This is a genomic window from Pedobacter sp. (genome assembly GCF_041662865.1).
In the GTDB taxonomy this organism is placed as follows: domain Bacteria; phylum Bacteroidota; class Bacteroidia; order Sphingobacteriales; family Sphingobacteriaceae; genus Pedobacter.
On the sequence record NZ_JBAZRL010000008.1, the window covers coordinates 31,992 to 89,662 of the forward strand.

The 57,671-nt window shown below is 34.3% G+C and carries 44 protein-coding genes (1 of these 44 only partly in view); 24 read left to right on the forward strand and 20 right to left on the reverse strand.

What is annotated here, in order from left to right:
* On the forward strand, positions 1-1,124 hold a 1,124-nt coding region (gene glyA, locus WC622_RS04605; RefSeq protein ID WP_372817747.1), incomplete at its 5' end, for a serine hydroxymethyltransferase.
* A gap of 17 nt (positions 1,125-1,141) precedes the next feature.
* Positions 1,142-3,910, forward strand: a complete 2,769-nt coding sequence (locus WC622_RS04610) for a PAS domain S-box protein (RefSeq protein WP_372817749.1) — start codon at positions 1,142-1,144, stop codon at positions 3,908-3,910.
* A gap of 108 nt (positions 3,911-4,018) precedes the next feature.
* On the opposite strand, the gene WC622_RS04615 is transcribed toward WC622_RS04610, so the two are convergent.
* From WC622_RS04615 to WC622_RS04645, 7 genes are all read right to left on the reverse strand, one after another.
* Positions 4,019-5,404, reverse strand: a complete 1,386-nt coding sequence (locus tag WC622_RS04615; RefSeq protein ID WP_372817750.1) for a hypothetical protein — start codon at positions 5,402-5,404, stop codon at positions 4,019-4,021.
* A 2-nt stretch (positions 5,405-5,406) separates the two neighbouring features.
* Positions 5,407-6,105, reverse strand: a complete 699-nt coding sequence (locus tag WC622_RS04620) for a ComF family protein (protein WP_372817752.1) — start codon at positions 6,103-6,105, stop codon at positions 5,407-5,409.
* A gap of 92 nt (positions 6,106-6,197) precedes the next feature.
* Complete coding sequence (gene rlmN, locus WC622_RS04625; protein WP_372817754.1) at positions 6,198-7,253, reverse strand: 23S rRNA (adenine(2503)-C(2))-methyltransferase RlmN; 1,056 nt, start codon at positions 7,251-7,253, stop codon at positions 6,198-6,200.
* Positions 7,254-7,308: 55 nt separating this feature from the next.
* Positions 7,309-7,728 carry a DUF3995 domain-containing protein gene (locus tag WC622_RS04630; RefSeq protein WP_372817755.1) on the reverse strand — a complete coding sequence of 140 codons (420 nt, stop codon included), beginning with the start codon at positions 7,726-7,728 and terminating at the stop codon, positions 7,309-7,311.
* Positions 7,725-8,705 (reverse strand): 23S rRNA pseudouridine(2604) synthase RluF, encoded by a 981-nt coding sequence (gene rluF / locus WC622_RS04635; RefSeq protein ID WP_372817757.1) that lies wholly within the window; start codon positions 8,703-8,705, stop codon positions 7,725-7,727. The genes WC622_RS04630 and rluF overlap by 4 nt, the downstream gene beginning before the upstream one ends.
* A gap of 115 nt (positions 8,706-8,820) precedes the next feature.
* A complete protein-coding gene (locus tag WC622_RS04640) occupies positions 8,821-9,318 on the reverse strand; it encodes a DinB family protein (protein WP_372817758.1) in 498 nt (165 codons plus the stop codon).
* Positions 9,319-9,720: 402 nt separating this feature from the next.
* Complete coding sequence (locus tag WC622_RS04645) at positions 9,721-10,410, reverse strand: helix-turn-helix transcriptional regulator (RefSeq protein ID WP_372817760.1); 690 nt, start codon at positions 10,408-10,410, stop codon at positions 9,721-9,723.
* A gap of 57 nt (positions 10,411-10,467) precedes the next feature.
* On the opposite strand from WC622_RS04645, the gene WC622_RS04650 reads away from it, so the two are divergent.
* From WC622_RS04650 to WC622_RS04710, 13 genes are all read left to right on the forward strand, one after another.
* Entirely contained in the window at positions 10,468-11,625 is a 1,158-nt protein-coding gene (locus tag WC622_RS04650) for an amidohydrolase family protein (RefSeq protein WP_372817762.1), read from the forward strand.
* A 4-nt stretch (positions 11,626-11,629) separates the two neighbouring features.
* On the forward strand, positions 11,630-12,583 hold the full coding sequence (locus WC622_RS04655; RefSeq protein WP_372817764.1) for an NAD(P)H-dependent flavin oxidoreductase: 954 nt from the start codon (positions 11,630-11,632) through the stop codon (positions 12,581-12,583).
* 4 nt (positions 12,584-12,587) lie between these two features.
* The gene (locus WC622_RS04660) at positions 12,588-12,968 is read left to right on the forward strand and encodes a hypothetical protein (RefSeq protein WP_372817766.1); all 381 of its coding nucleotides are present in this window, start codon (positions 12,588-12,590) and stop codon (positions 12,966-12,968) included.
* A gap of 161 nt (positions 12,969-13,129) precedes the next feature.
* Positions 13,130-13,414, forward strand: a complete 285-nt coding sequence (locus WC622_RS04665) for an acylphosphatase (protein ID WP_372817768.1) — start codon at positions 13,130-13,132, stop codon at positions 13,412-13,414.
* 133 nt (positions 13,415-13,547) lie between these two features.
* Positions 13,548-15,035, forward strand: coding sequence for a lipopolysaccharide biosynthesis protein (locus WC622_RS04670; protein WP_372817770.1), 1,488 nt, complete (start codon positions 13,548-13,550; stop codon positions 15,033-15,035).
* Positions 15,035-15,466, forward strand: coding sequence for a dUTP diphosphatase (dut, locus tag WC622_RS04675; protein WP_372817772.1), 432 nt, complete (start codon positions 15,035-15,037; stop codon positions 15,464-15,466). Before WC622_RS04670 ends, dut begins: the two co-directional genes overlap by 1 nt.
* 21 nt (positions 15,467-15,487) lie before the next feature.
* A complete protein-coding gene (locus WC622_RS04680) occupies positions 15,488-17,185 on the forward strand; it encodes a tetratricopeptide repeat protein (protein ID WP_372817774.1) in 1,698 nt (565 codons plus the stop codon).
* On the forward strand, positions 17,163-17,954 hold the full coding sequence (locus WC622_RS04685) for a DUF4292 domain-containing protein (protein WP_372817776.1): 792 nt from the start codon (positions 17,163-17,165) through the stop codon (positions 17,952-17,954). The genes WC622_RS04680 and WC622_RS04685 overlap by 23 nt, the downstream gene beginning before the upstream one ends.
* A gap of 20 nt (positions 17,955-17,974) precedes the next feature.
* Positions 17,975-19,249, forward strand: coding sequence for a murein hydrolase activator EnvC (locus tag WC622_RS04690; protein WP_372817778.1), 1,275 nt, complete (start codon positions 17,975-17,977; stop codon positions 19,247-19,249).
* Between the two features lie 48 nt (positions 19,250-19,297).
* Positions 19,298-19,651 carry a twin-arginine translocase TatA/TatE family subunit gene (locus tag WC622_RS04695; protein ID WP_372817780.1) on the forward strand — a complete coding sequence of 118 codons (354 nt, stop codon included), beginning with the start codon at positions 19,298-19,300 and terminating at the stop codon, positions 19,649-19,651.
* Between the two features lie 44 nt (positions 19,652-19,695).
* Entirely contained in the window at positions 19,696-19,884 is a 189-nt protein-coding gene (locus WC622_RS04700) for a twin-arginine translocase TatA/TatE family subunit (protein WP_372817782.1), read from the forward strand.
* 32 nt (positions 19,885-19,916) lie between these two features.
* Positions 19,917-21,341 (forward strand): Asp-tRNA(Asn)/Glu-tRNA(Gln) amidotransferase subunit GatA, encoded by a 1,425-nt coding sequence (gatA, locus tag WC622_RS04705; protein ID WP_372817784.1) that lies wholly within the window; start codon positions 19,917-19,919, stop codon positions 21,339-21,341.
* 38 nt (positions 21,342-21,379) lie between these two features.
* A complete protein-coding gene (locus WC622_RS04710; RefSeq protein WP_372817786.1) occupies positions 21,380-22,774 on the forward strand; it encodes a transglycosylase SLT domain-containing protein in 1,395 nt (464 codons plus the stop codon).
* 60 nt (positions 22,775-22,834) lie between these two features.
* On the opposite strand, the gene WC622_RS04715 is transcribed toward WC622_RS04710, so the two are convergent.
* The 3 genes from WC622_RS04715 to WC622_RS04725 are packed head-to-tail and all read right to left on the reverse strand — an operon-like array spanning position 22,835 to position 28,791.
* Positions 22,835-23,671: an endonuclease/exonuclease/phosphatase family protein gene (locus WC622_RS04715; protein ID WP_372817788.1), complete on the reverse strand. Its 837-nt coding sequence runs from the start codon at positions 23,669-23,671 to the stop codon at positions 22,835-22,837.
* Positions 23,672-23,704: 33 nt separating this feature from the next.
* Complete coding sequence (locus WC622_RS04720) at positions 23,705-25,474, reverse strand: RagB/SusD family nutrient uptake outer membrane protein (protein WP_372817790.1); 1,770 nt, start codon at positions 25,472-25,474, stop codon at positions 23,705-23,707.
* 23 nt (positions 25,475-25,497) lie between these two features.
* Positions 25,498-28,791 (reverse strand): SusC/RagA family TonB-linked outer membrane protein, encoded by a 3,294-nt coding sequence (locus WC622_RS04725; RefSeq protein WP_372817792.1) that lies wholly within the window; start codon positions 28,789-28,791, stop codon positions 25,498-25,500.
* 416 nt (positions 28,792-29,207) lie between these two features.
* On the opposite strand from WC622_RS04725, the gene WC622_RS04730 reads away from it, so the two are divergent.
* The 9 genes from WC622_RS04730 to WC622_RS04770 all read left to right on the forward strand — a co-directional run bounded on the left by WC622_RS04730 (position 29,208) and on the right by WC622_RS04770 (position 46,324).
* Positions 29,208-31,526 carry an NADP-dependent malic enzyme gene (locus WC622_RS04730; RefSeq protein WP_372817794.1) on the forward strand — a complete coding sequence of 773 codons (2,319 nt, stop codon included), beginning with the start codon at positions 29,208-29,210 and terminating at the stop codon, positions 31,524-31,526.
* A 5-nt stretch (positions 31,527-31,531) separates the two neighbouring features.
* Positions 31,532-32,116, forward strand: a complete 585-nt coding sequence (gene ruvA, locus WC622_RS04735) for a Holliday junction branch migration protein RuvA (protein ID WP_372817796.1) — start codon at positions 31,532-31,534, stop codon at positions 32,114-32,116.
* Between the two features lie 11 nt (positions 32,117-32,127).
* Entirely contained in the window at positions 32,128-39,285 is a 7,158-nt protein-coding gene (sprA, locus tag WC622_RS04740; protein WP_372817798.1) for a cell surface protein SprA, read from the forward strand.
* 97 nt (positions 39,286-39,382) lie between these two features.
* The gene (gcvH, locus tag WC622_RS04745; protein ID WP_372817800.1) at positions 39,383-39,763 is read left to right on the forward strand and encodes a glycine cleavage system protein GcvH; all 381 of its coding nucleotides are present in this window, start codon (positions 39,383-39,385) and stop codon (positions 39,761-39,763) included.
* 3 nt (positions 39,764-39,766) lie between these two features.
* Positions 39,767-40,177 (forward strand): VanZ family protein, encoded by a 411-nt coding sequence (locus WC622_RS04750; RefSeq protein ID WP_372817802.1) that lies wholly within the window; start codon positions 39,767-39,769, stop codon positions 40,175-40,177.
* A 276-nt stretch (positions 40,178-40,453) separates the two neighbouring features.
* The gene (locus tag WC622_RS04755) at positions 40,454-43,222 is read left to right on the forward strand and encodes an outer membrane beta-barrel protein (RefSeq protein ID WP_372817804.1); all 2,769 of its coding nucleotides are present in this window, start codon (positions 40,454-40,456) and stop codon (positions 43,220-43,222) included.
* 136 nt (positions 43,223-43,358) lie between these two features.
* On the forward strand, positions 43,359-43,574 hold the full coding sequence (locus WC622_RS04760) for a FeoA family protein (RefSeq protein WP_173272985.1): 216 nt from the start codon (positions 43,359-43,361) through the stop codon (positions 43,572-43,574).
* 13 nt (positions 43,575-43,587) lie between these two features.
* A complete protein-coding gene (gene feoB, locus WC622_RS04765) occupies positions 43,588-45,696 on the forward strand; it encodes a ferrous iron transport protein B (protein WP_372817852.1) in 2,109 nt (702 codons plus the stop codon).
* 46 nt (positions 45,697-45,742) lie between these two features.
* Positions 45,743-46,324: a SprT-like domain-containing protein gene (locus tag WC622_RS04770; protein ID WP_372817854.1), complete on the forward strand. Its 582-nt coding sequence runs from the start codon at positions 45,743-45,745 to the stop codon at positions 46,322-46,324.
* Here the strand turns inward: WC622_RS04770 and WC622_RS04775 are convergent.
* The 10 genes from WC622_RS04775 to plsX form a co-directional block, all read right to left on the reverse strand.
* Positions 46,276-47,091: a hypothetical protein gene (locus WC622_RS04775; protein WP_372817806.1), complete on the reverse strand. Its 816-nt coding sequence runs from the start codon at positions 47,089-47,091 to the stop codon at positions 46,276-46,278. The genes WC622_RS04770 and WC622_RS04775 overlap by 49 nt on opposite strands.
* 102 nt (positions 47,092-47,193) lie before the next feature.
* Positions 47,194-49,170 (reverse strand): thiamine pyrophosphate-dependent enzyme, encoded by a 1,977-nt coding sequence (locus WC622_RS04780; protein ID WP_372817808.1) that lies wholly within the window; start codon positions 49,168-49,170, stop codon positions 47,194-47,196.
* Between the two features lie 8 nt (positions 49,171-49,178).
* Complete coding sequence (locus WC622_RS04785) at positions 49,179-50,594, reverse strand: LutB/LldF family L-lactate oxidation iron-sulfur protein (RefSeq protein ID WP_372817810.1); 1,416 nt, start codon at positions 50,592-50,594, stop codon at positions 49,179-49,181.
* Positions 50,595-50,723: 129 nt separating this feature from the next.
* On the reverse strand, positions 50,724-52,367 hold the full coding sequence (locus WC622_RS04790) for a M28 family peptidase (protein WP_372817812.1): 1,644 nt from the start codon (positions 52,365-52,367) through the stop codon (positions 50,724-50,726).
* Positions 52,368-52,434: 67 nt separating this feature from the next.
* Positions 52,435-52,875 (reverse strand): ribose 5-phosphate isomerase B, encoded by a 441-nt coding sequence (rpiB, locus tag WC622_RS04795; RefSeq protein ID WP_372817814.1) that lies wholly within the window; start codon positions 52,873-52,875, stop codon positions 52,435-52,437.
* Between the two features lie 69 nt (positions 52,876-52,944).
* Positions 52,945-53,826, reverse strand: a complete 882-nt coding sequence (gene tatC / locus WC622_RS04800; RefSeq protein ID WP_372817816.1) for a twin-arginine translocase subunit TatC — start codon at positions 53,824-53,826, stop codon at positions 52,945-52,947.
* A gap of 80 nt (positions 53,827-53,906) precedes the next feature.
* A complete protein-coding gene (gene accC / locus WC622_RS04805) occupies positions 53,907-55,247 on the reverse strand; it encodes an acetyl-CoA carboxylase biotin carboxylase subunit (RefSeq protein WP_372817818.1) in 1,341 nt (446 codons plus the stop codon).
* 44 nt (positions 55,248-55,291) lie between these two features.
* Positions 55,292-55,768, reverse strand: a complete 477-nt coding sequence (accB, locus tag WC622_RS04810; RefSeq protein ID WP_372817820.1) for an acetyl-CoA carboxylase biotin carboxyl carrier protein — start codon at positions 55,766-55,768, stop codon at positions 55,292-55,294.
* Positions 55,769-55,916: 148 nt separating this feature from the next.
* Positions 55,917-56,912 (reverse strand): beta-ketoacyl-ACP synthase III, encoded by a 996-nt coding sequence (locus tag WC622_RS04815; protein WP_372817822.1) that lies wholly within the window; start codon positions 56,910-56,912, stop codon positions 55,917-55,919.
* 15 nt (positions 56,913-56,927) lie between these two features.
* Positions 56,928-57,671, reverse strand: the 3' portion of a protein-coding gene (gene plsX, locus WC622_RS04820) for a phosphate acyltransferase PlsX (protein ID WP_372817824.1). 195 nt of this gene lie beyond the right edge of the window; 744 of the gene's 939 nt are visible here — the last part of the coding sequence; the start codon falls outside the window, past its right edge; the stop codon is at positions 56,928-56,930.

Below are 57,671 nucleotides of genomic sequence, written 5' to 3' on the forward strand. Positions count from 1 at the left end.
GCTTACCAGGCAAAAGATATTACGGTGGCTGTCAGGTTGTAGATGAGATAGAAAACCTAGCTATTGAAAGAGCAAAAAAATTATTCGGTGCTGCATGGGTAAATGTACAACCTCATTCTGGCGCACAAGCAAATGCTGCGGTTATGTTAGCCGTTATTCAACCAGGAGATAAAATTTTAGGCTTTGACCTTTCACATGGTGGACACTTAACTCATGGTTCTCCTGTAAATTTCTCTGGTAAGTTGTATCAACCACATTTTTATGGGGTTAAAAAAGAAGATGGTTTAATTGATTATGCAAAATTAGAGGAGGTAGCTTTAGCAGAAAAACCAAAATTGATTATTTGTGGCGCATCGGCTTATTCTAGGGAATGGGATTATGCATTCATTCGTAAAGTAGCAGATAAAATCGGTGCTTTAGTATTAGCTGATATTTCTCACCCAGCCGGTTTTATTGCAAAAGGTTTGTTAGCAAATCCACTTCCACATTGTCATATTGTAACGACTACAACACACAAAACGTTACGTGGCCCACGTGGTGGTATGATTATGATGGGCAAAGATTTTGAAAATCCATGGGGATTAAAAACACCAAAAGGCGAGATAAAAATGATGTCAGCTTTGTTAGATATGGCTGTTTTTCCAGGTACTCAAGGCGGTCCATTAGAACATATTATTGCTGCTAAAGCAATTGCTTTTGGTGAAGCATTATCTGATGAGTATTTAACCTATATTAAACAAGTTGGCGCAAATGCACAAGCGATGGCAAAGGCATTTGTAACAAAGGGATATGGCATTATATCTGGAGGTACAGATAATCATTTGATGTTAATTGATCTTCGTAATAAAAATATAACGGGTAAATTAGCCGAAAAAGCATTAGAAAATGCTGATATCACAGTGAATAAAAACATGGTTCCTTTTGATGATAAGTCTCCATTTGTAACTTCTGGTATGCGTGTAGGTACTGCAGCAATAACAAGCAGAGGATTTAAAGAAACAGAAATGGAACAAATTGTTGATTTAATTGATCAAGTTTTAACGCAACCAGAAGACGAAAGTAATCTGCAACAAGTGAGAGAAAAAGTATTAGCTTTAGTTAATCGCTTTCCTCTGTATAAATAAAATTTCTTGTTAAGATAATGTTTACTAATCCTATTTCTCCCGAAGATGAGGAACAACGCTTAAAAGCTTTGTATTCTTATGATATTTTGGGAGATGGATTAGCGAATGAATTGGATAATTTGGTAAAATTGGCAGCCCAAATTGCTAATGTACCCATGGCGTATGTCGCATTTGTAGATAGAGATGATATTATTCTTCGCTCTGCAACTGGTATTAGTCCTGAATATAAAAAAATACCTAGAGACATTGCCATTTGCCAACATACAATGATGTATGATCACATTTTTGTAGTGCCTGATATGCATCTGGAGCCAGAGTTTGTCAACAATCCTAAATATGCTCATGTTGATAATATCCGTTTTTACGCTAGCGCTCCTTTAAAAGATGCGGAGGGTTTTGCATTGGGTTGTTTGTGTCTATTAGATTATGAGGCTAGAAACTTAAACGAAAATCAGTTTGAAGCATTACAAACATTAGCGGTTCAAGTTGTAGCACAACTAGCATTAAAAAGGAAAAATCTACAATTGGAAGCTCAAACCAAACGTTTTGATGAGTTCGTAGATATATTCACTGCCTCACCAGAAATCCATTGCATCTTGGATAGAAATGGAGCCATACTTTTTATAAATGATGCCGTTACTTCAATGCTAGGTTATACAGTAGAGGAGGTGATTGGACATAGTATGTGGAGTTATTGCTATCGTGAGGATATCGATAAAACTGCTTACGCTATTGAAAAAGGTCTAAAAAATAAAAATAAACATTTTAACATCGATTTTAGATTAGTGAGTAAAACTGGTCAGGTGAAATGGATTGGCTGGGGAATGGTGTCCAAAGATAATCGATGGTATTCTTATGGAAGAGACATTACTGAACGCAAAAAGGTTGAAAGCGAATTAACCAAACTTTCGTTTGTAGCTAGTAAAGTAAACAATGGTGTTGTTATAAATGATGCCAATAATAATGTGACTTGGGTTAACGATGCCTTTGAAAAAATAACAGGTTTTAGCCTTGAAGATTTAAAAGGTAAGCCATTGGGCGATTTGATAAGCGGACCTGAGACTGATTGGTCGCTGATAGAAAATGCTAGAGCACTCACTCAAAAAAAGCAATCTTTTACGGTAGATATTCTAGCCTATCGGAAGGATAAACAACCTATTTGGTTATCAATATACAACACAGTTGTTTTAGATGATGAGGGTAAAGTAGAAACAGAGGTCGAGATTATTATCGATATTACCGAAAAGAAAAAAGCCGAAGAAGAATTACAAATCTTATCTCTAGTTGCTAGTAAAACCAATACTGGAGTAACTATTTCTAATGAAAACGGAGAAATTACCTGGGTTAACGAAGCATTAGAACAACTTATAGGATATTCGCTGCAAGAACTTTCGGGTAAAATGCTTGGAGACGTTCTATCAACAGCCGATACGGATAAGGAACTCATTTCTCAAGCCAGGAAAAAAGCAGCCAATAAACAAGCCTATACTATTGAGGTTTTAGCGCTTAAAAAGGATGGTACGCCTATTTGGTTGTCTGTGGCAAATACGCCAATTATAAATGCAATGGGTCAATTGGAACGACAAGTTGAGCTCATTTATGATATTACTCAGCGTAAACAAGTAGAAAAGGAAATGGTGGAGGCTCGTGAACAAGCTTTGCAGTTGAGCGAGGCTAAGGAAATGTTTCTTTCTGTGATGAGCCATGAAATTAGAACGCCTTTAAATGCGGTAATTGGAATGACCCATTTATTGTTAGATAATCATCCAAAACCGTCGCAAATTGATGACTTGAATATTCTTAAATTTTCTGGAGAGAATTTGCTGAATATTATTAATGATATCCTTGATTTTACGAAGATTGAAACAGGAAATCTCCAATTGGAATCTATCCCTTTCGATTTACATACCTTATGTGTAGATATTACCAACTCTTTGCAGGTAAGTGCAGGTAAAAAAGGTAATCTGCTCACATTAACCTACGATGATAGAGTGCCTGAATCATTATTAGGCGATAAAACTAGATTATACCAAGTTATCATTAACCTGTTGGGTAATGCGATTAAGTTTACGGATAAGGGTAGGATAGATTTTAAAGTAAAACTAAAATATAACGATACAGATTCGTGTTTAATTTGTTTCGAAATTAAGGATACAGGTATTGGTATTGCTAAGGATAAACAATCATATATTTTTGAAACTTTTACACAGGCAGGTGCTGATATTTCTAGAAAATATGGAGGCACAGGCTTAGGTCTTGCCATTACGAAAAGATTATTAAAACTGCATAATTCTGAAATTAAAGTAGAAAGTACAGAAGGTAAGGGAACCTTATTTTCATTTGTTATTGATTTCAAGAAAATATCAGACACTGCGGTAACTGCCGCAGCTGTGACTAAACCAAGCGCATTTACGGGTAAAAAAATACTAGTAGTTGATGATAATGAAGTAAATATCTTAATTGCAAAAAGATTCTTAAGTAAATGGGGGTTGATTATAGATTTTGCAACTAACGGAGAAGAAGCGATCAATAAAATTGTAAATAATGTATACGACTTGGTATTTATGGATATCAGAATGCCTGGCATAGATGGTTTTGACACCACTCGTATTATTCGCGAAATATCTGGTGACTATTATAAAAAACTACCGATTATTGCTTTAACAGCTTCAACCTTGCATAACGAAAATATGAAGTTTAAGGAATCTGGTATGAATGGACATATCTTAAAGCCATTTAATCCTGAAGAAATTAAAGAGGTTTTAGCAATTTACTTGAAAAAGTAAAGGGCCGGTATTTCATGAAGAAATATCGACCCTTACCATCTAAATTAACGCTCTCGAAATAATAAACGCCAGCGAATGCCAATTGTTTTAAAAAAAGTTTATAATTTTTTAATTATTTTCATAACACCCTAATTCAGAGGGAAATATTCTTGTTTTATTATTTAAGTCTTTGTGTAAATAAGTATTGAAATAAGCGTCTGAACTCAAATTAAACCCCTTATTATTCGCCTGGCTAACTTTGTTTAATTTAAAATTGCCCATTTCAGGGTTAATAAATGAAGGATCCATATTTAAAATATTACCATTAGTAGCATAAGTAGTAGTCGACACTTTTAATAGATTATTTTTTATAGTAGCTAAAAGTGTTGTCTTTGGATCTTTTTTATCAATTGAAAATTCATCTGCTAAATTACCCCAAATAATATTATTACAAAGTTCTACTGTAAGGCTAGCGGATTGGGTATTGCTGATATAATCTGATAAATAAACTGCTGCTGTTTTTCTAGGAAAATTTATATTGTAACCGGCAAAAGTATTCTGTTTTAAATTATATGTGCCGCCGCCAACACCATACAGCAAATATTGGCCACAGTTAAAAAATAGATTATTAAAAGCCGTCAACTCTGTTTGATAACCCAAAAAGCCAACCACTTCCATATTTTTGATAATACTATTGGTTAATAATAATTTTGGCTTGCTATTTTCTGATAATGAGTCTACGGTAATGCCAGCAATCCCATTTTTTATGATCGCATAATTAATTTGTGAGTTTTTACTTTCTGGATAAAAATGAAGGCCATTCCATTGGCCAGTCTCATTCATATATAATTTTTCTAATCGATCACCTGCAAATAAAATGCTGTCAGCCTTAGTGCCAATAGCAGTAAGCGTTCCTTTTATACTCATAGTTGAATTGCCATGAAAAAGGATTTTTGTGCCTGGTGCTATTGTTAAATTAGCATCCTTGGCTACAGTTACTGATTTATAAATCAAATATGGAAGCTTACTATTCCAAGTCGTATTAGTTTGGATAGTACTGCTATTTATAAAATTGGCATTTTGTCCATAAGCCACCAAAGGGATGCTTTGCTTTTTACCATTAAAATAAAATAGAATTGAATCCTGTACAATAAAAGGTAAATTTTGATTGGTAGGATTAATGTTAACTTTTATAAAAACATTAATCGAATCGTTACCATTTACTTTTAAATCGCTAGTTTCTGGAGTTGCTAATCCATTAATATTTAAGCTAAATGCTGATGCAACACCACCACTTAATTTTATGTTGTTAATGTTGATTGCTTTTGCATTAGGGTTATAAACTTTTAAGCGTCTGGTGCTAGAACCAATAGAAGTAAAAACGGTATCGAATAAAACACTATCGATTGAAAAATTAACTTTTGCATCTAAATCAAAAGTAACATCCTCATCCTTATTGCAAGCAGCAAAGAAGAAACTAAGAACAATACCTAGAAATAGTAATTTTAAACGCATAATTATTTTGCAAAAGCAATTGCTGCTATACTTAATTTTTTAATTCCGATAGTTAATAAAGCATTACCACAAGCTTCCAAAGTTGCACCTGTTGTAATTACGTCATCAACTAACAAAACGTGTAGATTTTCTATTTGTTTTGCCTGATGAACGTTAAAAACCGACTGCATATTCTCGTAACGCACATATCTCGATTTTTTAGTTTGGCTATCTGTAGATTTATCGCGTAATAAATGAGTTGTGCTCATTGGAATATCTAAAACTTCGGCTATACCTTTAGCAATAAATTCACTTTGATTGTAACCTCTTAATTTTTCTTTTTTCGGGTGAAGTGGAACGGGAATAATTAAATCTATATCGTGGTATAGGGGACTTAATTTTAATCTTTCCCCTAAAAGATTTCCTAATCTTACACCAACTTCAGTTTGCCCTTTGTATTTTAAACTGTGCATCAAATTTTGAACTTTTGTGCCCTTTCTAAAATAAAGCATTGCCATAGCAGCGTTGCAAGGTAATCGTCCCCATAATTGTTTAGCAACTGGATTATCGGTGTACAAATGATAGTCTGTATAAGGTAAATCATACAAGCATTTTGTGCAAATTTCTTTTTCTCCGTAATATAAATGCGTACCACAGGCATTACATAACTCAGGAAAAAGCAATCCGATTATATCTGTGGCTAAACGTTTTACAGCTATCATAATTCCAATTTAGTAATTTTTTAAGGAAATAGAGAATAGAAAACGGAAGTAGAAGTTTGTTTTGCTGTAAGTCGGGAAATGTGATTTAAAATCTAGGCTTTAGCTTCTTCTTTAACAGCTAATTGTCCGCAAGCTGCATCAATGTCTTTACCACGGCTGCGCCTGATATTTGTATTTACTCCATGATTACGCAAATAGGTAGCAAAAGCATCAATTTTATCGCCTTCGGCATTAATAAAATCTGCAAATTGAATTGGGTTATATTCTATTAGATTTACCTTGCAAGGCACATGTTTGCAAAACTTAACCAAATCCATTGCATCTTCAATTTCATCATTAAAACCATTAAATACAATGTACTCGTATGTAACCGGATTTTTAGTTTTTTGGAAATAATATTTAAGCGCTTCAGCTAATGCTTTCAAAGAATTATGCTCAGTTATTGGCATAATTTCATGACGTTTTACATCATTGGCAGCATGTAAAGAAAGTGCCAAATTGAATTTTGCACCATCATCACCCAATTTTTTAATCATCTTAGCGATACCAGCAGTAGAAACGGTAATGCGCTTATAACTCATGTTTAAACCATCGGGAGCTGTAATACGCTCTATCGATTTTAACACATTGGCGTAGTTGAGTAAAGGCTCGCCCATACCCATGTACACAATATTTGTGAGTGGAATATTGTAATTTTTTTTCGCCTGCTGATCTATCAAAACAACTTGATCGTAAATTTCGTCCGCATTAAGATTTCGTTTACGATCCATGTAACCCGTAGCGCAAAATTTACAGGTTAAACTACAACCAACTTGCGAACTTACACAAGCCGTCATACGTTCTTCTGTAGGAATTAAAACGCCTTCAACAATGTTGCCATCGTATAAACGGAATGCGTTTTTAATAGTATGATCATTACTAAATTGAGCACTATTTATTTCAACAACGTTGATAGCATAATTATCATCTAGCTTTTTGCGAAGATCTTTGGATAGATTGCTCATTTCTTCAAAACTTCTGGCAGATTTCTCCCAAAGCCATTGATAGACTTGTTTTGCTCGGTAAACTGGCTCCTTCATTTCTGCGAAAAGTTGTTGCAAACTTGGCAAATCTAACGAACGAATATCTATTTTTTTAGTGCTAACCATAAGGTGCAAAGGTAATTAAAAAGGTTGAGGGTAAAAAAATAAGCGGTAATGACACTTATAAGATTACAATTAGACAACTACTTAAGGAAAGGTATAAACAAAGTGGAATATAAATTTTACTATCGTTGATGGCGAAAGGAGTACCTTTTATTTTTTTAAATAAACCAATATATCTGAAATCGCCAATAGCACGAATAAAGAAAATAAGTGCTATACATACTGTTGCATAATCTATATACTCGCCAATAAGAATAGAAAATATATCTAATTGGAAATAAGTAATAAAAGCAAAAATTAATAAGCCAAATGCAATAAACAATGTGCCAAAAATATCAGGGTTAAAGAGTGGTTTTTTGTTTGTTAATTCTGGAACACTGCATGCTAAAGCCCATTTACCACCAAATGCCCAATAAAAATGTAATGCTGAGAGCAAAACAAAAATCAGGACATTGAGATAAATTACTAGCGTTATCATTTCCTTTTCGGACTACGAGTTTTTGCGCCTGGTGCACCTTGTTTGCCATTTGATGGACGAGTTGGTCTTTTGCTTGGCCCAGATTTAAACCAATCAGAACTAGGCGAACCTCCAACTCTTGATGAAGAACTTGAAGATTTAGAATCGCCTTTTGGTTTTGAACCACGAGTTTTATCTTTTGCAAAGCGTTGTGCAGGTCTTTCTTCTTTTTCTGGTGCTGATTTTTTATTAACCCGTTTGGGTACAACAGGTTTTTCGGAACTAGATTTAGCAACTAATTTGAATATTTCAGTTTGTTCTTCTTCAGTTAATTCTCTCCAATCGCCTACGGCTAATCCTTTGAGTGTAATATTCATAATGCGTGTTCTTTCTAACTTTGTTACTTCAAAGCCAAAATGCTCACACATTCTACGTATTTGACGATTTAAACCTTGTATCAATGTAATTTTAAAAACAAAGGGGCTTTCTTTTGTTACTTTACATTTTTTAGTCATAACACCTAAAACAGGAACGCCTTTACTCATTCCTTCAATAAATTGATCGGTTATAGGTTTGTTTACGGTTACTATATATTCTTTCTCGTGATTATTGCCGGCACGTAAAATCTTATTTACTAAATCACCATTGTTAGTTAAGAAAATTAACCCAGATGAATCTTTGTCTAATCTACCAATGGGGAAAACACGCTCGCTATGATTTACATGATCTACAATATTTCCTTTTACATTGGCTTCAGTTGTACTGGTAATGCCAACAGGTTTATTATATGCTAAAAGAATAGAATTTTCTGCTTGCTTAGGCTCAATGTTATTACCGTTTACACTTACTAAATCGCCAAAAAACACCTTGTCGCCAACTTTTGCTTTACGGCCATTAATAAAAACTTGACCTTGCTCAATATATCTATCAGCAGCTCTTCTTGAGCATAAACCGCTTTCGCTAATGTATTTATTTAATCGTGTTGTAGAATCAGACATTGAGTAGAATTAGTAATTTAGCTACAAAGTTAACATTTTAACACATCTATAGAGTACAACCAAGTAGAAACATAGGCCCATCGTTATAAATCTGATGTGCCTATGTGAAAAAGGTTTAAAAACTTTGATCGTCGGCGGTTGGCCCATAACTTGCAGGAACTGGAATATCTAATAAACGGAAGTAAACACCCAATTGTGCCCTGTGGTGAGTTGTTTGACTAAAAGCAATGCGAATAATTCCATATTTATCCATATCACTCAGAATTTGTTCACCATTACGTAAAACCCATCTTTTAGTTAGTTCTTCTTCTTTTGCTTTTGCCAATTCTTCTTTTGCGCCTTCATAACTTTTTTCAAATAGTGCTAGCAACTCTTCATTATTGTTCACTACAATAGGTTCGTAAGGGGCAGAGGCAAAATCTAACTCATCAGTTGTTAAACCTAAGCTTATCCAACTGGGCAACTCTGCAATGTGAGTTGACAATGGCATCATTTTCATGCTTTTTTCATGTGGAGCCCATTCTGTTTTGTCAAATGGAACCGATGCTAAAAATTTACGAGTAGTTTGCGCTTCGCTTTCTAATTCTTTTAATAATAATTCAATAATGTTCATAATTTCTCTGTTTTATAACACAAAGAAAAGTGAGCCGACTGACAACCCTATGGCAGCGTAAAAAAAAGAAATAAAAAAAATTAGAATTGCGAACCTGAAATCTTGCTATAAAGAGACTGTGTCAAAAAATAATTTTCTTAATTTATTAGCGAATGATATTTTGAAAGGTTATCATTTTCCACCCAGGTGGAGGTGACATAAACCCTATAATATCTTATAAGTAGTTACATTTATGTCTTGACCTATACAACTACGCTTACAATCCACATCGAGTCCGCTATTTTGCAATAATACGCGGACTAGATGCGGACTTACTCTAACGAAAACTAAGCTTATAGTACTTAATAAACGGAGTGTTCAATTAATCAAACTACCTGCATTTCTATAAAATCGAACTCCAAATTAATAGTTAACAGGAAGTAATTTCATGTAGTCATTTAATGACATATGAGTTGTTTTTTTGAAAGGAATTTCAGTACACTTTATAGTGATGATATTAGTTAGCTTAAAATCGCGATACTCATTTCTTAAATGGCACCAGGCAATTAAATGCCAACTAAATGCATAAAAAATTAAACCAATTGGTTCTACCTCTCGCTTGCTAACTTCCTCTTTATTATTTCTATACTCTATTTCGATGATGCATTTGGCAGAAATCGCATTTTGTAGAACTGATAGATAGTCAAAATCATTGGTTAATCGTTCGGGCAATTGTAATTTAATGTTTTCATTTAAAAGTTCTAATTTTTCTTTTTGCGCAGTACGAAGTACAGTTTTAACTTTATTTAGTGCAGTTGTATAATGTTGAGTGATAGATTTATCTGCAAAACCACCTAAAAAACGTTCCATTAATAATAATGCATTTGCTTCGTCAGAATTAAAAGAAATAGGGGGTAAAAAATAACCTTGTACAATAAAATAACCTTTGGGTTGCTCAAAACTCAACGGAATTCCTTGTTCGCCAAGCGCTTTCATATCTCGGTAAACCGTACGCACACTAATGTCAAATTGATTAGCAATTTTTTCGGCAGTCACATATTTTCTTGACTGCAAGAGTATTAAGATTCCAAAAAGTCTGTCAATGCGGTTCATCAAATATGGGATAATTTACTAATTGCCAAATTAGCTAATTATAGCGTAATTTGCTACATGTATATCTCGGCAAATGTAGTTTATCGTGTCAATAATACGCCACTTAAAAATGGAGTACTTGGAATTAATGAAGATGGTTGTATTGGTGCTGTTTTAACACAAGAAGAGGCTCAAGGAATTGAAAATATTCAGCATTATGACGGTGTTTTAGTCCCTGGGTTTATCAATACACATTGCCATTTAGAGTTATCGCATTTGCGCCAAAAAATTGCTGAGAAAACTGGATTAACTGGGTTCATCAAACAAATATTAAGTTTCCGACAACAACCCGAAGAAGAAATTATTTCAGCAATGCAAAACGCTGATGCAGAAATGTATGAAAACGGAATTGTAGCTGTTGGCGATATTTCAAACCTGTTAATTTCTAAATCTGTTAAATTAAATAGTAAAATCTATTATCACACATTTGTAGAAGTATTTGGATTTAATCGACCGTCTGAACCTATTATTGAGCAAGCTTTAAACTTAAAAAAAGAATTTGCCCCATTAAAAGCATCCATTGTTCCACATGCGCCATATTCTGTTTCTAGCTCGCTTTTTAATGAGATAGAAAAAGTAACGAATGAGGATGATGCTTTAAGTATTCACAATCAGGAAACGATAGGGGAAAACGAACTTTTTGAAACTGGAACAGGAAAATTTGCTGACTTTTTTGCTGAACTTGGAATTGCACAAAATGATGCGCATAATTCCAGCAAAAATTCTTTAAACTATCATTTACCGCTACTATCAAAAGAAGTAAATACTTTATTGGTTCATAATACATTTAGTAGTAAAGCAGATATAGATTTCGCAAAAAAAGAACATCAAAAACTGTATTGGTGTTTATGCCCAAATGCTAATTTATATATTGAAAATACATTGCCAGATGTAGATGTATTAAAGACCGAACGCTTAAAAATTACTTTAGGGACTGATAGTTTGGCAAGCAATCATCAGTTAAATATTTTGTCAGAAATGCAAACTTTGCAAGAACATAAAAGTATTTCTTTTGAAGAATTGTTAAAATGGGCGACCCTAAACGGGGCAGAATTTTTAGGAATTGAATCGCAATATGGAAGTTTTGAAAAAGGTAAAAAACCTGGCGTTGTTTTAATAAGCAATGCCGAAAACGGAATTATTAATAAAGAAACAACTATAAAACGTTTATTTTAGCAAAATGGCTAATCGCATTACTACACTTTTCAATATTAAATATCCCATTATTCAAGCAGGAATGGTTTGGTGTAGCGGTTGGAAATTGGCGTCGGCGGTTTCTAATGCTGGTGGTTTAGGGATAATTGGTGCAGGTTCTATGTATCCAGAAGTGTTGCGAACGCATATTCAAAAATGCAAGCTTGCAACGTCAAATCCTTTCGCTGTAAATGTGCCATTGCTCTATCCAAATATTCAGGAAATTATGGATATTTTGGTTGAGGAAGATGTGAAAATTGTATTTACTTCAGCTGGTAATCCAGCAACTTGGACTTCCTTTTTAAAAGAAAAAAACATGACAGTTGTTCATGTAATTGCCAATACTAAATTCGCGTTAAAAGCCCAAGAATGTGGTGTGGATGCTATCGTAGCTGAAGGTTTTGAAGCTGGTGGACACAACGGAAGAGAAGAAACTACAACGTTGTGTTTAATTCCAATGATTAAAGCTGCGGTTAAAATTCCAGTAATTGCAGCAGGTGGTATTGGTAGTGGAAAAGCAATGTTAGCAGCATTTGCATTAGGTGCAGATGCCGTTCAAATCGGGTCAGCTTTTGCAGTTGCTGAAGAATCATCAGCACATCCAAATTTTAAAGAGAAAATCATTTCTTCTAATGAAGGCGATACCAAACTGCGAATGAAGAAATTAGTGCCAGTACGCTTACTAAAAAATGAATTTGCAGATGCTGTTGCACAAGCCGAAGCGCAAGGTGCAGCTACCGAAAAACTGATGGAACTTTTAGGTAGGGCACGAGCAAAATTGGGTATGTTTGAAGGTGACATTGAGCAAGGTGAATTAGAAATTGGACAAGTATCAGCTATGCTGGATGAAATAAGGCCAGCGGCAGTTATTTTACACGAAATTTGGAATGAGTTTTTGAAAGAAAAGCAACTACTAAACGATCTTAAATTTGAGGATTAACCTGATGATAAACACAAAAATATTAATGACTTTTAGTGCCCTTACCATGATGATCATTGGTATATTATGCTCATTTCTGCCAAGTGAAATTTTACAATTTATGGGAGTTAATGAAACAAGTGTTCTTGTTTTAATCATTCAAATTCTTGGTGCTATTTATTTTGGGTTTGGTTTTCTTAATTGGACAGCAAAAGCGAATTTAATAGGAGGGATTTATAGTAGGCCAGTCGCTATAGGGAATTTAATTCACTATGTGATAAGCAGTTTAACACTTATCAAATTTTTTATGGCTCACACAGATATGAAATTACTATTAATACCAGTAGTTATCTACAGTATTTTATCCATTTTATTCGGGAAAGTTGTTTTTGGAAGTCCAATTTAACCTAAAATATTTTAATACTTACTAATGATTTTAAAAAGAATATTAGCGCTAATAACAATCATTTTAATTGTAATTGCTATCGTTTTGATAAAGAAAAAAGCTAAAAATCAAGTACAGCAAAGCAAAGTAAAAACAGAGATTAAAAGTAGTAAATAGTTAAAATGAAGCACATCAATATAAAAGTAATAGGAAAAGTTCAAGGTGTTTTTTTTAGAGCAAGCACTAAGGCTGTGGCAGATCAGATGGGAGTAAAGGGCCTGGTTAAAAATGAAAAAGATGGATCAGTGTATATCGAAGCAGAAGCTGATAGAACTACATTAGAAATGTTTGTAGATTGGTGTAAAGAAGGCCCAGATAAAGCTAAAGTAGAAAATGTGGAAGTTGTAGATGGAGAACTTAAAAATTATCGCAACTTTGAAGTTGTAAAAAAGAACCTGCTTTGGTAAAGTAGATTTACAATTTGAGAGTTACGAATTACGATTGAATATCAATTAAGGAAAATTATGTATTGAATTTTAGATTGTATTTTTGAGCATACTCCAGAAATCTAAAATCTAAAATCTAAAATCTAAAATTAACTTGTCTGTATATAAAAAATTTGCTGGTCAAACAATGATTTATGGTATAAGTACCATATTCTCAAGGCTATTCAACTTTATTTTAACTCCAATTTATACCAGAGTTTACGCAGAAGGCATATATGGTATTTTCACTAAAATGTTTAGTTACGCTTCCATTATCAATGCAATTTTGGCATTTGGTATGGAGACTACTTTTTTTCGTTACCTAAATAAGCATGAAGAAAAAAAGCAAGAAGTTTACAACAACAGTTTTTTAGTTATTGCCTTTATTTCTGTTCTATTTCTAATTACAGGATTAGTTTTTACAGACTATTTAACAAGGTTTACTTCCAGTAGTGATGGTCTTGCAAATTACGATGAACAACGAAAATATGTTCAATACCTAATTTGGATATTATTTACAGATGCAATTTGTGTAATCCCGTTTGCAAAATTAAGAGCTGATGGAAAACCACTTAAATATAGTGTTGTCAAATTTTTAAACATAGGTGTTTTTGTAGGTCTAAACTTGATATTTATTTATGTTATTCCGGCAATTATTAAGCAAAATTTACTGGGTGCAGAATGGTTGGCTACGTGGTTTAAAACTAGTTGGATAGGCTATGTTTTTGTTGCTAATTTGGTTGCAAGTATATCCACCTTCATTTTATTAATTCCAGAATTTAAACAAATCCAATTTAAGTTTGATAAAGAACTTTTCTATAAAATGCTCGCTTACAGCTGGCCAATTTTAGTAGCTAACTTGTCGTTTATTATTAATGAAAACCTTGATAAAATATTGCTAAGTAAATACCTTCCAGCTACTATTGCAGATCATGAAACAGGTATTTATGGTGCAGTTTGTAAGCTAGCAATTTTCATCAGCATATTTAATACCGCGTTTAGACTAGGAGCAGAACCTTTCTTTTTCAGCCATTCCAAAAATGAGAATGCAAAAACTACGTACGCCAATATTCTCAATTATTTTGTGTTGGCTTTGGCTATTTTGTTTGTGGGTTTAATTGCAAACATTGATCTAATTAAACATTTCATTGCGGCAAAATATTGGGTTGGTTTACCAGCAGTCCCATTCCTACTTTTTGGTTACGTTTGTTTGGGCATTTATATGAATTTGGCGGTTTGGTATCGTTTGTCGGATCAAACTCGATATGGTTTATATATTTCGTTAGTTGGCGCAATTTTTACTATCGTGATGAATATTATACTTATTCCAAAATACAGCTATATGGCATCAGCTTGGGTAAGTATGATGGCTTATTTCATCATCATGATTATCTCTTACATTTTAGGGCAAAAATTTTATCCAATTCCATATAACCTAAAAAGCATGATAGCTTATTTAAGCACTTCTTTGGTTTTGGTATATTTATCATTTTATGTGTTTGAACAGAATATTTATATCGGAAATGGTCTTTTAGCGCTGTTTTTGGTAGGGATATATTTTATGGAAAAAGATAACGTTAAAAGAATACTGACAACAAAATAATGAAAATCAAAATTATCAATCACTCCACTCACCCACTTCCAGCGTATGAAACTGCTCATGCTGCAGGTATGGATTTAAGAGCATTTACCCCAGAACAAATTACAATTAAACCTTTACAACGTCTTTTAATTCCAACAGGTTTACATATAGAATTGCCAATTGGATACGAGGCACAAATTAGACCACGTAGCGGATTAGCTTTTAAACATGGAATTGGAATTGTAAATTCTCCAGGAACTATTGATGCAGATTATCGTGGAGAAATTAAAGTGTTATTGGTAAATTTATCTGATACAGATTTTGTGATTAATGATGGCGATAGAATTGCACAAATGGTAATTGCCAAACACGAAAGCATTAGTTGGGAAAGTGTGGAAGAATTAAGTGATACTGCTCGTGGCACAGGTGGTTACGGACACACGGGTAAATAGTTCTATTGATAAAATTAAATAATGAAGTTTAAGTTGACATTTGTTTTCTTGCTTTTTGTAAATAGTGTACTATTTGCACAAGAATCTCCACCTCAAGAAAGTAGAGAAGGAAATGCTATAAAAGAACTTTTTTTTGCAGGGCTGAAAGAAAAAATGGCGGAGAATTATACGAATGCTAGCCTGAATTTCTCTAAAATTTTAACAATCGATCCAAAGAATGATGCAGTGTATTTCGAATTAGCTTCACTCAATTATCGCCAAAATAAATTGCTAGATGCTGAAACTGCAATTAAACAAGCAATTAGTTTAAATCCTAGAAATAGCTGGTATTTAAAACTCCAGGCAGAAATATATAAGCGCAATGGCAATATGGAAGCATTAGTGAGTGTATTTAATCAGCTCATTCAATTATCACCCGAGATTGACACCTATTATTTTGATAGAGCAAATGCACTTTTCATTGCTGGAAAAACAGAAGATTCGAAAAAAGCTTACGATGAAATAGAACAAAAATTTGGCAGTTCTAAAGAATTAACCTTTGCAAAACAACGCTTTACCATCCAAGGAAATGAAACACCGAGTAATGACGCGATAAACAAGTTATTAACAGAAAATCCAACAGATGTAAAAAGCTATCTCTATTTGAGCGGTATTTTATTAGAAAAAGATAAAAAAGAAGAAGCTTTAGCGATCTTACAAAAAGCTAAGGGTTTAGAACCTGATAATTATGAAGTTGATTTGGCAATGGCCGATATTTATAATTCTCAAAAGAAAAACGAATTAGCCATAGTTCCATTAAAATCTGCTTTTGCCCATCAGGCGATGCCAGTTGCAAATAAGCTTAAAATTGTAAGTTTAATGCTGCCGCGATTTAACAATCAAACCGTAGTGAAAGATGCTACAGAATTAATTCAAATAGCAGTAAAAACTCATCCTAACAATCAAAAATTATTGGTTTTGTATGGAGATGTGCTCTATCAACAAAATAATTTAAGTGGAGCAAAAGAGCAATATTCAGCAGCACTAAAAATTTCTGATCAAATTTACGCAGCTTGGGAAAAATTACTAGGTATACAAACATTATTAGGTCAATATGCAGAGGCAATAAAAACCGGAGAAGAAGCGGTTTCAATTTATCCTAATCAAGCAATATTGTATTATTATAGTGCATTTGCCTTGCATAGAAACGGACAAAATGCAGAAGCTGGACTGGAAATCAGATCTGCTTTGCAACTAGATCCGGATGATACGAATCTAAAGGCGATGATTTTTGCCTTGCAAGCAGAAGTGTTAATCGACCAAGAAAAATTGAAAGAAGCAGATGTAGCATTTGATAAAGCAATTGAGTTGGCTCCAGATAATTATTTGACATTGAGCAATTATGCCTATTATTTGGCGTTAAGAAATCAGAATTTGAGCAAAGCAGAAATGTTAGCTGAAAAATCCGTAAAGGCTTTACCTAAAAATGCATCAATATTGGATACGTATGCATTAGTGCTTTTTAAATTAGGCAAATATGATTTAGCCTTAAGTTGGATGGAAAAAGCTTTGCAAAACAATGAGGCTTCAAATCCTGTTTATTTAGAGCATTATGGCGATATTCTTTTCCTCAAAGGAGAAAAAGATAAAGCGGTAATGCAATGGCAAAAAGCCAAACAAGCAGGAAATGTATCCGAAAAATTAAACAAGAAGATTAATGAAAAGAAATATATTAAATAGCCTTTTATTAGCTGTATTAGTAATATTGGGTGTTGGGTGTAGGCCAAAAAAACTAATCGTTACTACTCCGCCAGTTGGACAAACTGAGGAGCTTAAAGTTGACAAGAAATCAGAGAATTTAGCGTTATTAAAAAGTAAAGATATTGCTTTTACTACATTGGCTTTAAGAGGAAAAGCGGAATTAGATATTAATGGCGATGAGAATAATGTAACCATGATTATCAGAATAGAAAAGGATAAAAAGATTTGGGTAAGCGTTACTGCAATTGCGGGAATAGAAGTTGCAAGAGCTGTGATTACACCAGATAGTTTACTGATATTGGATCGCCTGCATAAGAAATTCACCAAAAAACCATTCAACTATATTTATAACTATACGAATAAACAAATCAATTTCGATTTACTACAAGCTGTATTTTCTGGTAACACAATTAAAGATTTTATGGTAGAGAAATCAGCGTTAGTACAAGAAAATGGGGTTTGGGTTTTAAGTGGCACAACAGACGATTTGGCCTATCGTAGTTTGTTTAACACTTTGCTAAAAACTGAGGAAACCACCTTAAATGATGCAAAAGCTGCTCAAGCTTTTAAAGTGATTTACGGAAATTATACTCCAGTGAATAATGCATTATTCCCTTCTAGCCTGAAAATCAATTCTATGTCTGGAGATAAAAAAATAAATGTAAACATCGATTTTATTAAAATAGAAAGTAATACTCCAGTTGACTTTCCTTTTACGGTTCCTAAAAGTTTTGAGGTAATCAACTAATTTTTTATATTTTTGGTCTAATGAAGTTAAAAAAACTACTCCTTTCCCTATTATTATTAGTGCTTTGCTCAAGCGGGTTTGCACAATCTAGTAAAGAACTTACGCGTAAAAAGGAAGCGCTACAAAGAGAAATAGAATTAGCGCAGAAAAACCTGAATCGGACTACAAATGGTAAAAAATTAACGCTAACTCAAATTAATGCGATAAAAGCACAGGTTAGATTGATGCAAGAGAAAATCTCGACCATCAATTCTGAAATGAAAAATTTAGATAACCAGATTACAGAAAATACTGGTAAAGTACATAACCTGCAAACTCGTTTATCGGATTTGAAAAAGGAATATGCAGCAATGATTAGATTTGCTCAACGCAATAAAAATTCTTACGATAAAATGATGTTTATTTTCGCGGCTAAAGATTTTAATCAAGCCTATAAACGCATCAAATACTTACAACAATTTGGGCAATATCGTAAAAAGCAGGCATCTTATATTCAGGGAACGGAAAAGGATTTAAACAATAAAATTGTTGTATTAGATAAAGATTTAAAGAATAAAAATAACTTGCTAAAAGAACGAGTAAATGAAAAAGGTAAATTAGATAAAAAGAAAAATGAGCAAGCTGTTGTACTAAATCAGTTAAGCAAGCAAGAAAAACAATACAAACAAGATATTTCGAGAAAGAAACAACAACAACAAGCTATAGATAGAGCAATTAGAGCCGCTATTCAGCGAGAAATTGCGATTGCCCGTAAAAAAGCCGAAGATGAAGAAAGAGAAAGAGAACGTATTGCAGCTGCGAAGGCAAAATCAGAAAACAAACCAGCGCCTGTTACTTCATCACCAAAAACTCAAACCAATAGTGAGATTTTAAGAGCAACATCCGATGGAAATAAACTTTCTGTAGCATTTGAAAATAATAGAGGAAATCTCCCTGCTCCAGTTGCTTCTGGTTATATAAGTAGTCATTTTGGCAGATCGAAGGTTGATCAAGCTACAATCGATAATGAAGGTGTTACTTATCAAACTTCTGATGGCGCAGGAGTAAGAGCTGTTTTTAATGGTAAAGTTACAAGTGTTTCTACCGTTCAAGGAAGGTATATTGTGCTTGTTAAACATGGAGAATATTTCACAGTATACTACAACCTGAAGTCTGTCAGTGTAAGCAAAGGCGACAATGTAAGCACCAGACAAAATATAGGTATAGTAGGTACAAATGATGGCGTTGGAGAGTTAGGCTTCCAGATTCGTAGGATTAGTATTCCACAAAATCCTGAAAGTTGGATCGCTCGATAAACTTTTAGGAAATTTATTTGTCTATATTTGTATAAAAATCAATTAGAGATGTATTCAGGCGTATTATTAGAGTTCTTAAACATGGGTGGCGGAGAGGTTGCACTTATTATGGTGGCAATACTTTTGTTATTTGGAGGTAAAAAATTGCCTGAATTAGCAAGAGGTTTAGGAAAAGGGATTAGAGAATTTAAAGATGCATCGGAAGGTGTTAAGCGTGAAATCCATCGCAACATTAATTCCGTAGATATAGATAACGAATTAAAAGCTGAGGAAGAAAATCATGCACAACGTCATCATCCAACAGAAGAGGATAGTTTAATGCATGCAACTTCAACAGAGGATAATAAAGTAATTCCTGAAGAGGATGCTGCTGATCAAAAAAATAAAGAAACTTATTCTTAAAAAGAGTTTCAATTAACCAGATTAAAAAAATTAAAATAAATCCAATGGCACAACCTACAATTTTATTAGCCGGTTTAGGTACAGGTGAGATCGTATTAATAGTTTTAGCACTTTTATTATTATTTGGTGGTAAAAAAATCCCTGAATTAATGCGTGGTTTAGGTAAAGGCGTAAAAGAATTTAAAGACGGTAAAGAAGGCGTTGACGGAACTAACGAAAACAAGCCTCTTTAGTTTCAGTAATTTTTGTCTTTTAAATTTAAGTTTTGAAGAAATATACCTCTTTAACAGAGATACAGGGAAAATTTACGCAAAAAGAACTCACTTTACTAGAGCTTTTATCGTACTACTTTAAGCAAATAGAAAAAAATCAACACCTCAATGCATTTAATGAGGTGTTTTTTGATTCTGCAACAAAGCAGGCAAATTTAGTACAGCAAAAGATAGAAAAAGGTACTGCTGGGAAATTGGCTGGTATGGTGATTGGTATTAAAGATAATATCTGCTATCTAGACCATAAAGTTTCTGCATCTTCAAAAATGTTAGATGGGTTTGTATCTCCTTATTCATCAACTGTTGTAAATCGTTTGTTGCAAGAAGATGCCATTATTATTGGCAGACTAAACTGCGATGAATTTGCCATGGGAGGTTCAAATGAAACTTCTTATTTCGGTGCAGTAAAAAATGCTATCGATGAAGAAAGAGTTGCTGGAGGTTCATCTGGAGGTTCGGCCGCTGCCGTCCAAGCGGATATGTGTTTGGCAGCTTTAGGTACAGATACAGGTGGATCCGTTCGTCAGCCTGCTGCATTTTGCGGTTGTATTGGTTTTAAACCTACTTATGGCCGTATTTCTCGTTATGGGATTATTGCTTATGCCTCTTCATTTGATCAAGTAGGTACACTGACTTCTTCCGTTAGCGATGCAGCTTTATTGTTAGAGGTTTTAGCTGGAGTAGATGATTCAGATAGTACAGTTTCATCAGTAATAGTTCCCGCTTACTCGCAACATCTCTCACAAACGGGGAAAAAGAAAATAGCAGTTTTAAAAGAAACAATTGAAAATGATGCGCTAGATTCGGAAATAAAATCTGCCATTTTAAACGCTATTGAAACATTAAAATCTCAAGGTCATAGCGTTGAATATGTTTCTTTTGATTTATTAGATTACTTAGTGCCTGCATATTATGTATTAACTACCGCCGAAGCTTCATCCAACCTTTCACGTTACGATGGTGTGCATTATGGCTACAGAGATACACAAGCAGAAAGCCTTAATCAGTTATATAAAACTTCAAGAGCGGAGGGTTTTGGAGAAGAAGTAAAAAGAAGAATTCTACTAGGTACTTTTGTTTTAAGTGCAGGGTATTATGATGCGTACTATCAAAAAGCGCAAAAAGTACGTAGACTGATTAGAGAAAAAGTTGAAGCTTTATTAAACGATTTCGATTTTCTATTAAGCCCTGTAACACCAACACCAGCTTTTAAAATGGGCGAAAATATACAAGATCCATTGGTGATGTACATGGCTGATATCTATACAGTTTTAGCTTCTTTGGCTGGTATTCCAGCAGTTGCGTTACCTTTGGGCAATAATAAAAGCGGTTTGCCGTTAAGTGTTCAATTAATGACCAAACACTTTAATGAGCAAGAACTGCTCTCTTTATCACATCGTTTTTTAAACGAAGTTTAGCTTAAAATCTTAAATTAGATTTTGCAACTGATAAGCCTATGAGAAAAATAGTACTAATTCTGTTGAGTTTTTTGGCTTTTTTAAATGCCACAGCGCAAACTCCTAAAAGAACAATACAAGGTGATAGCCTCTTAAAGGACATTGTTGCTTCATTACCATCAGATACGATTGCAGTTCCCGTTATCAACAAGCCTTTACTTTTTAATCAGAATTTAGTTTTTAAGTTACGCTTAGATTCTATTCAAAAAATTGTGCCGCTTAGTTACAATGAGTATGTACAGAATTTCATAGATATCTATAGCAGACGTAAAGACATGATGGGTAAAATGTTAGGTCTATCAAACTATTATTTCCCAATATTCGAAAGAGCACTTAAAGCATATAATATTCCTGCCGAAATTAAATATTTGCCAATTATAGAATCATCTATGAACCCACATGCTATATCAAGAGTTGGCGCAACGGGAATGTGGCAGTTTATGTTCAGTACTGCAAAAGCATATGGTTTAAATATGGATAATTTTGTAGACGAACGCAAAGATCCTATTCAAGCAAGTTATGCAGCAGCAGCTTATTTTAGAGATGCATACGAAGAACTTGGCGATTGGCTTTTAGCGATTGCAGCTTATAATTGTGGCAAAGGCAACGTAACTCGTGCTATTGATAAAGCAGGTTCAAGGGATTTTTGGGTAATACGTCCATATTTACCTAAAGAAACGCGAGATTATGTTCCAGCTTTTATTGCAGCTGTTTACGTGATGAATTATGCAAGCACTCACGATATCGCTAAACAAACTCCTGCCATCAATTTTAAAACGGATACCATTCAGGTTAATCACTTTGTGGCTTTAACAGATTTAGCAAAGGCAATAAATTACGAAGAATCAACTTTGTTTGGTTTAAATCCATCCTACAAGAAGAAAATTGTAAATGGAACTGCAGCTTTACCTAAACGAATAATTTTACCTAAAGTAGAACAAGCTGATTATGCAAAAGTTTATGAAGTTTTAAATGCTGATATTGAAACAGAAAGAGATATTATTCTAGCATCAACAGACGATGTAAGAGATTTGCGTAAGAAAGCGAAGAGCACACCAACAGCTCAAATCACATATTATAAAGTTAAGCCAAGTCAAAGTTTAGGTAGTATTGCAGATCTTTATCAGGTAGAGGTTCAAGATTTAAAAGTTTGGAATAAATTGAAAAGTAATACCATTATTCCAGGTCAAAAGCTAAAAATCTACGGTGCTGCATCTATACCAAAACCGCTAACAAAATCATCTTATATTACCTATAAAGTAAAACTAGGGGATACTTTATCTGGCATAGCTGAAAAATTTGATGGAGCAACTGTAGCCAACATCAAAAAAATAAATGGCTTAAAAAAAAGGGCGGCATTGCAACCGGGTATGTTGTTAAAAATTAAGAGCTAAATAAAATAAAAAAAGGGCTGAAACACTACTATTTAAGCCCTCTTTTTTGATGTTAAAATCTTAAAAACTTACTGTTGCCATTACAGGAAAATGGTCTGATGGGTATTTTCCAAAGTAGCTATCTGTTAAAATGCCCCATCTGCTAGCTATAAATTGTTTCGACATAAAAATGTGATCAATTACTGTAGTGCCACGAGGGATTCTAAATCCATTCATTGATGAATTGTTTTCATAAGGATATTTTACGGCAGTATAAACATCTTTAAGAATTACCGAATTTGCAATAGTTTGATACCATTCGCTTTGGCGGCTACCATTTAAATCGCCAGTTAATAACGTAGGTTCGTTGCCAGCTATTTCTTTTATTTTTTGCACCATTAACTTGCCACTTTCTTTACGGGCAACTATGCCTTGGTGATCAAAATGTACGTTAAATAAATAGAATTTCTTCTTGGTTTTGATGTCTTCTAAATACACCCACGAGCAAATGCGATTGCAACACGTAGCATCCCAACCTTTTCCCGGAACATTTGGTGTTTCTGATAACCAAAAATCGCCGCCTTTTATTAAGTTAAACCTATCTTTTTTGTAATAAATAGTTGAATGTTCACCTGCATCTTTGCCGTCATCACGGCCACGTCCATATCTTGCATATTGTGGTAAAGCTGTGCTGATATCATCTAGCTGATTTTTTAAACCTTCTTGAATACCAAACACATCAAAATCATGGAAACGGATAAGATTGGAAACTATTGGCGCACGGTTAATCCACAAATTTCCGGTATCGCTAGGATTATCAAATCTTAAATTAAATGTAGCAACATTAAATGATTGTGCTTTAAGGCCAATGGAAGTTGCAACTAGCAGCGCAATTATGAATAAGGATTTTAATTTCATCTTTATGTTTTTTATTGAGATAAATAATTCAAATTACCAGCCTTGGTTTTGACCAAGTGCAGGGTTTTTTAATAAATCGGCCTGAGGAATTGGATAATAATATTGTTTATCATCCCATTTTCTAGAAATTTCACTCATCCAAATTAACTCGCCAGATGTACCATTTTTTAAGCGTTGCGAATTTGTTTTGCCACCTACTTGATTAGAAACATCAACATACGTAACACCGCTTACAGCAGGGCTTGGTTTAGTTCCTTGATAGAATGCCACATCCAACACGCCATCCTCATTCAAATCCATTGGTGTGTTTAAGCTTGGTACATAAAATCCGTTCCATTCTTTCGACATTAATTCACCTCTTTTCCATCTTAAAATATCGCTAAAGCGTAAACCTTCTAAGCTCAATTCAATTCCTCTTTCTCTCCTTACCTCTAATATAGTCGGATCTGTAATATTTGGGAAATAATTAGCAATAAGATAAGGATCTGCTACCGTAGGCTTAGTACTTAATCCACCAGTTATGCCTGCTCTTGAGCGAAGTTTGCCAATTGTAGCTGCCCATTCTGCATCTGTAAGTGTACCTAATTCTGCCTTTGCCTCAGCAAAATTTAATAAAACTTCGGCATACCTAAATATAGAAATAGAGTTGATGTTTAATGCGCCAGCATCATAGTACATGTCGTCTAAAGTCCATTTTATGGGTTGATAACCTGTAAAAGTATAAGAGAAAACCGGTGGTGCAGCAACCTGTACGCCGGCATTTATTCGTTTATAATCTCCAGAGCGGATAGTTTGCTTCAGCCTTAAATCTCTGTTTTTTACTTCATCTTTAAACAACATAGTTGGATAATTTGGATTATCTGTAAACGGTGTTCCATCTATATTTAAATACGTATTGATAAAGGTTCTGGTAAAACTCGCTTTAGCACCATAGGTGCCGCTGGTCCACCACCAATTGGCTTCATTTAATACGTTTAACGTTAAATCGCATATAGAAGACAATATCACTTCTGTTGCAACAGGAGCGGCACTTGTAAATACCTGGCGGTAAGAATTTCCGGCACCACCAGCAGTATTAATGTTGTACGTATTTTTATCCATTAACTCTTTTGCGGCAGTTGCAGCGTTGGTAAGCCAGGCTGTTGCTGTACCTTGAAGATTTAGTTCTGGGTGATATTTTCTAAAAGTTCCTTCAAAAAGACAAATTCTAGATTTAAGCGCTAAGGCTACATCTTTGGTAATTGTACTGCGAGAAGCATCGTTGTTAGCTTTGATATTTGTAGCTGCATATGTAATATCGGCAAGTACCGAATCCATTACCAAAGTTCTCGGATCGCGGCCATTATATAAAGCAGGGTCAGAAATATCTAAAGGTTTGTTAATCCATGGCACATCGCCAAATCTTTTAACTTTTTCGAAATAAAAATAAGCTCTGAAAAATCTGGCAAGCCCTAAATAATTTTTTCTTGCTTCTGCAGATACTTTTGTATCTGTACAGTTTACGATAAAATAGTTTAGGTTTCTTAAATCACCCCAGCTCCAGCCAGAACTTAAATTGGGCGCATAAACACCTTCCTGAATAAAAGAAGGTACGGATTTAACAGCCAAATAATCAGACATGGCATCTAAACTGGTAGAATTTCCTGGCAAGATGGTGTAAAAAGAATTTGCATATAATTGTAAGCCACTTTCGCTGCCGAATACGGCACTTTTTGAAGCGGTTGAATGAGGCTCTTGATCGAGCTTTTTACAAGCAGAGATAACTATGATGATCAGTAAAAACCACAAATTGTTTAATTTCATAACAGTAATTTTAAATTATATAATTAAAAAGTTAAGCTTAGACCAAGAGAAAAGCTTTTAAGTAATGGATAATTATAACCATCGCCATTGGTAGCTCCAGAGTTAAAACCTTGATCGGCTGGAACTGTATTTTCTACATCGAGCGTTTTTGTAATTTTATATAAAGGTGAATAAGTAAACAGATTTTCACCTGAAAAATAGATTTTTGCACTGGTAGCTTTGAATCTAGAAATCCATTTTGCTGGCAAATTATAACCAATTTGAATATTTTTCATTCTTATATAGGCAACATTTTGCAAATACCTAGTTTGCGCTATTCCTAATGTTCTGTTTGTATTACTCGATGCAGCACGAGACATTGTTCTAGGGAAATAGGCATTCGTGTTTTCGGGCGTCCACATATTGCCTAAGTGGAAAGTTGGGATATTATTATATGGTCTGTTGTATTGACCCCAGAAAAACTCTGCCTCAGTACTTGGGTACCAATCTTGTTTACCCACACCTTGAAAAAATGTAGAGAAAAAGAAACTGTTCCAATCTGCACCTAAGCTAATCCCATACGTATATCTTGGTGCGCTGTTACCAATAATTTTTCTGTCTCCAGGATCAATTGCGCTGTTTTTTCCAACGTTGATAAAACCATCACCATTTAAATCTTTCAATTTAATATCTCCAGGATACCAAATATTTGTAGGCGAGGCTCTCATTTGAGGAGCTTGTTTAGCATGAGAATCTATATCTGCTTGATCTATAAAGAAACCTTCTGTGGTATAACCCCATATTTCACCAATTTTTTGCCCAACATAATAATCTGAAAGTAGTTTATCTGGATTATTGTATTTGGTAATTTTAGAGGTGTTATCTGCAAGGGTTAATCTTACATTGTAATTAAATGGCTTTTTGCCGTTAATTTTATCTCTCCATGATAAGGTTACTTCCCATCCTCTGGTTTGTAAATCGGCATAATTGCCTTTTGGTACAGTTGCGCCAAATACCGCTGGTGCTGTTAAGCCAACCGTAAACATATCTGTAGTATTACGGATATAAGCATCGCCTGTAAAAGATAAGCGGTTAGAAAGCATGCCCAAATCTAAACCGATATTGCTGGTAGTAGAAGTTTCCCACGTAATACCATCAGGTAAAACTGCCGGTTGCCCGGTACGTTGTGGTTTAACACCATTTAAAATTAATGCCGATTGCGAGATAGAGAAATTCTCTTGGAAAATGTAAGATCCAATATTTCCATTTCCTAATGAGCCATACGAAGCTCTAACTTTTAAATCAGAAATAAATTTAGAAGACACTTTCCAAAATGGTTCTTCGGCAATTCGCCATCCAGCAGAAAATGATGGGAAAAAACCAAACCGTTGGTCGGATGGAAACTTGGAAGAACCGTCGTAACGAGCATTAACTTCTACTAAATACCTATCCTTAAATGCATAGTTTAATCTGGCGAAACCTCCAAAAATATTCCATTTCTCATAACCTCCGCCAGTTGTAATGGCTTGGCCTAAGGCTAAGTTAAGATCGTCAGCACCTTCGTAAATAATACCATTACGTTGTGCAGCTAAACGTTTATAAGTAGATTCTTCATAATTATAACCCGCCATTAATTTAAAATAATGAGCATTTGCAAATTTGTTTTCGTACTCGGCATACAGATTATTAGCCAAATATTGAGTTTCTCTTCTATCAAAAAGGAGATCGTTTGTAGTCGTGCCTATATATGCCGTAACCCCTTTTACAGAGCTATAAGGAAGTTGCACACGTTTTTGTTCGATGTTGTTATTGGTATTGCGGAAAGTAAAATCGGTATTTATCCTAAATTTATTGTTAAAGAAACAAGAAGAAAGACTAGTTGTGTTTCTAAATATTTGTCTTTTGGTATCAGTTCCATTTTGGCCATACCAATAATCGCCGGCGCCATATGCAGACGAGAAAGATAAAGTGCCATCTGGGTTGAACATTACAGAAGTAGGATGGCCTTCATCGGCAATATTTCTCCAAATACCACCGCCTTCGCCAACATTTAGTGGGTTGTGGTAGTTCATTACAGAAAAATCAGCATTGTTATCGAGTTTTAACCAAGAGAATAACTGAACAGAACCTCTTGCTCTAAAATTTTTCATGCTGTAATCATCAGAATTGTATTTAAACAAGCCATCTTGTTTTTGGTAGCGACCAGATAAGAGATAAGATATTTTCTCTCCACTTCCCGTTATAGAAAGATTATGCTCGTTGGCATTATTGCTCTTTTTATACAATTCATTGTAAAAATCGGTACTGCCATAATAAATATATTCGCCCGTAACAGGATCTACTTCTACTTTGTTATAAGGTTGTCCAGATTCGGCTCTTTTCTGAAATTCGTTTAAATAGGCTTGAGAGAATTTTTGAGTTTTGTTAATGTTTTGTGGGAAAGAACCATCGCCATTTACAAAAGCTTCTGCAAACATTTTTGCCCAAGTATAACCATCGGTTACAAAATCTGGAAGTTGTAATGGGCTTTTAGTTGCATAATTAGTCGAATAATTTACTGTTGTTTTGCCTCCAACAGGTTTTTTTGTGGTAATTAAAATTACACCAAAAGCGGCTCTTGCGCCATAAATAGAAGAAGATGAAGCATCTTTTAACATCGTTACAGTTTCTACATCATTAGGGTTTAGTAAACTTGGATCACCTTCTACACCATCAATTAAAATTAACGCACTACCACCCTGGCCAATAGAAGTAGTTCCTCTAATATTATAACTTGGTGCTTGGGTTGGCCTTCCGTCCATCATTTTAAGATTAAGATTTGGCATTACACCTTGTAAACCTTGTGTTAAATTCGGGATAGGTCTGTTTTCTAAAGATTTTGAAGTAACCTGATCAATAGCTCCGGTTAAATTTTCCTTTTTCTGCGTTCCATAACCTACTACAATAACTTCATTCAGTGCTTTTTCTGTTGGCACCATCTTTATGCTTTGCAATGTGTTTTCGCCAGATTTTACTGCTACGAGCTTAATTTGTTGAGTTTGATAGGATAAATATGAAACAAGCAATGTGTAAGTGCCTGGCTCAATGCTAATTGAAAATGTGCCGTCCTCACCACTTTGAGCTACTTGTTTTGTTTCTTCAACCTTAATGGTTACACCAGGAAAAGGTTGTCCGTTTTCATCGGTTATTTTTCCGATTATTTTTCCTTGATCTGCACTACTAAAGTTGGTATTAACGGTTGCCTTAACGGGTTGGACAACACAAATGAATAAGATTTGAACGCAAAGAAACAGCGTAGTAAAAAAAGCCTTGTGTAGCTCTAGTAAATTTATTTTCATATTTTTGAATACTTAGTGATTAATAATCTTGGTTGCTGAGTTCAGCAGTATGGGGCCTCAATCCATTGTACTGCCGGAGGAAACCGGTTCTGCTTCAGAATCGTGTTTCCTTTATTTGTTGTTATCAAATCATGATTTATTGTTAAGAATTAACGAATTACCCTATCTACTGGAATAGCCAAAAATATCATCACTATGTAAAGTGAATATTAAATAGATGAAAAGAATAGGGTTAAATTTTGAACTTTTGTTAAGAAACTATTTTAGTGTTGGCTAACTAAATCGGTTAACTAAAATTTAAGGTAAATGGCTTTACTCCTTGTTTTAACTCAAATAAATAGGCGACAACACTGGAAAAAAACAACAACATAACGAGTAAAATAATTGTAACTTTGCCTGTTACCAAAAAGTATTTTATGAGTAAAACGAATAGAAAACAAGACGCTTTAGATTACCACTCGCAAGGACGACCAGGAAAAATTCAGGTAGTACCTACAAAACCATATTCTTCACAAAGAGATTTAACCTTGGCATATTCGCCAGGTGTGGCAGAGCCTTGTTTAAAAATTGCTGAAAATAAAGATGATGTATATAAATACACAGCTAAAGGCAATTTAGTTGCTGTAATTAGTAATGGTACAGCAGTTTTAGGTTTAGGAGATATCGGTCCAGAAGCTGGTAAACCAGTAATGGAAGGTAAAGGTTTGTTGTTTAAAATCTTTGCTGATATTGATGTATTTGACTTAGAACTCGACACTAAAAATGTAGATGATTTTGTAAAAATAGTTAAAGCGTTGGAGCCAACTTTTGGTGGCGTAAATTTAGAAGATATCAAAGCGCCAGAATGTTTTGAAATTGAACGTCGATTAAAAGAGGAAATGAACATTCCAGTAATGCATGATGACCAACACGGTACCGCAATTATTTCTGCGGCAGCATTATTAAACGCATGCGATTTACAAAAGAAAAAAATGGATAAGATTAAAATTGTAGTTAATGGCGCTGGTGCCGCTGCAATTTCTTGCTCTCGTTTATACGTTTCGTTGGGAGCAAAAAAAGAAAACATTGTAATGTGTGATAGAAGTGGCGTTATTCGTCACGACAGAGAGAATTTAGATGCCATAAAAAGAGAATTTGCTACGACTCGTAAAGTTGATACATTGGAAGAGGCTTTAAAGGATTCTGATGTATTTATTGGACTTTCATCAGCTGATTGTGTAACTGCTGAGATGTTAAAATCGATGGCTAAAAATCCTATTGTTTTTGCAATGGCTAATCCAAATCCAGAAATTGCTTATGACTTAGCGATTAATTCTCGTAAAGATTTGATTATGGCGACTGGGCGCTCCGATTACCCAAATCAAGTTAATAATGTATTGGGATTCCCTTATATTTTTAGAGGTGCTTTAGATGTTAGAGCGACTAGTATTAACGAAGAGATGAAAATTGCTGCAGTTCGAGCTATCGCAGAATTAGCTAGAAAAACTGTTCCAGAAGCTGTGAATATGGCATATAATGCCCGTAATATCAAATTTGGAAAAGAATATATCATTCCAAAACCAATGGATTTTCGTTTAATGACCAATGTCTCTATGGCAGTTGCGAAAGCAGCAATCGATTCTGGTGTTGCACGTAAAGCGATTACAGATTGGGATGCGTATGCAGAAGAATTGAAACGTCGTTTGGGAATGGATGATTCAATTATGCGTGCCATCACAAACAAAGCGAAATCTGCTCCTAAACGTGTGGTATTTGCAGAAGCGGATAACTATAAAATTTTAAAAGCTGCTCAAATTGTTAAAGATGATAATATTGCTATTCCGATTTTATTAGGGAATAAAGAAGCTATAAAACAAATTATAGAAGAAAATGCATTGGATCTTGAAGGTGTTCAAATTATTGAGCCAGCTTTAGAACCAGAGAGAATGAAGAAATATGCTGAATCACTTTACCATAAAAGACAGCGTAAAGGAATTACGTTATTTGAAGCGAATAAACTATTAAGAGATCGAAATTATTTTGGCGCATCAATGGTTGAGTTTGGCGAAGCTGATGCGATGATTTCTGGCTTAACAAAGAATTATGTATCTACCATTAAGCCGGCATTACAAGTAATTGGGACCGAACATGGTGTAAATCGCGTTGCAGGTATGTACATGATGATGACTGAAAAAGGGCCAGTATTTTTTGGCGATACCACAGTTAATGTTGACCCTACTGCTCAAGAGCTTGTGGATTTAACACTATTGTTGGAGAAATCAGTAAGGAAGTTTAATATTCAACCACGAATAGCTTTATTGTCGTATTCTAACTTTGGCTCTAATGAAGGAACAGTCCCAGAAAAAGTTAGGCAAGCAGTTAAAATATTACATGAACAGCATCCAACCATCATAGTGGATGGAGATATGCAAGCTAATTTTGCTATTAATAACGCCATGTTAAGAGAGAATTTCCCTTTCAGCCATTTAGCAGATGGACCAGCAAATACATTAGTTTTTCCAAACTTAGAATCTGGAAACATTGCGTATAAACTTTTACAAGAATTAGGTGGAGCAGAAGCTGTTGGGCCAATTTTATTAGGCTTAAAAAAACCTGTTCACATTGTACAATTAGGCAGTTCGGTAAGAGAAATCGTAAATATGATTACTATTGCTGTATTAGATGTGCAAGGGAAAGAAGAAACATCAAACTCAATAAAAAGAAGAGGAATTTTAAATAGAATAGCTAAAAAATAACGCTCATGTTTGCATATATTGATGGTAAGTTGACATTTAAGTGTCCGACATATATTGTTGTAGAAGCTGGAGGTGTAGGTTACCACATCAATATATCGTTAAATACCTATTCTGCTTTAGCTAATGCAGAACGATGCAAAGTATATACTTGGTTGCATGTGAAAGAAGATGCGCATACGCTATATGGTTTTGCAGATGAAGGAGAAAGAAGACTGTTCTTACATCTAATTTCCGTTTCTGGTATCGGACCAACTACATGTAGAATGATGCTTTCATCAATTACCCCAGTAGAAATTCAAAATGCAATTATACAAGCCGATGTTGCTTTGATACAGCAAATTAAGGGTATCGGAGCAAAATCTGCCCAAAGAATTGTACTAGAATTACAAGATAAATTAAAGAAGGAAGGTCCAGATTCTTTAATTTCTATGCCATTGCATAATACAACTAGAGATGAGGCGTTATCTGCATTAATTATGCTCGGATTTGGTAAACAAGTTGCAGAAAAAGCCATTGATAATGCTGTTAAAAAAACAGATCAGGATTTAACTGTAGAGCAAATGATTAAAATAGCTTTAAAAAATTTATAATTTAATTTCGCTTGAGAAACGCCCTTATTCTAAGTATTTTCTTGTTTTTTATTTTTGTAGGCAAGAGTGCCTTTTCTCAAGTTACGCCCTCACAATCGAGAGCCGATTCGTCAAAAAACTCTTTTAATTTACGTGAAAAGCAATATTTAGGCCTGAGAACCTATACGAATCCATTTTTAACTTTACCCGAAAATATTAAAAGAGAAGTTGAATACGACGCACAAAATAAACGATATATCATTACCGAACGTATCGGAAATAGGTTATACTCTCCTCCACAATATTTAACTATTGAACAATATTTGAGATTAGTTAACAGCGAAATTAAACGTGATAACTGGCGTGTTTTATCAAATGCAGAAATTGCAGATGTAAGAAGAACTGGAATTATTCCTCAAGTAAAAGTTAATAGTCGTGTTTTTGAAAAAATATTTGGCGGAACAACTATTGATATCCAACCTCGTGGAGATGCGGAATTAACATTTTTAGGTCGTGTAAATAAAAATGAAAATCCTTTATTTAATGAACGACAAAGGGTTCAAAGCAATTTCGATTTTAATCAACGCATTCAGATGGATGTTGTTGGAGATATCGGAACGAAGATGAAAATCAAAATGAACTACAATACAGAGGCTCAGTTTGATTTTGAAAATCAGGTTAAATTAGATTACACAGGCGGCAAAGATGATATTATTAAAAAAATTGAAGCGGGGAATGTAAGTCTACCATTAAATAGTACGTTAATTAATGGGACACAAGCATTATTTGGAGTTAAAACTCAATTGCAATTTGGTAAATTAGATGTAGCAGCTGTATTTACTCAACAAAAATCACAATCCAAAGAAATACAAATAAATAACGGTGCTCAGCAAAATGAATATCGACTTAGCGGTAGCGATTACGAAGCAAATAAACACTACTTTTTAGCTAAATATTTCAGAGATAATTATAATAAGTCTTTATCAAATCCGCCAACAATAACTTCTGGAGTTTTAATTACAAAAATTGAAGTTTGGATTACCAATAAAACTGGAAATACACAAGATTCAAGAGATGTTTTAGCTTTTCTTGATTTAGGGGAAAATCAACCATATAATACTGCACAAGTAACAGGCGGTTCATCGGTTTTACCATCCGCTTTTACAAACCCAACTTTCCCCCCACAATCCAATAATTTATTAGCGAATATTCCACCAGATTCTAGACAAACAAATAGCAATAGTGTCATCTCTTATTTTGCTGCAAGTGGAGCAACTGATAACTTTGCGAAGTTAACGTATGCTAGAAAATTAACAGATAGAGAATATAATTTCCAACCACAGTTGGGTTATATTTCCTTAAATAATGCTTTAAATGCAGATGAGGTGTTGGCGGTTTCTTATCGCTATACCTACAATGGTGTTGAGTATCAAGTAGGGGAATTTTCGACAGATGTGACTTTTGATCAAGCGACACCGAAAGTATTGTATTCGAAATTATTAAAGAATGAAACCATAAAAACTAATTTGCCAACTTGGGATTTGATGATGAAAAACATCTATTCAATTGGTGGATATCAAATTAGTAATCAGAATTTTAAATTAGATATTTTTAGAATTGACGATAAAACAGGAATAGAAATGCCTTTGATTAGAGAAGGGTCAAAAACTGCTCTAAAACAATACATTGCATTAACAAATTTAGATCAATTAAATCAGCAAAAAGAACGTAAACCTGATGGTGTTTTTGATTTTGAAGCAGAAAATAAACCTTTTGTAAACAATCAAAATCAACAAAATAGTCAGAGCAATTATTCACCAACTGGAGCTGGATTAAGTAGTTTAATTAACAATACAAATAGTGGCTATGTTACTATAGATCCTTTAAATGGAAGAATAATTTTTCCTTTAGTTGAGCCTTTTGGAAGTGATTTGGCTGCTAAATTCAATCTTCCAGCAGAACAAGCTTTAGCTGATAAATATACCTATCAGCAATTATACGATTCGACCAAGGTTGCTGCACAACAACAGTTTAGTAACAAGAATCTTTACATCATAAAGGGAGCTTATCAATCCGAAATCGCATCAGAATTTTCATTAAATTCTATCAATGTAACCGAAGGCTCTGTAAAAGTTTTTGCAGGAACAATTCCATTGCAAGAAGGGACAGATTTTACTGTAGATTATCAAGGTGGACGTGTTAAAATTGTAAACACAGCATTATTAACTTCTGGTCAGCCAATAAGAATTACAACAGAAAATAACGAACTTTTTGGATTACAACAACGTTCACTCTTTGGTACCCGTTTCGATTATCATGTAAATAATAAACTGACTTTAGGGGGTACTTTAATGAACCTTACGGAGAAACCGCTTACTCAAAAAGTAAATTATTTAGAAGAACCGATCTCAAATACCATTTTCGGCTTCGATATGAATTATAGCTCTCCATCTCGATTTCTAACTAAATTAGTTGATAAAATTCCTTTTATATCTACTAAAGCTCCATCAAGCATTACGTTTGCAGGAGAATATGCTCAATTAATTCCGGGACATCCGAGTGCAATAAATTCTGGTGGAGAAAAAGGCGGCTCAAGTTATTTAGATGATTTCGAAGCATCACGTTCTATTATTGATCTTAAAAGTTCAGTGCCTTGGCAAATAGCAGGTACTCCACAGCTTTTTCCAGAATCGCAATTCGTAGATAATTTAGCTTATGGTTACAATAGAGCAAAACTGGCTTTCTATAATATTGATCCTACATTTTACAATAAAAATTCTACAACGATACCTTCAAGTTTAAGAAATAATAGAGCTGAATTATCTAATCACTATGTGCGAGAAATTATTGAACAAGAAGTATTTCCATTTAAAGAAATAAGCACGGGGCAAGCAATTAATTTACCCACTTTAGATTTAGCGTATTATCCTAACATTCGTGGACCTTATAATTATACTCCTACTGGATTTTCTGCAAATGGCCTTTTAACTAACCCAAAAGCACGTTGGGGAGGTATTACCAGAAGAGTTGATATTAATGATTTTGAGGCCAACAATATCGAATATATCGAGCTTTGGGTGATGGATCCATATATGTATAAACCAACATCACAAGGTGGAGATTTGTATTTTAACATTGGAAATATTTCGGAAGACATTTTAAAAGACGGTAGAAAATCGTTAGAAAATGGTTTGCCTGCAAACGGAGATCCAACTAAATATGATGAAACAAATTGGGGAAGAGTAGCCAAATTACAACCCGTTGTACAAGCTTTTGATAATGAACCAGCAGCCAGAAAAGCACAAGATGTAGGTTTAGATGGATTATCTAATGTGAATGAAAAAGTAAAATTTGCAGCGTTAATTAATCAGATTAAATCGCAATTAAATCCAGATGCATCACAAACGTTTGAAAATGATCCATCATCAGATGATTACTCTTATTTTAGAGGGACTAATTTGGATAATAGCAATGCAGGGATTTTAAAACGTTATCAAAATTACAATGGTACAGAAGGAAATTCTAAAACTTCCCAGCAGTCTGCAGAAGAATTAGGATTAGAAAATTCGGCATCAACTTCGCTGCCAGATGGTGAAGACATCAATAGAGATAACAATATGACACAATCTGATGAATATTTTCAGTACAAAGTGTCTATGCGCCCTGGGGATTTAATTGTAGGACAAAATTTTGTAACGGATAAAGTTGTTTCACAAGTAAAACTTGCTAACGGACAAACTCAAAACTCAACTTGGTATCAAATTCGTATTCCTTTAGCACAATACCAACAAAAAGTAGGCGGCATTCAGGATTTTAAATCGATACGATTTGTAAGGATGTTTATGACAAATTTTGCAGATACTGCGATTTTAAGGTTTGCGAAAATACAATTGGTAAGAGGAGAATGGCGACAATATAATGCCAAGAATGAAGCTCTTCAAGTAATTGCCGATCCTTCATTATTGCCTGCAAGTCCTGATAATTCTACTTTAGAAGTGGCCACAGTAAATATAGAAGAGAACGGTAAGCGTACACCAATACCTTATGTAGTGCCTCCAGGAATTGAGCGTGAACGTGATTTTAGCAATTATCGTGGAGATACGCGTCAAAACGAACAATCATTAGCGGTAATTATAAAAAAATTAAGAGATGGTTATGGAAGAGCTGCATTTAAAACTGCTATAAATGATTTTAGATCGTACAAACGATTAGAAATGTATATCCACTTAGAAGCAATTGGTGGTTCGGATTTGGCTGATAATGATTTAAGCGCTTTTTTACGAATCGGAACAGATAATCAGGATAATTATTACGAATACAACCAACCGTTAAAAGTTACATTACCTGGCACTAGCGATCCATATGCTATTTGGCCTGATCAGAATAAAATGGATATCGATTTGGAGTTATTCCAAAAAGCGAAAACAGCTAGAAATAATGCTCGTACAACTGGTGGATTACCTTGGCCAATAAATGTGCCTTTTACATACATCGATAAAGGCAATACGATTATTGTAAAAGGTCAGCCAGATATGAGTAAGGTTAGAGTTTACATGTTGGGACTAAAAAATCCATTGCGTAATCCTGCTTCACCAGCGGGTGATGATGGCATGGAGAAAAATGCACAAGTTTGGTTTAACGAACTTCGATTAACCGAATTTGATGAACGTGGTGGTTGGGCTGCAACTGCAAGAATGAATGCGAAATTGGCTGATTTTGCAGATTTAAATATTTCAGGTAGTAAATCTACCATCGGTTTTGGGTCTTTAGAAAAGAAAGTTAGCGAACGCAATAGATCAGATAATACTTTCTTTGATGTTTCATCAAGTTTAGAATTAGGTAAATTCTTGCCTCAAAAATCAGGCATCAAAATACCAATGTACATTAGTTATTCTAAACAAGTACTTACACCACAATACGATCCTCGTACACCAGATATTGAATTGAAAAATGCATTAAATAGTGCGTCAAAAGTGCAACGTGATTCTATTTTGAATTTTGCACAAGATTATACCACTAGAAGTAGTATTAATTTTACCAATGTACGTAAAGAACGACTTAATACAGAAAAGAAAGTAAGGCTATGGGATATAGAGAATTTTAATGTCTCTTATTCGCAAAGTAAATTCTCACACCGTGATTTTATCAATGAAACAAGCATTCAAAATACGTATAGAGCTTCATTAGGATATAATTATGCGAATACCCCTAAAAGCTATTTGCCATTTGATAAGTTAATTAAATCGAATACTTTAAAATTATTGAAAGATTTTAATTTCACATTGTTACCAAGTTCTATCAACTTTAGAATTGATGTTGACCGTTTTTATTCAGAAAATACATTGAGGAATAATGATCCAAATAATTATATCCCCATTAATACCACATTTAATAAGAACTTTTTGGTATCAAGAGTTTATGGCATAGCTTGGGATTTAACGAATTCTTTGAGCTTAGATTTTGATGCTACAAATTATTCGATTATAGATGAACCTGATGGAAAAATTGAAGGGTTAAAAAGAGATACGCTTTGGCAAAATCTAAAAACATTAGGCCGTACAACAGATTATAATCATAATTTAAATATCAGATATAATTTGCCAATTAATAAAATACCTGGATTAGATTGGATTAATATCGCGACAATTTATGGCACTAATTTTAATTGGCAAACTGAACCATTGGCTACGTTAAGAGATCCAAATGTTAATCTTGGTAATACCATTCAAAACTCAAGAACGATACAGGTAAACCCAACCTTAAGTATGACTACTTTATACAATAAGTTGGGTTTCGTAAAAAGGAGTTTAAATAAAACAGATTCAGTCAATAAATTTTCTGATGTATTAGTAGGTTTATTAACTAGCATTAAAAATATAAATGTTGCCTTTACTCAAACGAAGGGAACATTTTTGCCAGGATACTTACCTAAAACCAAATATTTTGGAATTGATGACGTAACTGGCGCTCCAGGTTTGGCCTTCGTATTCGGTAGCCAAAGAGATATTAGAGAAATGGCGTTAAATAACGGCTGGCTTTCAACAGACGAACTTCAAACACAGTTATATATTAATACGTTGCGAGAAGATTTCCAGCTAACAAGTACTATTGAGCCATTAAAAGATTTTAAAATTACACTAAGTGCAACAAGAAATAGGACGCTTAATTATTCTACAAACTTTAAGTACGATAATAGTATTGCCTCATTCAGAAATCTTAGTCCGACTACAACAGGCGATTATAGTGTGTCAATTATTACTCTGGGTACCGCTTTTAAAGATAAGAATGGAAGTGTTGTTTCAAGTTTGTTTAATGAGTTTATGGCTAATCGACAAACTATTTCTCGTCGTTTGGGAAGTGAAAATCCAAATTCAACCGGTAATACAAATGGTTATGCAGATGGATATGATAAAAATGCACAGGACGTAGTAATTTCTTCATTTATTGCAGCATATACAGGCAAAGATGCAAATACAATAAGTTTAAATAGTTTGCCAAAAATACCTTTGCCTAACTGGAGAATAACGTATGGAGGGTTAACTAAAATCCCATTCCTAGCAGAACGTTTTTCTGAATTAGGGTTAAGACATGGATATCGTTCTACGTATAGTGTTAATGGATTTAATAGCTTGTTAAAATACCAAGAAACGGATGGTTTTGTGAGTAGTAGAGATGTAAATCAGAATTTCTTGCCATTATATCAATTCGCACAAGTTAGTATTTCAGAACAATTTGCTCCTTTAATTGGAATTGATACCAGATTGAAAAATAACTTAACTGCTAATTTCGAAATTAATAAAACACGTATAATGGCGTTGAGTCTATCAAATAGTCAATTGGCGCAATTATCGGAAAATAATCTTGTATTCGGATTAGGTTATCGAACTACTAAATTTAGATTTCCTTTTGGTTGGTTTAGTCAAATGAAAATGAACAATAACATGGATTTTAAACTAGATGTTGCGGTAAGAGATAATAAAACTGTAATTTATAGAGCAGATATTGCTGAAGCGGAAGTTTCATCTGGTGCTAAAAATATTACACTTAGACCAAGTGTAGATTACGTTTTAAACCAACGCTTCAATCTAAAGCTTTTCTACGATTCTAACATTACTAAACCTTATACCTCTCAATCATTTAATACTTCATTTAGTAATTTTGGATTTAGCTTGCGTATAACTCTAAATTAGAAATTGGTATAAACGTGTTTAATAATTACCTTTGATGGAAATAGAGTTTTTCAGACTCCAGAAAAATAGATTGATTTAAAAAACTAATATAAAAACAATGAATTTTCCATCAGAATTAAAATACACCAAAGACCACGAATGGGTAAGAGTGTCAGGTAGCGAAGCTTTTATTGGTATTACAGATTTCGCTCAGCGTGAATTAGGCGATATTGTGTATATCGATATTAACAGTGTTGGCTCTGAAGTAAGTAAGGATGAGGTTTTTGGTACAGTAGAAGCTGTTAAAACCGTTTCAGATTTGTTTATGCCTGTGACAGCTACTGTTTTAGAAGTAAATGGTGATTTGAACGATAATCCTGAATTAGTAAATTCTGATCCCTATGGTAAAGGATGGATGGTTAAAGTATCATTAACAGATGCGACTGAATTCGATGGATTATTAAGCGCAGATGACTATAAAGTTTTAGTAGGCGCTTAATTAATGAATAACACTTTCAAAGCACTAAAACATCAACGTTGGTCTATAGTTTGGGCTGTTATTGTTTTGGTGCTTTGTAATATTAGGATGCCTGAAAGTGATGGCTCGTCAAGTTTCTTTTTCGAAGGGTTTGATAAAATGGCACATTTAGGTTTTTTTTATGTGCTAACCATCTTACTGTTTTACGGCAAAATTAAATACCAACATAATTATGCTTTTCGGTCATTAACCATTTTTAAAATAATTCTTATCTCTTTATTATTAGGCGGAGGAATAGAATTATTACAATGGAAGGTATTTACGTATAGATCTGCCGAATGGTGGGATTTGGGAAGCGATATGATTGGATGCTTCATGGGGGTATTTAGTTATGTTCTATTGCATCTATCAAATTACAATGAAAAAAAGGTTTAAGCTTATTTTAATTTTATCATTAACACTAGCGTTTAATTCTTGCAGTGTTTTTAAACCTTCTTGCCACTGCCCCAAAATGCCACGTGCTAATTATTCAATGCAATAATTAAATATTATTTAATCCTCTCTCTCGCGTCAAAAAGCGATTCAATCCAATTCTGTAACGATAAAGTTAGTTGTATTTAAAATGTTACCCTCATTTTAACACTTCTTAACAAACTTTTGCGGCTTGCGCTAGTCTGATAGGTAACTTTACAAAAAATATAAAAAATAGAAATGAAGAATTTTTTACAAAGATCTATACTCATCGCTCTTTTATTCGTGAGTTATTTTGCAGACGCACAAACTAGTGGTACAGCTACTGGTAAAGTGATAAATGGCAAAGATAAATCACCAGTTGATTATGCATCAATAGCTATCAAGAGATTAAGTGACTCAAGTACCGTTGGAGGTACGAATACAAATGCAGCCGGTACATTTACGATTAGTGGATTAGCAACTGGCAAATACAAATTATACGTAGTATACTTAGGTTTTAAAACCATTACTAGAGATTTTGAACTTACTGCAGCAAACTCTGGTATTAACTTTGGTATTTTAACGATGGAAGATACTGGCGTTACATTAAACGCAGTAGAAATTAAAGGAGAAATTCCTCCTGTAGTAGTTAAAAAAGACACCTTGGAAATTAGTGCGTCTACTCTTAAAGTAAAAGAAAATGCTGTGGTAGAAGATCTTTTAAAGAAAGTGCCAGGTATAGACGTAGCTAAAGACGGTACAATTACCTCTCAAGGTGAAACCATCAAAAAAGTAAGAGTAGATGGAAAGGACTTCATGGGGAGTGACCCATTATTAGCAACAAGGAACTTGCCTGCAGATATGGTAGATAAGATTCAAATTATTGATGATATGTCTGAGCAATCTAAATTCTCAGGAGTTGATGATGGTAATCGTGAAAAAATCATTAACATCACTACAAAAAACGGGGTTAAAAATAAAGGAATTGTTGGAAACAGTACTGTAGGTTATGGTACAGATGATCGTTACGATGTAAATTTGAATGCAAACTATTTTAACAAACAGCAACAAATTTCATTCATTGGTCAATTCAATAATGTGAATAAACAAAATTTTGGAGGTGGTATTGGCGGTGGCGGCCGAGGTATGCAATTTATAGGTGGCGGCAGTGCTTCTTCTGGTGGTATTACCACAACTAATGCTGCGGGTATTAACTTTGGTGATACCTATGATGACGGAACTCAAGTGAACGGGAGTTATTTCTTTAACAAAACATCGTTATTTAACACCAACAATAGCTTTACACAAAGCTTATTGGCTAATAATACAATTACCAATTTAAGTGATTTGAATAGTACAACTGATCGTTTAAACCATCGTTTAAATTTCATGATTGATACTAAACTAGATAGTAATACATCAATTAGAGTTCAACCTGCGGTATCTTATACAGAAAATACTGGTGCTAGTTTGTATAATTATAACCGTACTGTTGGCGCTAACAACACGATTGGAAATCAGAATCTGAAAACTAGTTCTGAAACACCTTCAATTAGTAACAGCTTATTGATTCGTCACCGTTTTCAACGTAGAGGTCGTACTTTATCATTAAATATCAATACTAATATTAATGATAGCGATGCAGATAATTTTAATTATAATCTGCAAACTGTTAAGGTTGGGTCTATTTCAACAAACACTTTATTGAACCAATTGAACGATAATAATACGCATTCATTAAATAATACTTCTCGTTTAGTATTTACGGAGCCTCTGTCTAAAACACTAAGTTTAGAAACAAATTATCAAAATGGATATAGTTTTGATAACAAAGAACGCTTTGTATACAGTTTCAATAATGCAACTCAGAGCTATGATATTAAGGATAATACCTATAGCAATGAATATGAAAATACAACGTGGACAAATTCAATTGGGTTGAGCTTACAAAAAACTGAGAAAAAATACAATTGGAATTTGGGATTAGCTGGTCAATATACTACACGTACAAACGTAAATGTTACTACAGGTCAAGAGCTTAATCAAGATTTCATTAATCTTACACCAACAGCACAGTTTAGATATAATTTCAGTAACAGCAAACGTTTAACAATCAGATATAATGGAAGAACAAATCAACCATCTATTGATCAGATTCAACCCATTCCTGATAATACTCAAACACAGATTGTTCCTATAGGAAATCCAAACTTGAAACCATCATTTCAGAACAGTTTAAATATCTTCTATAACAATTTTAATTTTGCTACATATAGAACATTCTTTATTGGTGGATTTTTCAACCAATATTTCAATGCCATTGCTAATGATCAAAGAGTAAATACAACCACTGGTATTATTCAGAACGGTTATGCCAATGTTGACGGGAACTTTAGTGCTACAGTTTTTGGAAACGTAGGTCAGCCGATTATTAAAGGTAATAAATTAACATTGCAAGTTAACCTAAATGCAAATTATGATAAGAGTACAAATCTATCAACCGATAATAATACTAATATTACTTTAGAAAATGTTACTAAATCATTGTCTTTAACGAATGGTTATAAATTAGTATCAAATCTTGATAAATTAGATTTAATTGCTGGGATTTCTGGTAGCTGGACACATGCAGGTTATTCATTAGCATCAACAGTTAATTCTTATACATTAGCACCAAATATTGATGTGAGCTATTTATTCCCAGGAAATATTCGTTTACAAACGGATGTAACTTATAACCAAACAACAGGTAGAGGAGAAGCTTACAATACTAGCTATACATTGGTAAATGCGTATATGAGCCGTCAATTCTTTAAAAACAAAGGCACATTTAAATTGTCGGTAAACGATTTATTCAACGAAAATACAGGTATTTCAAGATCAGTAGCAAATAATCAGATTTCTGATGTGAACTTTAATGTGTTAAAACGTTATTATATGTTCTCATTTACCTATTCATTAGGAAATGTAGGCGGAAGATCAATGAATATGCAAGGCGGTCAAAGAATGAGAATGGGCGGAATGTAAGCCTAATCTCAACCAAATAAAAAATCGTCATCAATTAATTTGATGACGATTTTTTTGTGTAAAAAACTGCTCCTTTATTTATGTATTGTTATTTGGATTTAATATAAATAAAGGGTAAATTGCGCAATATTTCATTATGAAGCTTTCACAGTTAAACCCAGGAGAACAAGGAACAATCGTATCATTTACAGATTTAGAAATGTCTGTGAAATTGATGGAAATGGGTTGCCTTCCAGGTGAAGTTGTAGAGGTTGAACGCTTTGCTCCACTTGGAGATCCTATAGCTATCCGCGTTGCGGGATATCAACTTTGTTTACGTAAAAGCGAAGCTTCGGTTATCATAATTCAGTAATACATTGGCAGATATTAAAGTTGCATTAGTTGGTAATCCGAATACCGGAAAATCTACCCTCTTTAATCTTTTAACCGGATTAAACCAAAAAATTGGAAACTTTCCTGGTATTACTGTTGATAAGAAAGTAGGCTTTTGTAAACTATCCGCTACTCAAAATGCTGAAATTATTGATTTACCAGGTACATATAGTTTATATCCAAAAAGTAAGGATGAAAGTATCGTTTTTCAAGTATTAGCAGATAAAAATAATCCCAGTCATCCCGATGTCGTAGTTCTAGTAGCTGATGCCACTAATTTGCGCCGTAATCTTTTATTATGTTCGCAGGTAGCAGATTTAGGTCTACCAATGCTATTAGTGCTCAACATGACAGATATGGCCCTTAAAGAGGGTATCCATATTAATGTAAATAAATTAGCTGAGCGATTAGGTATACAGGTTGTAGCGATGTCTGCTAGAAAAAGTGATGGATTAGAAACACTAAAAAAAGCAATTTCTCATACTACCTCCATTAGCACTCAGGTTACAGGCATTGATGTAACTATTTTTGCTCCAGAGGCAATTGCAGCAGTAAAAGAAAAAATCAAAGTAGAAAATGATTATTATGCCTTGCAAGTTTTGCACCAACACGAGCATTTAACATTTTTTACAGATAAAGAACAACAAGAAATTGAGGCGATTGGAAAAGCTCATAATTTCGAATCATCAAAAATACAGGGAGCAGAAACTATAGCGAGATATCGCTATTTGAGTACTGTTTTAACCGATTTAATTTTTGATACCGGCGCAGAAAAGAAATTTAAGGTTACTGATAAATTAGATTCAATTTTAACTAACCGCTTTTGGGGATTTCTCATTTTTATTCTCATTTTATTCTTCGTTTTTAATGCAATTTTCTCTTGGTCTTCTTATCCAATGGAGCTCATTGAAAATGGTTTTGTATGGTTAACGGAATTCGGCCATGCCCATTTACCTGCTGGAGTATTAACTAATCTTTTACTAGACGGGGTAATTGCAGGATTAGGAGGGATTATTATTTTTATACCGCAAATTGCTATTCTATTTGCTTTAATTTCCATTTTAGAAGATACTGGCTATATGGCTAGGGTTACATTTATGATGGATAAAATTATGCGGAAGTTTGGTCTGAGTGGTAAATCTGTAGTACCAATGATTGGTGGAATTGCTTGTGCAGTACCCTCAATTATGAGTGCTCGTAACATCGAAAACTGGAAAGATCGTATTATAACTATTATGGTTACGCCATTAGTGAGTTGTTCTGCAAGGTTACCAGTTTACACTTTGTTAATATCGCTTGTTGTACCAAACAAAATGATATTAGGATTTTTAAGTTTGCAAGGCTTAACGCTAATGGCTATGTATGTGATCAGTATTGTTGCTGCAATTCTAGTCGCTTTTGTGATGAAATTTATTATTAAGGCTAAAGAAAAATCGTATTTCATTATGGAATTGCCTGTGTATCGCATGCCCCGTTGGAGCAATGTGATTTATACGATGTACGAAAAATCTAAAACTTTTGTATTTGAAGCGGGTAAGGTTATTATTGCAATTTCTATTGTGTTATGGGTGTTAGCTACGTACGGGCCAAGCAAGCGATTTGATATTATAGAAAAGAAATACACAGCTATTGAAGCAAATTCTACTGATAGTGTACAATTGGCATCTTTAGAAAGAGATAAAGCGGCAGAAAAACTCGAAAACTCTTACGCTGGTATTTTGGGTCAAACTATCGAACCAGCTATTAAACCTTTAGGTTTTGATTGGAAAATAGGTATTGCATTAATTACTTCTTTTGCTGCTCGTGAAGCATTTGTGGGAACAATGTCTACTATTTATAGCGTAGATAATGGCGATGAGCAAACGGCAACCATAAGGAATAAGATGAGAGATGCTAAAAACCCTGAAACAGGTTTGCCAGTATTTACTTTTGCTACTTCATTATCGTTAATGTTATTTTATGCTTTCGCGATGCAATGCATGAGTACTGTTGCAGTAGTTTATAGGGAAACCAAATCATGGAAATGGCCAGTTATACAATTGGTTTACATGACGGCAATGGCATATGTAGCCAGTTTAATCGCCTATCAATTCTTAAAATAATTAGTAGATTTACTTCGTGGATAAAGTTGATGTTTTAGCACAGTATATGCCTGCGCCAGCAGCTCCAATCATTGCCAAATGGATTGATTATTTTCAGTGTGAATTTAAGATTTCGAAAAACAGGTCAACTAAACTTGGCGATTACAGACATCCTTTTAAAGATAAAGGGCATAAAATTTCTGTAAATAATGATCTTAACCCTTATGCTTTTTTGGTTACTACTGTACATGAATTTGCTCATTTATTAACTTGGAACGATCATAAAAATAAAGCTAAACCTCATGGCACAGAGTGGAAACATAATTTTAAAAGAATGATGAATCCGTTTTTTGAACTTCAAATTTTCCCAGCAGATATTCATCATACAATTATCAGTTATTTAAATAATCCAGCAGCATCTAGTTGTACAGATTTGAGTTTGGCTAGAGCATTAAAAAAATACGACACACATTTATCTACTACTAGAATTGAAGAATTACCTTTAAATACGGTTTTTACGCTAAAAGATGGTAGGAAATTTACAAAGGGAGAACGTATAAGGAAGCGTTATAGATGTGTTTGTTTAGACAATGGAAATACTTATTTATTTAATCCTTTAGTAGAAGTATTGCTCGCTACAGGCACATAAATGGCTTCTTTATCTTTTACAACCCATTTAAAATTCAATTTTTGATCTTTAAAATTAATTGGATCATTTAAAAGGCTATCAATTAAAGCATCTCTATCTTTAACTAAAATACTTGCACTATAGCTGTTCTGAATCTTACTTCTCAAAATAATATACCTCGAATCTGGATATGTGGTAATACTTTCAAATACTACATCGAATTTATCCCTACCGTTTACCACATTATTTAAAGAGTTTACATTTTCAAGATAACTTTGATCTGGTTTATTATTCTTGCTCAATGGCAGGTCTATAAAAGGCAATGAATTTAACGCAGCCTCAGTTGATGCTGTTTTATTTTCTATTTTGAACACTGTATTACTGCGCAGATAAGTACGTGTATCCTTAAAAACAGTTCCATCTTCGTTAGCTAATTCGTTTTTATCTTTTTCTAAAATTAAGCTGTCATTTTTGAAATAATATTTTTTTAAACTGTTACTCGTAGCTCCATTGTAAGAATGTTCCACTAGTAAAACAGCTTGATTATTTTGGCTATATTTTTCTACATAGAATGATAAATCTCCTAGCATATAAACTAAACTTGTACTTTTTGAGAATTGAGAGAGATTCTTATCTATTGAATCGCTATACTTTACAATAGATTTAGCAGTAAGATTTGTTGCATTTGAATCGTTTAAATCTGCTTGAGGATGATCAGATTTAATATAATTACAACCAAGTATTGTACTAAATGCACCAATTATAATCAAAAAATATACACTTTTCATGCCGCTTCCATAAGTTAGTATCTTATGTATGGTTAGGCTATTATCGTGCCAACTGCGTATGACTATTTCTTCTAATGCAGTAGGTGTTTTTTGAAGAGTTAATTAATACGCTAATATTTTTTCTATTGTTTCGGCTAATCTATTTTTTGCAAGGAAACTGTCTTCTAAAACTTTACTCATTGGAATGGCAGTATCTAAGCTAGCACAGCGGAGTACTGGGGCATCAAGATCAGTAAAGCAATTTTCACCTATCCATGCGGCTAATTCAGCGCCAAAGCCGTTGCTTAAAGTGTCTTCATGTAAAATAATCACTCTGCCCGTAGCTTTAACTGCAGTTGCAACAGCATCTTTATCCCAAGGTTGTAAGCTTACTAAATCTACCAACGTCGCTGAAATTTCTGGATGATTGTTTAGGTGTTCTAAAGCCCAATGTACACCCAAACCATAGGTGATGATAGTTAACTGATCGCCCTGTTTTAAAACATTTGCTTTGCCAATTTCTACAGTATAATAGCCATCAGGTACAATACCACTTAAACTGCGGTATAAATATTTATGTTCGAAATAAATTACCGGATTTGGATCTTCAATTGCTGCAATCAATAAACCTTTTGCATCGTATGGAAAAGCTGGGTAAACTACTTTTAATCCTGGAGTTTTGGTAAACCAAGCTTCGTTACTTTGTGAGTGAAATGGGCCAGCGCCAGTTCCAGCACCTGTAGGCATGCGTACAACAACATCTGCTTTTTCACCCCAACGGTAATGCGTTTTAGCTAAATTATTTATAATCTGATTAAAACCACAGGTAACAAAATCTGCAAATTGCATTTCTACAACAGCTTTATATCCATTGATAGAAAGTCCTAAACCAGCTCCAACAATAGCAGATTCGCAAATAGGGGTGTTACGCACTCTGGCTTTGCCAAATTGGCTTACAAAACCATCGGTAATTTTAAAGGCTCCACCATATTCGGCAATATCTTGTCCCATGATAACTAAATTATCATAGCGTTGCATTCCTTCTCTCAAACCATCTGTAATTGCATCTAAGTACCGTTTTTCTGTTTGTGTAGAAGACGGAATAGTTACTTTTTGGGTATGAGGTGCAAACATATCATCCAACTCTGTGGTAGAATTAGCTACGGGTTCTTGCTCATTAAATGCGGCTTCGACTTCGTGCTCAATTTCGGTTTTGAAGCTACTTTTTATAGTCGCAATTAACTCTTCATTTAATATGTTTTGGGTAACTAAATACTCTTCGAAATTTTTAACAGGATCTTTTGTTGTCCATTCATCAAACAAATGTTGAGGAACATATTTTGTACCTGATGCCTCTTCGTGGCCACGCATTCTGAATGTAAGACATTCTATTAAAACAGGACGAGGGTTTTGTCGGATGCTTGAAGCAATTTCACTTATTTTGTCGTACACTTCAAGGATATTGTTCCCGTCTATTTGGATACCTTCAATACCGTAGCCAATTGCTCGATCTACTAAATGTTTACAATTAAACTGTTCATTTATTGGTGTGGATAAGCCATATCCATTGTTTTCTATTAAAAAGATAACTGGTAAATTCCATACAGATGCTACATTTATGGCTTCGTGAAAATCACCTTCGCTTGTAGCGCCTTCACCTGTAAAAACTAAAGTAGCGTGTTGCTTATTTGCAATTAAGTCGGCTAGTGCAATTCCATCGGCCAATGCCATTTGGGGGCCTAAATGAGAAATCATGCCTATGATTTTATACTCTTGCGTACCAAAATGGAAAGAACGATCTCGGCCTTTTGTGAACCCTGATATTTTCCCTTGCCACTGCGCCATCAACTTTTTAAGTGGAATATTTCGGCTAGTAAATACACCTAAATTGCGGTGCATTGGTAAAATATACTCATCACTCTGCATGGCTAAGGTACTGCCCACTGCAATTGCTTCTTGTCCAATTCCGGAAAACCATTTGCCAATTCGCCCTTGGCGGAGAAGAATAAGCATTTTTTCTTCAACCATGCGGGGATAAAGCAATGTTTTATACAGTGCTAATAGGTGAGCATCGTCTTTATCTTTTCTATCGAATTGCATAGTTGATTTTAGTATTTAGATGTGTCGTCTCTAAAATTAAGACTCTTGGTTTTTATTGCGTCTTCCCACTGTTTAGCGAAAGATTTTGAAGCAATTTCTGGCATTGAACGATATTTGCCCCAACTCTTTTTAAAGAATTTTTTGAGGAAAAATTTTTTCATTTTACCACTTACCATATCCATTAAAGAGCGCTTTTGCATTCCTTTTTTCCATAAACTCCAGCCAATTTCTTCAGTTTTAGTATTCACATGATCTGCGGCTGCATCTCTTCTATTTAAGAGTAGCATTTTGTGAATGTCTATTTTAACTGGACATACTTCTGAACATTTTCCGCATAGGCTCGAGGCATAGCTTAAATGTTTAAATTCTTTCATCCCTTTAAAATGAGGAGTGATAATGGAACCAATTGGTCCACTATACGTTGTATTATAAGTATGACCGCCAATGTTTTTATAAACAGGACAAGCATTTAAACACGCTCCACAACGAATACAATATAAAGCTTGTCTTTGATCTTTTTGAGCGAGTAAGTTGGTTCGTCCGTTATCTAAAAGGATAACATACATTTCTTCTGGGCCATCAGTTTCATTTGCTTGTCTGGGACCACTTAGAATGGTGTTATAAACAGTTAAATTTTGTCCAGTACCGTGACTTGCTAGTAAAGGCCAAAATAAATCGAGATCTGCAATAGATGGTATTACTTTTTCTATACCGACAATTGCGATGTGTATTTTAGGAAAAGTAGTGCATAAACGAGCATTACCTTCATTTTCTGTTAAAGCGATGCTACCTGTGTCAGCAATTAAAAAATTTCCACCAGAGATGCCGATGTCGGCTTTAAGGTATTTATCTCTTAATAATTCTCTAGCTTTTTGAGTGAGTTGTTGCGGTGTTGCATCTACAGGTGTTCCAAATTTCTCATGAAATAATTGAGCAATCTCTTCTTTGCTCAAGTGCATTGCTGGCGTTACAATGTGATAGGGTTTTTGACCTAGGAGTTGTACAATGTATTCGCCTAAATCGCTTTCTAATGATTCGATGCCGTTATGTTCTAGAAATTCGTTTAAATGAATTTCTTCGGTGGTCATCGATTTAGATTTGATAACCGTTTTCCCGTTATTTCTTTGGATGATGTTCAGTATTTCTTTTTGCGCTTCTCCAACATCATTTGCCCAAATTACTTTACCACCTCTTTTTTGAAAGTTTGCTTCAAATTCAGGTAAAAATTTATCTAAATTTTCCATCACACGCCATTTCACTACATGTGCTTTTCTCTTTGAAGCTTCTAAGTTTTCGAATTTCGAAAGACCTCGTTCTACTGCAGTATTGTATTTCCCAATATTATGATTAATAGTTTTACGATGTGGTAAGTCGAAGGCTTTTTCATCAGCTTTTACCAAAAATTCTTCTGCAGTATTGATCATGTTCAAATATACAAGCAGAAAGCTAAAAGACCAAAGACTAAACGAAGAAAGGATTACAATGACGTGTTTGTGTAAAAGAAAAGCCACAGGGGTTAATCTGTGGCTTAAAATTTATAGATAAACTAAAATCTAGTTTGTAGTTTTAGGTGTACCGTTTTGATTTTTATCTACAATAGGTCTATTTGCTCTGTTTGCAAGTTCCCAAGCTATGTAATAGGTTAAATGCGCTCTTTTTGCTAAAAGATCAAAATTGATTTTACTCACTTCATCACCTAAACCATGGTAATCCTTACCTAACATACCATCGTAAAAGAAAATAATTGGAATGTTGTTTTTAGCGAAATTGTAATGGTCGGAACGATAGTAAATTCTCTCAGTATCTTTCGGATCATCGTATTTGAAATCCAATTTAAGGTTGGTGTAAGTATTGTTTATTTGTTCTTGAATTTGACCAAGTTCTGTACTTAACATCGATGAGCCTACAGAATATACGTAGTTTGCACTATCTGCTTTGCCTAAATATTCTTCGCCAATACGACCAATCATATCTGTGTTTAAATCGGCAATAGTATTTGCTAAAGGAAATACAGGGTGCTCAGCATACCACTCAGAACCTAACAATCCTTTTTCCTCACCAACTACAGTCATAAATAATATGCTTCTTTTAGGGCCTTTACCAGCTTTTTTAGCTTTTGAAAATGCTTCGGCCATTAATAAAACTCCAGTTGTACCAGAACCATCATCATCAGCTCCATTATATACTTTATCTGTAGCGTTAGGGTCTTTGTTTAAACCAATGTGATCATAGTGACCTGTAAGTACTAAAACTTCATTTTTTAATTTAGGATCTGAACCTTCTAAAAAGCCAAGAACGTTTTCTCCACGTTGCGGTATTTCTTTTTTCTGAGCAGTAGCAACTACAGTAGTTGTAGCAGTTAATGAAGAAGGTTTAACACTAGCCGTGATTTTTTTTGCTAATTCTTCTACAGTGGTATTATTTGCTTTTAAAATTTCATTTGCAGTAGCAGGAGAAATAGTTATTGTAACTAATGGATTTGCTCTTTGTGGAGCTGCTGTTGCAGGAGCATCTTTCTTTAGCATAATTCTGCCAGCTGTTGAAGCGATTTTTGAATATTCAGGTACATTATCAAAATTCATATCAACAAATAAAATAGCTTTTGGTTTAGCAGCCATTAAACCTGACATCATTTTCTGTCTAGCCATCATTGCAGCACGACCAGTAAGTGCAGGTTCGCCAGCTTTAGCAGTTGGATCTCCAGCGGAGAAAATCATTACTACTTTACCTTCAGCATTAATACCATCAAAGTCGTTGTATCCTTCCTTAGTAATTCCGTATCCAGCGAAAACAACTTCACTAGCATTTAATTCTAACCCAGTAGTTGGAACAGTATTGTTTGGAATTACGAAATCTTTGTATAATTGTTTTGCTTTTCCATTTACTGTAAATGTAGCATTCACAACATCGTTAGTGATTAAACCAATTTTTTGAAAATAGGGATCACTACCATCTTTTACAGGTCCTTTTAAGCCAAAGCTTTGAAATTGTTTTTTGATGTACTCTGCTGCCATCCAAGCACCTTTTTTACCAGTTTCTCTGCCTTCATACTCATCAGAAGCGATAACTGAAAGATGGCTGTACGCTCTGGTTTTATTTATAGCTTCACTAAATTTTACAGCATCAGGGTTTTTCTGAGCTGTAGCACTCAAACTTAGCATTATTGCAAAGCCGGTGTATAGAAATTGTTTTTTCATCAGTTTTATAATTGTTTTTATGGTCATGAAACTATCGTTTCATCGGTTTAATAAGTTACAGGTTATTTTAGCACGATATTTTTTCTACTCTTTTCGCATGTCTACCACCTTCAAAAGCAGTGCTTAAAAAAGTAGTAGCCATTTCTTTTGCCAAATAGGCGGATACAAACCTAGCTGGAATGCACAAAATATTGGCATTGTTATGTTGTCTGGCTAAGGCCGCTATTTCATTTTCCCAACAAATTGCAGCTCGTATTTGCTGATGTTTATTGGCGGTAATAGCTATGCCGTTTGCACTACCACATATTAATATGCCAAAATCAAAATCCTTGCTTTCCACTGCTAAAGCAACAGGGTGAGCAAAATCAGCATAATCTACAGAATCTGCAGAATATGTCCCGAAATCTTTCAATTCATGTGCTGATAAATAATCTTTTAAGATTTCTTTATACTCGAAGCCAGCATGATCTGATCCAATAGCAATTCTTAATTTATCTCCTGTAGGCATTTCCAAATTTAAATAGAATTATACAGCTTATGCGTAAATTTTTTGTTGCGCTTATTTCAATAATAATCCTTAATTTTTATAGAATAAAGCTTCGGCTTTTAGTTTTTTCCTTTGGATATTCGCCGAAATCATGATACTCAGTTCGTACAATAAGAATAACGGCAGCGCAACAATCATCATGGTAAATGGATCTGCAGTAGGAGTTACTACAGCCGCAACTATTAAAATTAATACTGCTGCATATCTTCTATTTTTCCTCATGAATTGAGGCGTCATTACGCCAAGTTTAGAAAGAACAAAAATAACAACAGGTAATTGGAAAATAATCCCGGTTCCTAATGTTAAGGTAAGTACAGTAGAAAGATATGAATCGATAGTAAATGTATTTTGGATGCTTGGGTCTACAGTGAAATTGATTAAGAAATTGATAGACCAAGGTGCAATGAAGTAATAACCAAATAAAACGCCTGATAAAAATAATATGGATGCAAAAAACACAAAACCTTGTGATGATCTTCTTTCTGTTTCTAGTAATGCAGGTTTGATAAATAACCAAATTTCGAATAAAAGATAAGGAACACCTAAAATTAATCCGGCTGTAATACATGAGCTCATTTGTAGAGTAAACTGACCAGACATCTCTGTATTGATAATTTTTGCATCTATTTTAGTAATACAAAAATCTTGTCCAATTGATGGGAACATTGCAGCAATCTTACATCCCATTCTGTACGTCCAAAAACTTGGATCTTTTGGGCCCATGATAATCTTGCCCCAAATGAAATCAGAATAATAAAACGCAACACAGGTAAGTAAAGTTACTACAGCTAATCCTCTCAATAAATGCTTGCGTAGTACATCAATATGATCAAAAAAGGACATTTCTGCCTCTAAACTTTTTCCTTTATTTTTTATGGATTCAATTAGATCCTTTGCTTTGTTCTCGCTCATTGAAATTAGTTAGTAAACAAAAATACCATTCTGTTTGAAATAGAATGGTATTTACGATTTAAATCTATAAAAAGATTATATTATTCTGAGAATTCGAAAGTTTCCATAAATTTAGTGGTAAAATTACCAGCTCTAAAGTTAGGATCTTTCATTAATTGTAAATGAAAAGGAATAGTTGTTTTTACGCCTTCAATTACAAATTCACTTAATGCACGTTCCATTGTACAGATTGCTTCTTCACGAGTTTGTGCAACACAAATCAGCTTTGCAATCATTGAATCGTAATTAGAAGGAATTTGATAACCTGCGTATACATGTGTATCCACACGTACACCATGGCCACCTGGAGAATGGAAATTAGTTATTCTACCTGGTGATGGTCTGAAATTATTAAATGGATCTTCTGCATTAATACGACACTCAATAGCATGCATATTTGGTACATAATTATTCCCTGAAATCGGAATGCCAGCAGCAACTTTGATTTGTTCTTTAATTAAATCGAAGTTAATTACTTCTTCAGTAACTGGGTGTTCTACTTGGATACGGGTATTCATTTCCATAAAGTAGAAATTACGATGTTTATCAACTAAAAACTCTACTGTTCCTGCACCTTCGTAACTTACCGCAAGTGCACCTTTAATAGCTGCTTCACCCATTTTCTCGCGTAATTCTGGAGTCATAAATGGAGATGGAGCTTCTTCTACTAGTTTTTGATGACGACGTTGAATAGAACAATCTCTTTCTGATAAGTGGCATGCTTTTCCATATTGATCTCCAATAATTTGAATTTCAATGTGGCGAGGATCTTCAATGTATTTTTCTAAGTAAAGACCATCATTACCAAAAGCAGCGCCAGATTCTTGACGAGCGCTATCCCAAGCATTTTCAAATTCTTCATCTTTCCAAACAATGCGCATCCCACGGCCACCACCACCTGCAGTAGCTTTTAAAATTACAGGATAACCCATTCCTTTAGCAATCTCAATACCTTCTTTAACGCTTGATAACAAACCTTCAGAACCTGGAATTGTAGGTACTCCAGCAATTTTCATGGTTTCTTTAGCAGAGGCTTTATCACCCATACCATTAATTTGCTCAGGAGTAGCACCAATAAATTTAATTCCGTAATCACGGCAAACCGAAGAAAATTTAGCGTTTTCTGATAGGAAGCCATAACCAGGGTGAATTGCATCAGCATTTGTTAATTCTGCAGCTGATATAATATTTGGAATACTTAAATAAGAATCTTTACTAGGAGGAGGACCTATACAAACAGCCTCATCGGCAAAACGTACGTGTAAACTCTCTCTATCTGCGGTAGAGTAAACAGCAACCGTTTTTATGCCCATTTCTTTACAGGTACGTATAATACGCAAAGCGATTTCGCCCCTGTTGGCAATTAATATTTTTTTAAACATAATTTCTCTATAATTAGCAATTAGCTAATTGAATAATTGGCTAATTAAATAGGTTCTACTAAGAATAATGGTTGATCGTATTCAACTGGTGATGCATTATCAACCAATACTTTTACTATACGGCCCGCAACTTCACTTTCAATTTCGTTAAATAATTTCATTGCCTCAATAATGCAAACTACTTTACCCACTGCAACCTCGTCACCAACATTTGCAAACGAAGGTTTATCAGGGCTAGATGAACGGTAGAATGTACCAATCATCGGTGATTTTATAGTAATGTATTTTGATGTATCTTCAGCTGCTGGAGTACTTGCTGCTTTAGTTTCTGCAGCTTGTGGAACCGCTGCTGCAGGAGTTGCTGACTGAGCCGCTACTGGTGCAGGTAAAGCCGCATTTACATAAACCGGCGCCTGGTTAGTTTTAATGGTAATTTTGAAGTTTTCTTGCTCTATAGCAACTTCATTTACCCCCGACCGAGAAACAAATTTAATGAGTTCCTGAATTTGTTTAATATCCATTCTTTTGTTGTTATGTTAAAAAAATTGGTGTCTTTATGAATTAACTAAGTTATAGTTTTTTTGTTTTAAATTATAGTCAAATGGTTCAACAGTTCATCGGTTCACTTGTTGTTAGGTAAAACTAATAAGTTAATGAACTATGCCCAAATTAACTAGTATAAGCCCACTTTAAATACACAGATCCCCATGTAAAACCTCCGCCAAATGCGGCTAAAATAAGATTATCACCTTTTTTTCGTTTACTTTCCCATTCCCATAAACATAATGGAATTGTACCGTTGGTTGTATTGCCGTAACGTTCTATGTTGATCATTACTTTATCTGTGCTAACACCCATTCTGGAAGCAGTTGCATCAATAATACGTTTATTTGCTTGATGTGGTACTAACCACGCAACATCATCTGAAGTTAAGCTATTACGCTCCATAATTTCTGCAGCTACATCGGCCATGTTTGTTACAGCAAACTTAAATACTGCTTGACCTTCTTGATGAACTACGTGTTCATTGTTGGCTACAGTTTCTGCACTAGCAGGGCGAGCAGAACCACCTGCTTTTTGACCTAGGTAGTTTCTTCCAGAACCATCAGTACGTAAAATAGAATCTTGTACGCCTAGTCCTTCTTCATTTGGTTCTAATAAAACAGCTCCACATCCATCGCCAAAAATAATACAAGTAGTACGATCTTGATAATTGATGATAGAGGACATTTTATCGCCACCAACTACTAATACTTTTTTATGTTTACCAGATTCGATAAATTGAGCTCCTGTCGATAAGCCGAAAATAAAACCTGAGCAAGCTGCTTGTAAATCGTAACCCCAAGCATTCTTTGCACCTATTTTATCAGCTAAAATATTTGCAGAGGCTGGAAAAGGAAAATCGGGAGTTGTTGTACAAAAGATGATTAATTCGATTTCATCTGCGCCAATTCCTCTCTTTTTAAGCAATCCATTTACCGCTTCAACAGCCATATCAGATGTGCCTAAACCTTCTCCTTTTAATATTCTTCGCTCTTTAATGCCTGTTCTTGAAGTTATCCATTCGTCTGATGTATCGACAATGGTTTCCAGTTCTTTATTTGTTAAAATGTAATCTGGAACGTAACCATGAACGGCAGTAATAGCAGCGTGAATTTTGTTCATTTTATTTGATTTAAATTATTGGAATGCGGCTTGTATTTTACCAATTAAGTCAGATGTTATCATATCTCTTGATTGGAAAATCATGTTTTTAATCGCCTCAGGACTAGAAATTCCATGCCCAATTAATACTGGTGCATTTACCCCTAAAACTGGGCTACCGCCGTAATTTTCGTAATTAAAGCGATCAAAAAATTCGTCTTTTAATCCTTTTTTTATAGTTAATACATAAAATGATTCTGCTAATTTAAGCATTACATTTCCTGTAAATCCATCACAAACAATTACATCGGCTTTATCATTAAATAAATCTCGGCCTTCAACATTACCAACAAAATTGAAAAGTTTTGTTTCCTTCATCAATCGATGACTAGATAAAGCAATCATATTACCTTTTTCGTCTTCTTCGCCAATATTCATTAATGCTACTTTCGGATTATTAATTTGCATCACATTCTCAGCATATAGACTACCTAATACACCAAAATCCATTAGGTTATCTGGCTTGCAATCTGCATTAGCGCCTACATCTAATAATAATCCGGTGCCGCCTTTTAATTTGGGTACAATGGTACATAAGCAAGGCCTAGAAATTCCTGCAATTGGTTTTACGCTGAAAACAGCACCAACTAACATAGCGCCAGAATTTCCCGCACTTGCAAATGAATCTAATTTACCTTCTTTTAATAATTGGAAGCCTACAGCAATGCTTGAGTTTGGCTTTTGAAGAATAGCCTTTGTAGGATGCTCGCCCATACCAAT

What these genes read in the sequence shown, in the direction of transcription:
- WC622_RS04700 (WP_372817782.1), top strand. Translation starts at nt 19,696, where the DNA reads ATGGCACAACCTACAATTTTATTAGCCGGTTTAGGTACAGGTGAGATC.
- WC622_RS04645 (WP_372817760.1), bottom strand. Translation starts at nt 10,410, where the DNA reads ATGAACCGCATTGACAGACTTTTTGGAATCTTAATACTCTTGCAGTCA.
- WC622_RS04615 (WP_372817750.1), bottom strand. Translation starts at nt 5,404, where the DNA reads ATGCGTTTAAAATTACTATTTCTAGGTATTGTTCTTAGTTTCTTCTTT.
- WC622_RS04680 (WP_372817774.1), top strand. Translation starts at nt 15,488, where the DNA reads ATGAAGTTTAAGTTGACATTTGTTTTCTTGCTTTTTGTAAATAGTGTA.
- ruvA (WP_372817796.1), top strand. Translation starts at nt 31,532, where the DNA reads ATGTTTGCATATATTGATGGTAAGTTGACATTTAAGTGTCCGACATAT.
- WC622_RS04770 (WP_372817854.1), top strand. Translation starts at nt 45,743, where the DNA reads ATGCCTGCGCCAGCAGCTCCAATCATTGCCAAATGGATTGATTATTTT.
- WC622_RS04755 (WP_372817804.1), top strand. Translation starts at nt 40,454, where the DNA reads ATGAAGAATTTTTTACAAAGATCTATACTCATCGCTCTTTTATTCGTG.
- WC622_RS04695 (WP_372817780.1), top strand. Translation starts at nt 19,298, where the DNA reads ATGTATTCAGGCGTATTATTAGAGTTCTTAAACATGGGTGGCGGAGAG.
- rluF (WP_372817757.1), bottom strand. Translation starts at nt 8,705, where the DNA reads ATGTCTGATTCTACAACACGATTAAATAAATACATTAGCGAAAGCGGT.
- rlmN (WP_372817754.1), bottom strand. Translation starts at nt 7,253, where the DNA reads ATGGTTAGCACTAAAAAAATAGATATTCGTTCGTTAGATTTGCCAAGT.
- accC (WP_372817818.1), bottom strand. Translation starts at nt 55,247, where the DNA reads ATGTTTAAAAAAATATTAATTGCCAACAGGGGCGAAATCGCTTTGCGT.
- rpiB (WP_372817814.1), bottom strand. Translation starts at nt 52,875, where the DNA reads ATGCCTACAGGAGATAAATTAAGAATTGCTATTGGATCAGATCATGCT.
- WC622_RS04650 (WP_372817762.1), top strand. Translation starts at nt 10,468, where the DNA reads ATGTATATCTCGGCAAATGTAGTTTATCGTGTCAATAATACGCCACTT.
- WC622_RS04660 (WP_372817766.1), top strand. Translation starts at nt 12,588, where the DNA reads ATGATAAACACAAAAATATTAATGACTTTTAGTGCCCTTACCATGATG.
- WC622_RS04775 (WP_372817806.1), bottom strand. Translation starts at nt 47,091, where the DNA reads ATGAAAAGTGTATATTTTTTGATTATAATTGGTGCATTTAGTACAATA.
- WC622_RS04760 (WP_173272985.1), top strand. Translation starts at nt 43,359, where the DNA reads ATGAAGCTTTCACAGTTAAACCCAGGAGAACAAGGAACAATCGTATCA.
- WC622_RS04610 (WP_372817749.1), top strand. Translation starts at nt 1,142, where the DNA reads ATGTTTACTAATCCTATTTCTCCCGAAGATGAGGAACAACGCTTAAAA.
- WC622_RS04715 (WP_372817788.1), bottom strand. Translation starts at nt 23,671, where the DNA reads ATGAAATTAAAATCCTTATTCATAATTGCGCTGCTAGTTGCAACTTCC.
- tatC (WP_372817816.1), bottom strand. Translation starts at nt 53,826, where the DNA reads ATGAGCGAGAACAAAGCAAAGGATCTAATTGAATCCATAAAAAATAAA.
- WC622_RS04780 (WP_372817808.1), bottom strand. Translation starts at nt 49,170, where the DNA reads ATGCAATTCGATAGAAAAGATAAAGACGATGCTCACCTATTAGCACTG.
- WC622_RS04640 (WP_372817758.1), bottom strand. Translation starts at nt 9,318, where the DNA reads ATGAACATTATTGAATTATTATTAAAAGAATTAGAAAGCGAAGCGCAA.
- WC622_RS04665 (WP_372817768.1), top strand. Translation starts at nt 13,130, where the DNA reads ATGAAGCACATCAATATAAAAGTAATAGGAAAAGTTCAAGGTGTTTTT.
- WC622_RS04730 (WP_372817794.1), top strand. Translation starts at nt 29,208, where the DNA reads ATGAGTAAAACGAATAGAAAACAAGACGCTTTAGATTACCACTCGCAA.
- WC622_RS04750 (WP_372817802.1), top strand. Translation starts at nt 39,767, where the DNA reads ATGAATAACACTTTCAAAGCACTAAAACATCAACGTTGGTCTATAGTT.
- WC622_RS04620 (WP_372817752.1), bottom strand. Translation starts at nt 6,105, where the DNA reads ATGATAGCTGTAAAACGTTTAGCCACAGATATAATCGGATTGCTTTTT.
- WC622_RS04785 (WP_372817810.1), bottom strand. Translation starts at nt 50,594, where the DNA reads ATGATCAATACTGCAGAAGAATTTTTGGTAAAAGCTGATGAAAAAGCC.
- WC622_RS04690 (WP_372817778.1), top strand. Translation starts at nt 17,975, where the DNA reads ATGAAGTTAAAAAAACTACTCCTTTCCCTATTATTATTAGTGCTTTGC.
- WC622_RS04630 (WP_372817755.1), bottom strand. Translation starts at nt 7,728, where the DNA reads ATGATAACGCTAGTAATTTATCTCAATGTCCTGATTTTTGTTTTGCTC.
- WC622_RS04790 (WP_372817812.1), bottom strand. Translation starts at nt 52,367, where the DNA reads ATGAAAAAACAATTTCTATACACCGGCTTTGCAATAATGCTAAGTTTG.
- dut (WP_372817772.1), top strand. Translation starts at nt 15,035, where the DNA reads ATGAAAATCAAAATTATCAATCACTCCACTCACCCACTTCCAGCGTAT.
- WC622_RS04685 (WP_372817776.1), top strand. Translation starts at nt 17,163, where the DNA reads ATGAAAAGAAATATATTAAATAGCCTTTTATTAGCTGTATTAGTAATA.
- gcvH (WP_372817800.1), top strand. Translation starts at nt 39,383, where the DNA reads ATGAATTTTCCATCAGAATTAAAATACACCAAAGACCACGAATGGGTA.
- WC622_RS04815 (WP_372817822.1), bottom strand. Translation starts at nt 56,912, where the DNA reads ATGAACAAAATTCACGCTGCTATTACTGCCGTTCATGGTTACGTTCCA.
- WC622_RS04710 (WP_372817786.1), top strand. Translation starts at nt 21,380, where the DNA reads ATGAGAAAAATAGTACTAATTCTGTTGAGTTTTTTGGCTTTTTTAAAT.
- WC622_RS04655 (WP_372817764.1), top strand. Translation starts at nt 11,630, where the DNA reads ATGGCTAATCGCATTACTACACTTTTCAATATTAAATATCCCATTATT.
- WC622_RS04720 (WP_372817790.1), bottom strand. Translation starts at nt 25,474, where the DNA reads ATGAAATTAAACAATTTGTGGTTTTTACTGATCATCATAGTTATCTCT.
- WC622_RS04725 (WP_372817792.1), bottom strand. Translation starts at nt 28,791, where the DNA reads ATGAAAATAAATTTACTAGAGCTACACAAGGCTTTTTTTACTACGCTG.
- accB (WP_372817820.1), bottom strand. Translation starts at nt 55,768, where the DNA reads ATGGATATTAAACAAATTCAGGAACTCATTAAATTTGTTTCTCGGTCG.